At 71.0% G+C, this 57,135-nt stretch carries 49 protein-coding genes and 3 tRNA genes (2 of these 52 only partly in view); 19 read left to right on the top strand and 33 right to left on the bottom strand.

Annotation, left to right across the window (positions count from 1 at the left end; translation table 11 throughout):
* Positions 1–93, top strand: the 3' portion of a protein-coding gene (locus tag Q9S71_RS01420; RefSeq protein ID WP_311860117.1) for an acylphosphatase. 186 nt of this gene lie to the left of the window's left edge; the window shows 93 of its 279 coding nt (coding positions 187–279); its start codon lies beyond the left edge, outside the window; the stop codon is at positions 91–93.
* A 4-nt stretch (positions 94–97) separates the two neighbouring features.
* On the opposite strand, the gene Q9S71_RS01425 is transcribed toward Q9S71_RS01420, so the two are convergent.
* The 9 genes from Q9S71_RS01425 to Q9S71_RS01465 all read right to left on the bottom strand — a co-directional run bounded on the left by Q9S71_RS01425 (position 98) and on the right by Q9S71_RS01465 (position 6,460).
* Positions 98–883, bottom strand: coding sequence for an amino acid ABC transporter ATP-binding protein (locus Q9S71_RS01425; RefSeq protein WP_311860118.1), 786 nt, complete (start codon positions 881–883; stop codon positions 98–100).
* The gene (locus tag Q9S71_RS01430) at positions 870–1,493 is read right to left on the bottom strand and encodes an amino acid ABC transporter permease (RefSeq protein ID WP_422880342.1); all 624 of its coding nucleotides are present in this window, start codon (positions 1,491–1,493) and stop codon (positions 870–872) included. The genes Q9S71_RS01425 and Q9S71_RS01430 overlap by 14 nt, the downstream gene beginning before the upstream one ends.
* Before the next feature lie 121 nt (positions 1,494–1,614).
* Entirely contained in the window at positions 1,615–2,409 is a 795-nt protein-coding gene (locus Q9S71_RS01435) for an amino acid ABC transporter substrate-binding protein (protein WP_064002983.1), read from the bottom strand.
* Between the two features lie 112 nt (positions 2,410–2,521).
* A complete protein-coding gene (locus tag Q9S71_RS01440) occupies positions 2,522–3,562 on the bottom strand; it encodes an NAD(P)H-dependent flavin oxidoreductase (RefSeq protein WP_311860120.1) in 1,041 nt (346 codons plus the stop codon).
* A gap of 73 nt (positions 3,563–3,635) precedes the next feature.
* Entirely contained in the window at positions 3,636–4,325 is a 690-nt protein-coding gene (gene rplA / locus Q9S71_RS01445; RefSeq protein ID WP_311860121.1) for a 50S ribosomal protein L1, read from the bottom strand.
* A 13-nt stretch (positions 4,326–4,338) separates the two neighbouring features.
* On the bottom strand, positions 4,339–4,770 hold the full coding sequence (gene rplK / locus Q9S71_RS01450) for a 50S ribosomal protein L11 (RefSeq protein WP_064002980.1): 432 nt from the start codon (positions 4,768–4,770) through the stop codon (positions 4,339–4,341).
* 188 nt (positions 4,771–4,958) lie between these two features.
* Entirely contained in the window at positions 4,959–5,969 is a 1,011-nt protein-coding gene (gene nusG, locus Q9S71_RS01455) for a transcription termination/antitermination protein NusG (RefSeq protein WP_311860122.1), read from the bottom strand.
* 107 nt (positions 5,970–6,076) lie between these two features.
* Positions 6,077–6,343: a preprotein translocase subunit SecE gene (gene secE / locus Q9S71_RS01460; protein ID WP_311860123.1), complete on the bottom strand. Its 267-nt coding sequence runs from the start codon at positions 6,341–6,343 to the stop codon at positions 6,077–6,079.
* A 44-nt stretch (positions 6,344–6,387) separates the two neighbouring features.
* A tRNA-Trp gene (locus Q9S71_RS01465) sits at positions 6,388–6,460 on the bottom strand.
* Between the two features lie 216 nt (positions 6,461–6,676).
* On the opposite strand from Q9S71_RS01465, the gene Q9S71_RS01470 reads away from it, so the two are divergent.
* Entirely contained in the window at positions 6,677–8,497 is a 1,821-nt protein-coding gene (locus tag Q9S71_RS01470) for an HSP90 family protein (protein ID WP_311860124.1), read from the top strand.
* Complete coding sequence (locus Q9S71_RS01475) at positions 8,494–11,292, top strand: hypothetical protein (RefSeq protein WP_311860125.1); 2,799 nt, start codon at positions 8,494–8,496, stop codon at positions 11,290–11,292. Before Q9S71_RS01470 ends, Q9S71_RS01475 begins: the two co-directional genes overlap by 4 nt.
* Positions 11,293–11,347: 55 nt before the next feature.
* On the opposite strand, the gene Q9S71_RS01480 is transcribed toward Q9S71_RS01475, so the two are convergent.
* The 7 genes from Q9S71_RS01480 to gabT are packed head-to-tail and all read right to left on the bottom strand — an operon-like array spanning position 11,348 to position 20,843.
* A complete protein-coding gene (locus Q9S71_RS01480) occupies positions 11,348–12,712 on the bottom strand; it encodes an NAD-dependent succinate-semialdehyde dehydrogenase (protein ID WP_311860126.1) in 1,365 nt (454 codons plus the stop codon).
* A 20-nt stretch (positions 12,713–12,732) separates the two neighbouring features.
* Complete coding sequence (locus tag Q9S71_RS01485) at positions 12,733–14,193, bottom strand: NAD-dependent succinate-semialdehyde dehydrogenase (RefSeq protein WP_311860127.1); 1,461 nt, start codon at positions 14,191–14,193, stop codon at positions 12,733–12,735.
* On the bottom strand, positions 14,190–15,755 hold the full coding sequence (locus tag Q9S71_RS01490) for an APC family permease (protein WP_311860128.1): 1,566 nt from the start codon (positions 15,753–15,755) through the stop codon (positions 14,190–14,192). The genes Q9S71_RS01485 and Q9S71_RS01490 overlap by 4 nt, the downstream gene beginning before the upstream one ends.
* A gap of 17 nt (positions 15,756–15,772) precedes the next feature.
* Positions 15,773–16,657: a universal stress protein gene (locus tag Q9S71_RS01495; RefSeq protein ID WP_217530784.1), complete on the bottom strand. Its 885-nt coding sequence runs from the start codon at positions 16,655–16,657 to the stop codon at positions 15,773–15,775.
* Positions 16,654–18,012 (bottom strand): flavin monoamine oxidase family protein, encoded by a 1,359-nt coding sequence (locus Q9S71_RS01500; RefSeq protein WP_311860129.1) that lies wholly within the window; start codon positions 18,010–18,012, stop codon positions 16,654–16,656. Before Q9S71_RS01500 ends, Q9S71_RS01495 begins: the two co-directional genes overlap by 4 nt.
* Positions 18,013–19,482, bottom strand: coding sequence for an amino acid permease (locus tag Q9S71_RS01505; protein WP_311860130.1), 1,470 nt, complete (start codon positions 19,480–19,482; stop codon positions 18,013–18,015).
* Positions 19,483–19,484: 2 nt separating this feature from the next.
* Entirely contained in the window at positions 19,485–20,843 is a 1,359-nt protein-coding gene (gene gabT / locus Q9S71_RS01510; protein ID WP_311860131.1) for a 4-aminobutyrate--2-oxoglutarate transaminase, read from the bottom strand.
* A 96-nt stretch (positions 20,844–20,939) separates the two neighbouring features.
* On the opposite strand from gabT, the gene Q9S71_RS01515 reads away from it, so the two are divergent.
* Together Q9S71_RS01515 and Q9S71_RS01520 are read left to right on the top strand one after the other, a co-directional pair.
* Positions 20,940–22,472, top strand: a complete 1,533-nt coding sequence (locus Q9S71_RS01515) for a PucR family transcriptional regulator (RefSeq protein WP_311860132.1) — start codon at positions 20,940–20,942, stop codon at positions 22,470–22,472.
* A gap of 215 nt (positions 22,473–22,687) precedes the next feature.
* Positions 22,688–23,518 carry a type IV toxin-antitoxin system AbiEi family antitoxin domain-containing protein gene (locus Q9S71_RS01520; protein WP_311860133.1) on the top strand — a complete coding sequence of 277 codons (831 nt, stop codon included), beginning with the start codon at positions 22,688–22,690 and terminating at the stop codon, positions 23,516–23,518.
* Between the two features lie 99 nt (positions 23,519–23,617).
* Here the strand turns inward: Q9S71_RS01520 and Q9S71_RS01525 are convergent, their stop codons facing one another.
* On the bottom strand, positions 23,618–25,096 hold the full coding sequence (locus Q9S71_RS01525; protein ID WP_311860134.1) for a helix-turn-helix domain-containing protein: 1,479 nt from the start codon (positions 25,094–25,096) through the stop codon (positions 23,618–23,620).
* 124 nt (positions 25,097–25,220) lie between these two features.
* Between Q9S71_RS01525 and aceA the strand changes: the two genes are divergently transcribed.
* Genes aceA through Q9S71_RS01540 form a run of 3 tightly spaced genes read left to right on the top strand, consistent with a single transcriptional unit; the run spans position 25,221 to position 30,042 of the window.
* A complete protein-coding gene (aceA, locus tag Q9S71_RS01530; protein WP_311860135.1) occupies positions 25,221–26,537 on the top strand; it encodes an isocitrate lyase in 1,317 nt (438 codons plus the stop codon).
* Between the two features lie 42 nt (positions 26,538–26,579).
* On the top strand, positions 26,580–28,223 hold the full coding sequence (aceB, locus tag Q9S71_RS01535) for a malate synthase A (RefSeq protein WP_311860136.1): 1,644 nt from the start codon (positions 26,580–26,582) through the stop codon (positions 28,221–28,223).
* Between the two features lie 25 nt (positions 28,224–28,248).
* Positions 28,249–30,042, top strand: coding sequence for a glycoside hydrolase family 2 protein (locus Q9S71_RS01540; RefSeq protein ID WP_311860137.1), 1,794 nt, complete (start codon positions 28,249–28,251; stop codon positions 30,040–30,042).
* A gap of 157 nt (positions 30,043–30,199) precedes the next feature.
* Here Q9S71_RS01540 and Q9S71_RS01545 read toward each other — a convergent pair whose 3' ends face one another.
* A complete protein-coding gene (locus Q9S71_RS01545; protein WP_311860138.1) occupies positions 30,200–31,990 on the bottom strand; it encodes a DEAD/DEAH box helicase in 1,791 nt (596 codons plus the stop codon).
* An 87-nt stretch (positions 31,991–32,077) separates the two neighbouring features.
* Between Q9S71_RS01545 and map the strand changes: the two genes are divergently transcribed.
* On the top strand, positions 32,078–32,851 hold the full coding sequence (gene map / locus Q9S71_RS01550; RefSeq protein WP_311860139.1) for a type I methionyl aminopeptidase: 774 nt from the start codon (positions 32,078–32,080) through the stop codon (positions 32,849–32,851).
* 3 nt (positions 32,852–32,854) lie between these two features.
* On the opposite strand, the gene Q9S71_RS01555 is transcribed toward map, so the two are convergent.
* Positions 32,855–33,880: a LacI family DNA-binding transcriptional regulator gene (locus Q9S71_RS01555; RefSeq protein ID WP_311860140.1), complete on the bottom strand. Its 1,026-nt coding sequence runs from the start codon at positions 33,878–33,880 to the stop codon at positions 32,855–32,857.
* A 165-nt stretch (positions 33,881–34,045) separates the two neighbouring features.
* On the opposite strand from Q9S71_RS01555, the gene Q9S71_RS01560 reads away from it, so the two are divergent.
* From Q9S71_RS01560 to Q9S71_RS01580, 5 genes are all read left to right on the top strand, one after another.
* A complete protein-coding gene (locus tag Q9S71_RS01560; RefSeq protein WP_311860141.1) occupies positions 34,046–35,347 on the top strand; it encodes an ABC transporter substrate-binding protein in 1,302 nt (433 codons plus the stop codon).
* Positions 35,348–35,408: 61 nt separating this feature from the next.
* The gene (locus tag Q9S71_RS01565) at positions 35,409–36,314 is read left to right on the top strand and encodes a carbohydrate ABC transporter permease (RefSeq protein WP_311860142.1); all 906 of its coding nucleotides are present in this window, start codon (positions 35,409–35,411) and stop codon (positions 36,312–36,314) included.
* A 5-nt stretch (positions 36,315–36,319) separates the two neighbouring features.
* Positions 36,320–37,213 carry a carbohydrate ABC transporter permease gene (locus Q9S71_RS01570; RefSeq protein ID WP_311860143.1) on the top strand — a complete coding sequence of 298 codons (894 nt, stop codon included), beginning with the start codon at positions 36,320–36,322 and terminating at the stop codon, positions 37,211–37,213.
* A gap of 2 nt (positions 37,214–37,215) precedes the next feature.
* On the top strand, positions 37,216–39,129 hold the full coding sequence (locus Q9S71_RS01575; RefSeq protein WP_311860144.1) for a glycoside hydrolase family 127 protein: 1,914 nt from the start codon (positions 37,216–37,218) through the stop codon (positions 39,127–39,129).
* A gap of 41 nt (positions 39,130–39,170) precedes the next feature.
* Complete coding sequence (locus tag Q9S71_RS01580) at positions 39,171–40,388, top strand: pyridoxal phosphate-dependent aminotransferase (RefSeq protein WP_311860145.1); 1,218 nt, start codon at positions 39,171–39,173, stop codon at positions 40,386–40,388.
* A gap of 43 nt (positions 40,389–40,431) precedes the next feature.
* Here the strand turns inward: Q9S71_RS01580 and Q9S71_RS01585 are convergent, their stop codons facing one another.
* From Q9S71_RS01585 to Q9S71_RS01600, 4 genes are read right to left on the bottom strand one after another with little or no spacing between them, the layout of a single operon-like run.
* Positions 40,432–41,568 carry a UDP-N-acetylmuramate dehydrogenase gene (locus tag Q9S71_RS01585; RefSeq protein ID WP_311860146.1) on the bottom strand — a complete coding sequence of 379 codons (1,137 nt, stop codon included), beginning with the start codon at positions 41,566–41,568 and terminating at the stop codon, positions 40,432–40,434.
* Positions 41,568–41,987, bottom strand: coding sequence for a MaoC/PaaZ C-terminal domain-containing protein (locus tag Q9S71_RS01590; RefSeq protein WP_311860147.1), 420 nt, complete (start codon positions 41,985–41,987; stop codon positions 41,568–41,570). The genes Q9S71_RS01585 and Q9S71_RS01590 overlap by 1 nt, the downstream gene beginning before the upstream one ends.
* On the bottom strand, positions 41,984–42,430 hold the full coding sequence (locus Q9S71_RS01595; RefSeq protein WP_064002959.1) for an FAS1-like dehydratase domain-containing protein: 447 nt from the start codon (positions 42,428–42,430) through the stop codon (positions 41,984–41,986). Before Q9S71_RS01595 ends, Q9S71_RS01590 begins: the two co-directional genes overlap by 4 nt.
* Before the next feature lie 38 nt (positions 42,431–42,468).
* Entirely contained in the window at positions 42,469–43,266 is a 798-nt protein-coding gene (locus tag Q9S71_RS01600) for a sulfite exporter TauE/SafE family protein (RefSeq protein ID WP_311860148.1), read from the bottom strand.
* Positions 43,267–43,353: 87 nt separating this feature from the next.
* On the opposite strand from Q9S71_RS01600, the gene Q9S71_RS01605 reads away from it, so the two are divergent.
* A complete protein-coding gene (locus Q9S71_RS01605) occupies positions 43,354–44,388 on the top strand; it encodes a lactonase family protein (protein WP_311860149.1) in 1,035 nt (344 codons plus the stop codon).
* A 6-nt stretch (positions 44,389–44,394) separates the two neighbouring features.
* Here the strand turns inward: Q9S71_RS01605 and Q9S71_RS01610 are convergent, their stop codons facing one another.
* The 3 genes from Q9S71_RS01610 to Q9S71_RS01620 form a co-directional block, all read right to left on the bottom strand.
* Complete coding sequence (locus Q9S71_RS01610; protein WP_311860150.1) at positions 44,395–44,952, bottom strand: NYN domain-containing protein; 558 nt, start codon at positions 44,950–44,952, stop codon at positions 44,395–44,397.
* A gap of 68 nt (positions 44,953–45,020) precedes the next feature.
* On the bottom strand, positions 45,021–46,748 hold the full coding sequence (locus Q9S71_RS01615) for an ABC1 kinase family protein (RefSeq protein ID WP_311860151.1): 1,728 nt from the start codon (positions 46,746–46,748) through the stop codon (positions 45,021–45,023).
* A 5-nt stretch (positions 46,749–46,753) separates the two neighbouring features.
* A complete protein-coding gene (locus Q9S71_RS01620; RefSeq protein WP_311860152.1) occupies positions 46,754–47,365 on the bottom strand; it encodes a PadR family transcriptional regulator in 612 nt (203 codons plus the stop codon).
* A gap of 246 nt (positions 47,366–47,611) precedes the next feature.
* On the opposite strand from Q9S71_RS01620, the gene Q9S71_RS01625 reads away from it, so the two are divergent.
* Positions 47,612–48,634, top strand: a complete 1,023-nt coding sequence (locus Q9S71_RS01625; RefSeq protein ID WP_311860153.1) for an aggregation-promoting factor C-terminal-like domain-containing protein — start codon at positions 47,612–47,614, stop codon at positions 48,632–48,634.
* Positions 48,635–48,701: 67 nt separating this feature from the next.
* Here Q9S71_RS01625 and Q9S71_RS01630 read toward each other — a convergent pair whose 3' ends face one another.
* Entirely contained in the window at positions 48,702–49,997 is a 1,296-nt protein-coding gene (locus tag Q9S71_RS01630; protein WP_311860154.1) for a M18 family aminopeptidase, read from the bottom strand.
* Positions 49,998–50,713: 716 nt separating this feature from the next.
* On the opposite strand from Q9S71_RS01630, the gene Q9S71_RS01635 reads away from it, so the two are divergent.
* Both Q9S71_RS01635 and ligD read left to right on the top strand, forming a co-directional pair.
* Positions 50,714–51,238 carry an endonuclease domain-containing protein gene (locus Q9S71_RS01635; protein ID WP_311860155.1) on the top strand — a complete coding sequence of 175 codons (525 nt, stop codon included), beginning with the start codon at positions 50,714–50,716 and terminating at the stop codon, positions 51,236–51,238.
* Positions 51,239–51,349: 111 nt separating this feature from the next.
* Complete coding sequence (gene ligD / locus Q9S71_RS01640; RefSeq protein ID WP_311860156.1) at positions 51,350–52,582, top strand: non-homologous end-joining DNA ligase; 1,233 nt, start codon at positions 51,350–51,352, stop codon at positions 52,580–52,582.
* Here the strand turns inward: ligD and Q9S71_RS01645 are convergent.
* Positions 52,543–54,156 carry a DHA2 family efflux MFS transporter permease subunit gene (locus Q9S71_RS01645; RefSeq protein WP_311860157.1) on the bottom strand — a complete coding sequence of 538 codons (1,614 nt, stop codon included), beginning with the start codon at positions 54,154–54,156 and terminating at the stop codon, positions 52,543–52,545. The genes ligD and Q9S71_RS01645 overlap by 40 nt on opposite strands.
* Positions 54,157–54,223: 67 nt before the next feature.
* A complete protein-coding gene (locus Q9S71_RS01650) occupies positions 54,224–54,718 on the bottom strand; it encodes a metallophosphoesterase family protein (RefSeq protein ID WP_311861666.1) in 495 nt (164 codons plus the stop codon).
* 115 nt (positions 54,719–54,833) lie between these two features.
* Between Q9S71_RS01650 and Q9S71_RS01655 the strand changes: the two genes are divergently transcribed.
* Complete coding sequence (locus tag Q9S71_RS01655) at positions 54,834–55,091, top strand: hypothetical protein (RefSeq protein WP_311860158.1); 258 nt, start codon at positions 54,834–54,836, stop codon at positions 55,089–55,091.
* Between the two features lie 791 nt (positions 55,092–55,882).
* Here the strand turns inward: Q9S71_RS01655 and Q9S71_RS01660 are convergent.
* From Q9S71_RS01660 to Q9S71_RS01675, 4 genes are all read right to left on the bottom strand, one after another.
* Positions 55,883–56,317 (bottom strand): hypothetical protein, encoded by a 435-nt coding sequence (locus tag Q9S71_RS01660; protein ID WP_311860159.1) that lies wholly within the window; start codon positions 56,315–56,317, stop codon positions 55,883–55,885.
* A 307-nt stretch (positions 56,318–56,624) separates the two neighbouring features.
* Positions 56,625–56,698, bottom strand: a tRNA-Met gene (locus Q9S71_RS01665).
* 23 nt (positions 56,699–56,721) lie between these two features.
* Positions 56,722–56,793: transfer RNA gene (locus Q9S71_RS01670), tRNA-Thr, on the bottom strand.
* 64 nt (positions 56,794–56,857) lie between these two features.
* Positions 56,858–57,135, bottom strand: partial view of a M23 family metallopeptidase gene (locus Q9S71_RS01675; RefSeq protein WP_311860160.1) — the 3' portion only. 1,066 nt of this gene lie beyond the right edge of the window; the window shows 278 of its 1,344 coding nt (coding positions 1,067–1,344); its start codon lies off the right edge, out of view; it ends in the stop codon at positions 56,858–56,860.

Raw genomic sequence — 57,135 nt, forward strand, 5'->3', positions numbered from 1 at the left:
GGACCCCGGGGCGGCGTGGTCGACGACGTCGCGATGACCGAGGTGTCGACGGTGGAAGGCGACGCGGGTTTCGAGATCCGCCGCGACGCCTGACGCCTCACTCCTCGAGCGGTCGCAGGATGCGGTCGAGGAAGCGCCGGGTGCGCTCGTTCGTCGGCGCGGTGAAGAGGTCGCGGGGGTGACCGCGCTCGACGATCACGCCGCCGTCGAAGAAGACCACCTCGTCGGCGACCTGTCGCGCGAAGCCGAGCTCGTGCGTGACGATGACCATCGTCCAGCCCTCGTCGGCGAGCTCCTTCAGGACGAGGAGTACCTCCCCGACCAGCTCGGGGTCGAGCGCGCTCGTCGGCTCGTCGAAGAGGAGCACGTCGGGCGCCAGGGCGAGCGCGCGGACGATGCCGACCCGCTGCTGCTGACCGCCCGAGAGCTCGTGCGGGTAGGCGTCCCGCTTCTCGGCGAGCCCCACGCGGGCCAGCAGCCGCTCCGCGTCGGCGACGGCGGCATCCCGCGCGACTCCTCGTGCGTGGACGGGACCCTCGATCACGTTCTCGAGGACCGTCAGGTGCGGGAACAGGTTGTGGTGCTGGAATACCATGGCCGAGCGGTCGCGGAGAGCGGCGCGCTGCTGCCTCGCCTCCTTGCCCTTCGCGAGGGCGGCGAAGTCCTGCGTCTGGCCGTCGGAGAAGGTCACCACGCCGGCGTCGGGAGCTTCCAGGCCGTTGAGGCACCGGAGCACCGTGGTCTTGCCGGACCCGCTCGGACCGATGAGGCAGACGACCTCGCCGCGACCGACGGCGAAGTCCACGCCGTCGAGGACGAGGTTGTCGCCGAAGGACTTCCGCAGTCCGGTCACGGCCAGCAGGGGGGCGTCAGTGTGCGACACGGCGATCGAGCCTCCGTTCGATGCGGTCCTGACCGAAGGAGAGGACGAGGCAGAAGAGCCAGTAGATGAACGCGGCCTCGATGTAGACGACGAGGAACTCCGAGCTGAACGCGGCGATGCGCTGCGCCGCGAGGAACAGCTCGGCCACCGTGATCTGCGCCACGAGGGACGTGTCCTTCACGAGCGAGATGAACGTGTTCGACAGCGGCGGAACCGAGACGCGCGCCGCCTGCGGCAGGATGATGCGCCGGAGCGCCGTGGCCCGCGGCAGACCGACGGTGAACGCCGCCTCCCACTGCCCCTTGGGGACGGAGAGTATCGCGGCGCGGATGACCTCCGCGGCGTACCCGCCGACGTTGAGCGACAGCGCGATGACGGCGGCCGGCCAGGCGTCGAGGCGCACATCGATCTGCGGCAGCCCGTAGTAGACCACGAAGATCTGGACGAGCAGCGGCGTCCCCCGGATGACGGAGATGTACGCCCGGGCGAGACCCGACAGCAGCCGGTTGCCCGAGATGCGCATCAGCGCCGCCGCGATCGCCAGCACGAGACCGATCACGAACGAGACGAGGGCGAGCGGGATCGTGACCGTCACCCCGGCCAGGAGCATCGGCCAGAACGAGCTCAGGACCAGTTGCCACGTATCGGCGTCCACCGGCATCCTTTCTCAGAACGGGCGACGGGCCCGACGGACGCCTCGCAGCGTCGCGCCGAGCCCGTCGGGGCCGGGATCACTCGGTGACGTCGGCTCCGAAGTAGGTCTCGCTGATCTTCGCGAGGGTTCCATCTTCGCGCAGCTCGTCGAGCGCGTCGTCGATCTTCTCGATCAGCGCCGTCTTGTCCTTCGCGGCGACGACGGCGCTCTGGGCGGGGTCGGTCTCGGCCGCGATCTTCAGGCCCGTGGGTCCGTTGGTCTTCTCGTAGTCGAGGAAGGTGAGCTTGTCGTTGACGGTCGCATCGACGCGGCCCTGACGCAGCAGCTCGACGGCCTGTGCCCAGCCCTCGATCGGGGTGACGTCGGCGCCGGCCTCCTCGGCCAGCTGGAAGAAGTTGCTCGTGAGCGACTGCGCCGTCTTCTTGCCCTTCAGGTCGGCGAAGCTCGAGATCGAGTCGTCGCCCTCCTGGACCACGACGACGCTCGGAGAGACGGTGTACGGCTCGCTGAAGAGGTACTTCTCCTCGCGCTCGGGGTTGATCGAGACCTGGTTGGCGATGACGTCGACGCGGCCCGCATCGAGACCGGCGAAGATGCCGTCCCACTGGGTCTCCTGGAACTCCACCTTCAGGTCGAGCTTCTCGGCGACGGCCTCGATGATCTCGACGTCGTAGCCGACGAGCTTGCCGGTCTCGTCGTGGTACGTGAACGGGCGGTAGGTGCCCTCGGTCGCGACCGTGAGCGTGCCCGCCTTGGCGAGACCGAGGTCCTCGCCGCCGGCACCGGGCTGCCCCGAACTCGTGGAGCAGGCGGTCAGCGCCAGGACGGTGCTGAGGGCGAGGGCTCCGAGGGCAGCGGTACGACGGGACATGGATCTCCTTGGTGAGGGGGTGTCGGGATGCGGTCGCACAGCAGCGGTGGCCGGCGCGACCCTTCAGTACAACACGCAGCGGCCCGAGATCTTCCCCGGGTGACGGACTGTGTCAGCGCGGCAGCCCGCGGACCAGCTCCGCGAACACTGCGGCGGCGTCGTCCGACCGCGACAGGCCGGCCGCCTGACCCGCCCACAGCGACACGAGGTCGCCGTCCTGCGCCGCCGCGGAGCGGAACGCCCCGGTCAGCCAGTTCTGTGCGGGGAACGGCGCGACGGCCCCCGCGCGCTCGATCGTCCGCACCGCTCGATTCGGGATGCCGCGGGCCAGGCGCCCGCTCATCGCCCGGGTCAGCACCGTGTCGGTGTCCGCCGCCGCCGCGAGTGCGGCTCGGTGCGCCTCGGCGGCCGCCGACTGCCGCGTCCGCAGGAACGCGCTCCCCACCTGCACGCCGGCCGCCCCGAGCGCGAACGCCGCCGCGACACCCCGACGATCGGCCACGCCGCCCGCGGCGATCACCGGGACGTCGACGGCGTCGACGACCTGCGGCACGAGGGCGAACGTCCCCACGAGGGACTCCTCGGCCGGTCGCAGGAAGCTCACCCGGTGACCGGCTGCCTCGGCACCGCTCGCGACGACCGCGTCGACGCCGCCCTCCTCCAGCGCGACGGCCTCGGCGACGGTGGTCGCGGTGCCGATGACGCGGATGCCACGACGATGCGCCTCGGCGACGACCTCCGGCGCGGGCACCCCGAACACGACGCTCAGGACGGCGGGCGCGGCATCCCACACCGCATCGAGCTGCTCCGACGGGGGAGGGAGGAACGCGGCGGGCAGCGGCGGGACGGCCGCACCGGCCGCCTCGAACAGCGGCGCGACGGCCGCCTGCGCGGCGGTCAGGTCGACCTCGTCGGGCGCGACCTCGTCCCCCGTCGGCAGCCAGAGGTTCAGGGCGAAGGGGCGTCCGGTCGCGGCGCGCAGCGCCGTCGCGGTGTCACGGATCCGGTCGCCCGAGTAGCCGTACAGTCCGAAGGATCCGAGGCCGCCGCAGTCGCTCACGCTCGCCGTCAGCGCGACCGACGAGAGCCCACCGAACGGGCCGAGGACGATCGGGGTGTCGATACCGAGGAGGGACTGCAGTTCACCGGTCACGCCCCGACGCTATCAAGGGCGGGAACGACGACGGGGCCCCACCCGAAGGTGGAGCCCCGTACGGTCAGTGATCTCAGACGAGAGCGTTGACGTCCAGCGGGATGCCGGGACCGAACGTGGTCGAGATGGCACCCTTCTGGATGTAGCGGCCCTTCGCGCTCGAGGGCTTCAGACGCACGATCTCTTCGAGAGCGGCGGTGAAGTTCTCGTTCAGCTGCTCGGCCGAGAACGACGCCTTGCCGACCACGAAGTGGACGTTGGCGTGCTTGTCGACGCGGAACTCGATCTTTCCGCCCTTGATCTCCTCAACGGCCTTGGCCGGGTTGGGGGTCACGGTGCCGGTCTTGGGGTTCGGCATGAGGCCGCGGGGTCCGAGGACCTTACCGAGGCGACCGACCTGGCCCATGAGCTCGGGGGTGGAGACCGCCGAGTCGAACGCGGTGTAGCCACCGGCGACCTTCTCGATGAGCTCGGCGCCACCGACCTCGTCCGCACCCGCGGCGATGGCCGCTTCGGCGGCGGGACCGGTCGCGAACACGATGACGCGGGCGGTCTTGCCGGTACCGTGGGGCAGGATGACCGTGCCACGGACCATCTGGTCCGCCTTGCGCGGGTCGACGGCGAGCTTCAGCGCGACCTCGACGGTCGAGTCGAACTTCGCGGAGCCGGTCTCCTTCGCGAGGGCGACAGCCTCCTCGGAGGAGTAGAACGTGGAGCGGTCGATCTTCGCCGCTGCTGCTTCGTAAGCCTTGGACTTAGCCATGATGTTCTTCCCCTCAGTCCTCGACCGTGATGCCCATGGAGCGGGCGGTGCCGGCGATGATCAGCGAGGCGGCCTCGATGTCGTTCGCGTTCAGGTCGGGCATCTTCGTCTCGGCGATCTGACGGACCTGGTCCTTCGTGAGCTTCGCGACCTTGACGGTGTGCGGGGTCTTCGAGCCCTTCGCGACGCCGGCGGCCTTCTTGATGAGCTCCGCGGCGGGCGGGGTCTTCAGGACGAAGGTGAAGCTGCGGTCCTCGTAGACGGTGATCTCGACGGGGATGACGTTGCCGCGCTGCGACTCGGTCGCGGCGTTGTACGCCTTGCAGAACTCCATGATGTTGACGCCATGCTGACCGAGCGCGGGGCCGATCGGCGGCGCCGGGTTGGCGGCACCGGCGTTGATCTGAAGCTTGATCAGGCCGGTCACCTTCTTCTTCGGTGCCATTCCTCTTCCTTTCACGAGCGGGACGGATGCCCCGTTCTCCCACGGTCCCGGCGGTTCCGGGTCGTGGTGGTGTCCGTGCGCGCGACGAAGCGACGCACAAACCACATGAGTCTACCGCATCCGGCATCCTCCGGCAGTACGGCGAAGGCCCCGCCGGAGCGGGGCCCTCGCGTCGCGCGGTGCGGCGCTTACTGCTTGGTGACCTGGTCGAAGCTGAGCTCGACCGGCGTCTCGCGCTCGAAGAGCGAGACGAGGACCGTGAGCTTGCCGCTCTCGGGCTTGATCTCGGAGATCGATCCGGGCAGGCCCGCGAACGAACCCTCCTTGATCGTGATCGTCTCGCCGATCTCGAAGTCGACCTCGGTGACGACCGAGCGCGCCTGCGTGGCGGAACCCTTGGCGGCACCGGCCTTGGCGGGGGCGACCTCCTTGGCCTCGACGAGGGGCTTCAGCATGTTGAAGGCCTCTTCGAAGCGCAGCGGCGTGGGGTTGTGGGCGTTGCCGACGAAGCCGGTGACACCGGGCGTGTGACGCACGACCGACCAGGTGTCCTCGTTGAGCTCCATGCGGACCAGCACGTAGCCGGGGATCCGCACGCGGTTGACCATCTTGCGCTGGCCGTTCTTGATCTCGACGACGTCCTCCATGGGGACCTCGACCTGGTAGATGTCGTCCTCGACCTCGAGCGTCGACTTGCGCTGCTCGATGTTCGCCTTCACCTTGCGCTCGAAGCCGGCGTAGGAGTGGATGACGTACCACTTGCCCTCGAGCGAGCGCAGCTCCTGACGGAACGCCTCGTACGGGTCCTCGGGGGTCTCGTCCTCGTCCTCGCCGTCGCCGAGTTCGGGACCGTCGTAGGGGGCGACCTCGTCGGCGGCGGCCGCAGCGCGCTCGGCCTCCTCGTCGGCGAGCGACTCGGTCAGCACCTCGGCGGCGGCCTCGGCCTCGTCGGCCTGGTCGATCTCGAGCGCGTCGTTCACGATGCGGTCGGCCTCGGGGTCTTCGATCACGACGGCGTCCTCTCCCGTGGGCTCGTCATCGGAGGACTCGTCGTCCTCGATGTGCAGGGCGGCGTGCTCGGCGGACTCGGCGGAACGCTCCTGGTCGGCCAGGACGTTGCCCTCCTGGGCCTCGTCGTCCTCGCTGGACTGCTCCGCGGCGGTCGACCAGTCGGCGTCGTCGACATATCTTTCGGTCACGTCATTCACTTCCCTGCAGGTTCGGCTTCGATGTTCAGCGGCGCGTCGGCGGGTGATCCCGTGGTCCGGGATGCCGTCCGTCACCGCGACGGATGGTCGTCCGTTCGTCAGCTCGGCACGTCGAAGACGATGTCCGTGACCCAGGTGAAGAGCAGGTCGAGCCCGTAGACGACCGCCATCACGACGACGACGAATCCGAGGACCACGAGCGTGAACTTGACGAGCTCCTGCCGGGTCGGCGTGACGACCTTGCGGAGTTCGGCGATCACCTGACGGATGAAGAGGGCGATCCGCTGGAAGAAGTTGAGCTTCTTCTCACGGGTGGCGCCGCTGCTGGCAGCGACGACCTCGCCGTTCGGCTCATCCTGGACCATTCAACCCACCTGTTGCTCGGTTCGAGTCAGCTGACGCTGACGCGCAGGGCGGACAGGAATCGAACCTGCAACCTGCGGTTTTGGAGACCGCTGCTCTGCCAATTGAGCTACCGCCCTAAGGTCTTGCGACCCGGGGATCCACATCCTCGCCGACCCCATGGGCACGGCAAAAGAATGCAGACAACTGCGCGCACAAGCATACGGCATGCCTCGCGGGGTGGCGAACGCGCGGCATCCTCCCCCCTCCCGGATGGGCCTCGCTAGGCTTGTCCGGCCGTCCTGTCGCGGCAGTGCCGGAGGGGGTCCGGCGCACGGACGATCACGAGGAGCCCGGTGACCGACAGTTCCGCCGCCCACCAGTTCCAGGTCGACCTCCGGGGTGTCATCGACCTCCTCAGTCGCCACATCTACTCGAGCCCCCGCGTGTTCCTGCGCGAACTCCTCCAGAACGCCGTCGACGCGATCGCCGCTCGACGTGCGCTCGACGGCGGGGGCGGCCGCATCCGGATCACGCCCGTGAGCGCCGCGTCGGACGAGTTCGTCCTGCGCGACGACGGCATCGGGCTCACCGAGGCCGAGGTCGCGGATCTGCTCGCGACGGTGGGACGCAGCTCGAAGCGCGACATCTTCGATCTGCCGCGTGGCGACTTCCTCGGCCAGTTCGGCATCGGGATGCTGTCGTGCTTCATGGTGTGCGACACGATCGTCATCCGTTCGCGCAGCGCCGCGGGGGGCGGCGCCGTGGAGTGGACCGGCCACGCCGACGGCACCTTCACGGTGTCGCCGTACGCGGGCGACCTCCCCGTCGGGACGAGCGTGCACCTGACCCCGCGCGCCGACACGCGGTCGCTGCTCGAGACGAGCACCGTCCTCGACCTCGCCGAGACGTTCGGGTGCTACCTGCCCCACACCGTCGTGGTCGACCTCCCCCGCGGCGGCGAGACGACCGTCACCGAGCCTCCGCCGTTCCTCGGCGACGACCTCGAGCGCCTCCTCGCCTACGGGCGCGAGCTCATCGGTGCGGAGCCGCTCGATGCCATCCCCCTCCATGTGCCGGGCACGCAGACCCGCGGGGTGGCCTTCGTCCTGCCCTTCGCCCCTCCCTCCACCGCACGGCAGAGCACCCGCGTCTACCTGCGGCGGATGCTGCTGACCGAACGCGCCGACGACCTGCTGCCCGCCTGGGCGTTCTTCGCGCGCGCCGTCGTGGACTCGGGGTCGCTGCATCCGACGGCCAGTCGCGAGTCCCTCGTCGACGACGACGCGCTGGAGCAGACGCGGCAGGAGATCGGCGAGGCGATCCGGCGCTGGATCCTCGAGCTCGCGCTGCAGGACCCGGTGCGGCTCTCGCAGTTCGTGTCGATCCACGAGGTCGCCCTCAAATCCCTCGTCCGTCACGATGACGAGCTCGCCCGCTTCATCGTGCGCTGGCTCTCGGTCGAGACGACCGCGGGGCGGCTGCGGATCGAAGAGCTGGCCCGCCGGTTCCCGGTCGTGCGTTACGCCGAGACGGTCGACGAGTTCCGGCAGGTGGCCAGCATGACCGCGTCGGGCGCGGTGCTCGTCAACGGCGGCTACCTCTACGACGCCGACCTCGTCCGCCGCATCCCGGAGCTGTTCCCCGAGGTCGAGGTGGAGCGGGTGGACGTCGTCGGCGAGATCGACCGGCTCGATCTCGCCCCGCTCGACGATCGCGCCGCCGCGACCGGCCTCGAGGACCGCGCCCGCGCGGCGCTGACCGACGTCGACGTGGCCGTCCGGAGCTTCGACCGGCCTGAGCTGCCGGGGCTGTTCGTGGCCGATGCCGAGGTCCTCCGCGCGCTCGACCGCGGACGGGCCCGGAGCGCCGGCGGCGCCCTGTGGGGCGGCGTCCTCGACCGTGCCGCGAGCGTCGTCTCGGGCGGCCGCGGGGCCGACGAGCCCGCGGCGCGGCTCTGCCTCAACTGGACCAACCCGATGATCCGCCGGCTCGCGGCGACCGCACCGGGCCGCGTGTTCGACCTCAGTGTGCAGCTGCTCTACGTGCAGTCGCTGCTCGCCGGGCACCATCCCCTCGGACCCGACGACCGCGCCCTCATGTCGACGGCGCTGTCCGAGCTCGTCGACCGCGCGATCGACACCGACACTCCGCCCGCGACAGAAGGAGCCTCATGACCGGTCACGCCACCCGCATCCGATCCCTCTTCGATGAGATCGACAACACGCCGTGGGGGCCGCAGGAGCAGGCCCTCGTCGCGCAGGCGGTCGCGCTGGCGCAGGAGAGCGGCGACGAGCGGCTCGAGTACGAGGCGCGGCTGCGGCAGACCTCGAGCGCCAACATGAGCGGCGACACCGACCTCATGCTGACCTCCTTCGCGTGGTGCCTCGCCCATCACGACGCCGACCCCGAGGGCTTCCCCGCGACGGTCGAACCCGCCGGCGACCTGCTCTGGCAGTACAAGTGGATGGCGAGCGCGCTCGGCGGGTCGCCGGAGTTCTCGCTCGATCAGATCGCGGCGGTGCTCGACGATATGGAGGCGCACTACGAGCGCGCCGGCATCGGCCCCAGCGGGGTGCTGATGGCCCGTTTCGAGGATGCCTGGGCCGCGGGGCGCCTGGACGAGGCGACCGACCTGCAGCGCCGACTCGAGGCGACGCCGCGCGACGACTACAGCCACTGCGACGCGTGCGTGCGCAGCCAGTTCGCCGGCTTCTTCATCGAGACCGGTCGCGAGGACGACGCCATCCGGCTCGTCGGCGAGATGATCGAGAACGGCTTCTCGTGCGGCGAGGAGCCCGAGCACGCCCTCTCGCGCATCCTCCTCCCCTACCTGCGCGCCGGCATGTTCGACGACGCCCGGACGGCGCACCTGCGCAGCTACCGGCTCGCGAAGGACAACCCCGACAACCTCGCAATCGTCGCGAAGAACGTTGTGTTCTGCGCCGTCACCGGCAACGAGGCCCGCGCCCTCGCCCTCGTCGAACGCCACCTCCCCTGGCTCGTCCACGACGGTCTCAACGCCGACGCGCACGCGACCGCCCTCGGCGCCTTCGCGCTTGCTCTCGACGCCGTCGCGGCCGCGGGGCACCCCGAGCTCACCGTGCGCGGGTCCGACGCCGACGCGCTCGTGCCGGTCTTCGGCGCGCACGACGGCCCGTGGCGCGTCGACGAGCTCGCCGCGACCGCCTGGCGGGCCGCCGGCGACATCGCCGCCGCGTTCGACCGCCGCAACGGCACCGACGCCCACACCCGGAACCTCGAGCGACTGCGCGAGACCGGCGCCGAGCGGTACGACGTCCCGATCCGCACGCACGACTTCTCGGCCGTCGCGACCCCCGCCCCCGCCGTGACCCGCGAGGAGCGGCTCGCGCGGGCCGTCGCGCTCGCGCAGGCCGGATCGTCCGCCGCGATCGCCCCGCTGCGCGAGCTGCTGACGGATGCCGCGCCCGCCGAGCGCGTGACGCTGTCGTCGCACCTGCTGGGCGGCCTCGTCGCGACCGACCGGCTGGACGAGGCGGAGGCGTTCCTGCCCGAGCGGATCGCCGCGCTGCGCGAGGCGGGACACGCGGCGCAGGCCGAGCTCGAGGAGCGCCTGGGGCTGGTCCTGTTCGGCAAGGACCTCGCCGAGGCGGGCGACCTGCTGCGCGCCGAGGTCGCCGCCGCGGCGGACGCGCCCACCGACGTGCGGGCGGACCTGCTGCAGACGCTCGGCGTCGCGCGGCTGTACGAGGGCGGTTTCGCCGAGGCGCGCGAGGACGCCCGCACCGCTGCCCGCCTGTTCGCCGAGGCGGGTGAGGCGGTCCGCGCGCAGGGCGCGCAGGTGCTGGAGGTGGATGCCGCGGCATCCGCTTCGCTCTTCGACGAGGCGCGTGAGGTCGTGGCCGAGCTCCTGGCCGCGCCGCTGAGCGATGGGCGCCGCGCCCGCGTGCTCGCGGCCCGCGCGCGTCTGCAGGGCGGTGCCGGGGAGTTCGAGTCCGGCGCCGCCGACGCCGACGAGACGGTGCGACTTCTGCTGTCGCTCGGCGCCGACGACGTGCGTGTCGGCGAGGCGTTCCTGCTCGCCGGAGCCCTGCACGAGGATGCCGGCTCGGCGTCGCTCGCGGCGGGTCGGTACCGGTCGGCGGCGGAGCGGTTCGAGTCCGCGGGCGCCCCGACCGCCGAGACCCGCTACCGGCTCGGCCGCGCGCTTCTCGCCTCGGAAATGCCGCAGGAGGCCCTCGATGCCCTCCACGAGGCGCTGCAGGAGGAGACCGCCGCCGAGGTCCCCGCGGGGTCCCGGGCGATCACCGTCGCCCTGCTCGCCCGCGCCTACGAGGGGGCACGGGACTACGGCAACGCCGTGGGGGCGTGGGGCTTCGCGGCCGACCTGTACGAGGAGGCCGGCGAGGCCGAGGGCCAGGCGCAGGCGCTCGTGCAGCAGGGCCGGCACCTCGGCAACTTCGGGGAGTTCGACGACGCCGTGCTCGCGTTCGACACCGCGATCGGCCTGATCGGGGACCGCGAGGACCAGGTCGGCGTGCTCGCCGAGGCGCTGCACCTGCTCGCGCAGGCCAAGATGCAGCGCGGCGACGAGGACGCCTTCGACGTGATCGACCAGGCGCTGGCGCTCGGCCGGGCCAACGAGGCGCACTGGTACGTCGCCGACGTGCTCGACACGCGCGCGCGCCTGCTGGCCGGCCGCGAGCGCACGGAGGAGGCCGTGGCGACCGCCCTCCAGGCCGCGGACGGATTCGCCGAGGCCGGCGACCCGGGCTCGGGGGCGGGGTCGGAGCTGCTGGCAGCCCGGCTGCTCGTCGGGGTCGACCGGGCAGCCGACGCGGTCCTGCTCTACCGCTCAGCCGTCGACCACGCGACCGAGGGCGGCAACGACCCGCTCCGCCAGCAGGCGGCGCTCGAGCTCGGCGACGTCTACGAGGGCCTCGGCCGTCACGCCGAGGCGGCGGAGATCCGCGCGACGACCTCGGCCTGAACCGGGAACGGTGAGGGGGCGGCATCCGATCGGATGCCGCCCCCTCACCGTTCGTTCAGCCGATGCGGATGAGCTTCTTGTTGACGAACTCGTCGGCCGCCAGGAGCCCCAGCTCGCGACCGGTGCCGCTGCGCTTGATGCCGCCGAAGGGCAGGCCCGGCTCGTCGGCGAGCACGAGGTTGACGTAGACCATGCCCGCCTCGATCCTGTCGGCGACCCGCTTCGCCTGCTCGGGGTCGGTCGTGTACACGTACGATCCGAGGCCGAACGGGGTGTCGTTGGCGACGCGGACCGCCTCGTCCTCGTCCGCGACGCGGTAGACGACGCCCGCCGGACCGAACAGCTCCTCGCGGTAGACGTCCATCTCGGGGGTGACGCCCGTGAGGACGGTCGGGGTGAAGAAGGCACCGTCGCGGGTGCCGCCGGTGACGATCGTGGCGCCCTGGGCCGCGGCATCCCGGATCTGCTTCTCGAGACGCTCAGCGGCCGCGACCGAGGACAGCGGGCCGAGGACCGTGTCGGAGCTCCACGGGTCGCCGACGCTCGCCGCGGCCATCTTGGCGGTGAATGCCTCGAGGAACGCGTCGTAGAGTCCGTCGACGACGATGAACCGCTTCGCGCCGTTGCAGGACTGCCCGGTGTTGTCGAGGCGCGCGTCGACCGCCGCCTGCGCGACCGCGTCGATGTCGTCGGCCGACAGCACGATGAACGGGTCGGACCCGCCGAGCTCGAGGGCGACCTTCTTGAGGTTGCGCCCGGCGACCTCGGCGACCGCCGCGCCGGCACGCTCGGAACCCGTCACCGAGGCGCCCTGCACCCGCGGGTCGGCGATGACGTCGGCGGCCTGCCCGTTCGTCAGGTAGACGTTCGTGTACGCGCCCTCGGGGAAGCCCGCGTCGCGGTAGATCGCCTCGATCGCCGCTGCGGACTCGGGGCACTGCGGCGCGTGCTTGAGGAGGATCGTGTTTCCGACCGCCAGGTTCGGGGCCGCGAAACGGGCCACCTGGTAGTAGGGGAAGTTCCACGGCATGACCCCCAGCAGCACGCCCAGGGGCGCCTTGCGGATGACGGCGGTGCCGTCGCCGTCGATCGGGACGGGCGCGTCCGCGGTGATCTCCTCGATGTGGTCGGCGTAGTACTCGGTGATGTCGGCGGCGAAGTCGACCTCGCCGAGCGCCCCGTCGATCTGCTTGCCCATCTCGCGGACGATGATCTTCGCGAGCTCGTCCCGGCGCTCGCGGTGCAGCTGCGCGGCGCGGCGCAGCAGATCGGCCCGCTCGGCGGGCGCGGAGGTGCGCCCCCACCCGCGGGCGGCCTCGTCGGCGGTGGCCAGGGCGCGCTCCACCTCGTCGGCGGTGGCGGTCGGATACGTGGCGTGGGTCTCCCCCGTAGCGGGGTCGATGACGGCGTAGTCGCTCATGATGCTCCTCTTCGTCCCGCTCAGGCGGGGATCAGGGTGTACTTCACGTTCAGGTATTCGTGGATGCCTTCCAGGCCGCCTTCGCGCCCCATGCCCGACTGCTTGACCCCGCCGAACGGGGCGGCGGCGTTGGACACGACGCCGACGTTCAGGCCCATCATGCCCGTCTCGAGACGGTCGATCATGCGGTGGCCGCGGGCGAGGTCCTGCGTGAAGACGTAGGACACCAGCCCGTACTCGGTGTCGTTGGCCAGGCGCACGGCCTCGTCCTCGTCGGAGAAGGTGGAGATCGCCAGCACCGGCCCGAAGATCTCCTCGCGGAGGATCGCGCTGCCGGGGACGACACCCTCGACGACCGTCGGCTCGTAGAAGGTTCCGGGACCTTCGAGGGCGTTGCCGCCGGCCAGGATGCGGGCGCCCCGTTCGACGGCGTCGCCGACGAGCTCCTGCGCCTTCGCGACCGCGCGGTCGTCGATGAGCGGACCGATCTGCACGCCGTCCTCGGTGCCGCGGCCCACGTTCATGGCGCGCACGCGGTCGGCGACGCGCTGCGAGAACTCGGCCGCGACCGACTCGTGCACGATGAAGCGGTTGGCCGCCGTGCAGGCCTGTCCGATGTTGCGGAACTTGGCGAGCATCGCGCCGTCGACGGCCTTGTCGAGGTCGGCGTCCTCGAAGACGACGAACGGCGCGTTGCCGCCGAGCTCCATCGAGACGCGCAGGACGCCCTCGGCCGCCTGGGCGATGAGCTTCTGACCGACGGGCGTGGACCCCGTGAAGGAGAGCTTCCGCAGCCGCGGGTCCGAGATGATCGGACCCGACACCGCGCTCGAGGACGAGGTCGTGATGACGTTGACGACGCCCTCGGGGACGCCGGCCTCGGCGAGCAGCTGCGCGAAGAACAGGGTTGTCAGCGGCGTCAGCTCAGCGGGCTTCACCACTACCGTGCAGCCCGCGGCGAGCGCGGGGGCGATCTTGCGGGTCGCCATCGCGAGCGGGAAGTTCCACGGGGTGATGAAGAAGGACGGACCGACGGGGCGTTGCGAGACGACCATGCGCCCCGTGCCCTCGGGGTTCATGCCGTAGCGGCCCGAGATGCGCACCGCCTCCTCGCTGAACCAGCGCAGGAACTCGCCGCCGTAGGCCACCTCTCCTCGGGACTCGGCGAGGGGCTTGCCCATTTCGAGCGTCATGAGGAGGGCGAGGTCCTCCTTACGGGCCTGCACGAGGTCGAACGCACGGCGGAGGATGTCGCTCCGCTCCCTGGGCGCGGTCGCCGCCCACGCCTCCTGCGCTGCGACGGCCGCGTCGAGGGCCCGGATGCCGTCGGCCGGCGAGGCGTCGGCGATCCGCCGGATCACCTCCCCCGTCGACGGGTCGAACACGTCGAGGGTCGTGCCCCCCTCGGCATCCACCCACCGGCCTCCGATGAAGAGCTGGTTCGGGATCTGGGCGAGGAGGTCGGACTCGCGGGAGGTCATCGGTTGTTCTCGCTTTCTGCGCGCAGCTTCCGCGCACTGGGGGGTGCGTCCATCGCGAGCGTCTGCCCGCGGAAGAACGCCGGACGGCGGACGGACTGGCAGATCATGGTGACGATCCCGACGACGATGATCAGCATCCCGAGGATGAACACGAGGCCGACGCCGAACACCTCGGAGCCGGACCCGTAGGCCGGGTCCATCGAGTCGACGAGGGTCGTGACGAAGATGACGGCGAGGATCACCCCGCCGACGAGCGGCGAGAGGAACGTGAACAGGAACGACCGGACGGAATCGAACCACTGCTTGCGGAAGTACCAGACGCACGCGAAGGCGGTGAGCCCGTAGTAGAAGCAGATCATCATCCCGAGCGACAGGATCGTGTCGGTGAGGACGTTCTCGCTGAGCAGCCGCATGACCGCGTAGAACACCGCGGCGACGACGGAGGACACGATCGTCGCGAAGCCGGGCGTGAAGAACCGCGGGCTGACGGCGGCGAACCGACGCGGCAACGCGCCGTAGTGCCCCATCGCCAGCAGCGTCCGGGCCGGTCCCACCGCGGTGGACTGGAGGGATGCCGCCGAGCTCGAGAGCACGGCCAGCGAGACGAGGAAGGCCAACGGTCCGAGCACGGGGCCCGAGAGCGCGAAGAAGACGTTCGCCGAGATGTCCTCGTTGCCGAGGCCGAGTTCCCCGGTCCCGACGCCGGCGAACATCATCAGACTGACGGACAGGGCGAGGTAGAGCGCCATCACGACCACGACGGTCACCATCGCGGCGCGTCCGGGCGTGCGGTCGGGGTCCTTCGTCTCCTCGTTCATCGTCAGGACGACGTCCCAGCCCCAGAAGATGAAGATCGACAGCGAGATGCCCGCGGCGAAGGCGCTGAAGCTCGACACCTCGAACGGGTTGACCCACGACCAGTCGAAGGCGAGGTGGTCGATGCCGTCCCCGCTGAAGCTCTTCACGAAGGCCGCGACGGCAAAGAGGACCAGCACGATGACCTGGAAACCGACGAGCACGTACTGGAACTTCTGCGTGGTCTGCATGTCGCGGTAGGACACGAGCGTCGCGCCCAGGAGGAACAGCAGACACACCCCGACATTGATGAACGGGTTGAAGGCGAGCTCGGCGATGCCCTCGTTGCCGCTGATCTGCGCGATCAGCAGGAAGAGGAACTCGACGGCGATGCCGGCGAGGTTCGACAGCACGATGACGGTCGCCGCGATCAGGCCCCAGCCCGTCATCCATCCGATCCACGGGCCGAAGGCGCGGACACCCCACGTGAAGCTCGTTCCGGAGTCGGGCATGACCCGGTTCAGCTCGCGGTAGCCCAGGGCGACGAGCAGCATCGGGATGAACCCGACGAGGATCACGGCGGGCACCTGCACGCCCACCGCCGAGACCGTGGGTCCCAGGGAGGCGGTGAGCGTATAGGCGGGGGCGATCGTCGAGACACCGATCACGACGGCGCCGACCAGGCCCACCGTTCCGGCGCTGAGGCCCTTGGCGGAGATCGCGGCGTCTTTCGCGCCGGGGATCTTCTCTGCGGCGTGCTGGCTCATCGTCGAGCTCCTTCGGATCAGCGGGACTGTTCGGGGGTGCGGGTGCGGGGCACGACGACCATCGGCACCGGGATCTCGCTCAGCAGCTTCGCCGCGACCGATCCCAGGAAGAGGCGCCGCGGCTGCGCGAGGCGGCTCGAGCCGACGAGGATCATCTCGCCCGGCAGCCAGTCGAGGTGGGCCACGGCATCCTCGATGCTGTCGCCCTTCGCGGTCACGATGTCGGCGCGGACACCCTCGGGGATGGCCGTCAGGACGTCGTCGAGGACCTTCTCGGCATGGGCGGCTCCGGCGAGGCGGATGACCCCCGTGTCGACCGAGGCGGGCAGGTCGACCGTCACGAGCGAGACGAGGCGCAGCGACGCCCCCGTCGCCGACGCGAGCGCGACGGCCTCCTCGAGGAGGACGTCGGCACCGGCACGCGTGCCGACCGCGACGGTCAGGCGCGGAACACCGGCATCCGTCACCCGCTTGCGCGCACCGCGCGGCACGAGCACAACCGGAACGTCGGAGGAGTGGAGCAGCTGGCTCGTCGTGGAGCCCAGCCGGTGACGGCCCCGCGAGCCGCCGTCGGCGGCGCCCACCACGAGGTGCGAGGCGCCGAACTCGTCGGCGGCCTCGACGAGACCCTCGGCGAACGACTCGGCGTAGCGGGCGTGCTCGCGGTGGACCACGCCGTTCGGCACATCCGCGGCCGCCTCGGCGAGCCAGGACTCGGCCTGGCCGAGCAGGTAGCGGTCGTACGACGCGTCGGGAGGGGTGATGACGCTGCGCCCCTCCCCCGGCAGGACCAGGACGATGTCGAGCTCGGCACCGGATGCCGCGGCGAGTCCGCCCGCGACGGCCACCGCGTCGCGGCCTGCCTTCGTCGCGGTGTACCCGACGACGATCCGGCCGCTCATGCCCGGCCGTCCGCGAGGATGTTCCGGGCGGCCAGACGACCCATGCGGATCGCGCCGTCGACGTGCTGGTAGCCGGCGCCCGCGATGTCGCTGCAGGCGAAGTGGATGGGCCCGACGGGCGTGCGCACATCCGCGCCGTAGCGGTGCAGGCCGCCCATGTCGAAGCTCGCCGCGTAGGCGCCGCGGGTCCACTCCTCGGTGCCCCAGTCGCTCTCGTAGTAGACGACCGGGTCCTTCGCCTCGGGGCCGTAGTAGTGCGACAGCGACTCGAGGATGCGTTCCTTGCGCTCCTCGGCGGACAGGCGGAACATGTCGTCGGCGTTGCGGTCCGACACGAAGCCGACGAGCGTACCGCGCGGGTCCTCGTGGTTCGTGTTGTCGTAGGCCTCGTGGCAGATCTCGTAGGGGCTGAAGGCGGTGCCCGACAGGCCCTTCTCGCGCCAGAACGGCGTCTCGTAGACGGCGTGCACCTTGATGACGAACCCCATCGACAGGTGCTGGTGCATCTGGTGCTGCAGACGCGGCATCGGCGGCTCGAACGAGATCCGGTGGTACAGCACCGGCGCGAGGGCGAGGATCGCGCTGCGCGCCCGGACGGTGAGGCCCTCGGCGTGCGCCGTGACCCCGGCATCCGACCATTCGAGCGTGCGCACCGGACGGTTCAGGAAGACGTCGTCGCCGAGGCGCTCCGCCAGGAGCACCGGCACCTGCTGCAGGCCGCCCACGACGCGCTTGTCGAGGATGAAGTCCGCGTCGACGAGGTGCGAGTAGCTGCCGGCGCTCGCGGCCATGAGCAGGGACTGCAGCAGCGAGAAGGCGTGCGTCGGCTTCGTGAGCATCGCCGACCCGGTCGCGAAGGCGAGGTTGCGGACCGCCTCGTCGTCGTCGGTCTGCTGGCGGAGCCACGCGTCCCACGTGATCGTGTCCCACTCGGCGGCCTTCGGGTGCGCGTAGGGACGGTCGGGGTCGATCTCGGCGACCATCGCGTCGAGCCGGCGGGTGATCTCGTCGATCGTCCGCTCGGTCTCGGGGCTCACGGGGAACATCTCGCCCGTGAAACGCGACACGGTGCCGTCGGGCCCGACGTAGACGCTGTCGCCATCGCGGTAGCGGCTGAAGGTCTCGAGACCCAGTTCGGCGACCGTCTCGATGAGGGCGTCCTGGTCGGGCGAGACCCACTGGCCGCCGAGCTCGAGCATCGCGCCGTCGACGACGTCGGTCCACAAGCGACCGCCGACGCGCTCGCGCGCCTCGAGGACGGCGACCGACAGACCGGCCTTGCGCAGCTCGTTCGCGGCGGTGAGGCCGGCGGCACCGGCTCCCACGATCACGACGTCACGGGTGATCTCGGTCATTCACGACTCCTTCGTCAGAGAGCTGGTCGTCGGCGCGTGGTCGGGCCGGCGATGGAGGTTGCGCCGCACGAGCGGCCAGAACACGAGCAGCACGGCGGTCGCGATGAGGCTCGTCCACACCTGCGCACGCCCGGACTCCGACGTCAACATGATGGCCACGACGGCGGCGATGGCCGCGATGAGGAGGATGTTGAGCCACGGGTGCAGCCACACCTTGAGCTTCAGCTTCGCGACCTCGTCGGGCGTCATCTTCTGGCGCAGCCGCATCTGCGTGAGCGCGATGAAGACGTAGACGAAGAGGGCGACGAGGCCCGCCGAGTTCATGATGAAGTCGAAGATGCCCGAGCTGGGGGCGAGGAAGTTCACGAGCGTCGCGATGAGCCCGCCGATCGTCGAGGCGAGCAGGGCGAACACCGGCACCCCGGTGCGGGAGCGGCGGGCGACGACCTTCGGGGCGAACCCCTTGTCGGCGAGCGCGGCGAACATGCGCGAGGCCGAGTACAGCCCGGAGTTCAGCACCGAGATGACGGCCGTGAAGATGACGAGCTGCATGATCACGTCGGCGAACGGGATGCCGAAGCGCGACAGCGCGATCGTGAAGGGCGCGTTGGCGACATCGGTCGGCACGGGCAGTTCGTCCCAGGGGACGACGGTGACGATGACGAGGACCGACCCCACGAAGAACAGCAGGATGCGCCAGATGATCGTGCTCGTCGCCTGCCGGATGCCCTTGGCCGGGTCGACCGATTCGGCCGAGGCCATGACGGCGATCTCGGTGCCGAAGTACGAGAAGATCACGAGCGCGACGCCGGTGAAGGCGACGCCGATGCCGTTGGGGGCGAACCCGCCGTGCTCCCAGAGGTTCGGCACGGCGAACGTCGCATCCGGCCAGAGCCCGAGGGCGAAGAGGATGCCGGCGCCCAGGAAGACGACGATCGCGAGCACCTTGATGCTGGCGAGCCAGAACTCCACCTCGCCGAAGGTCCGCACCGAGATGACGTTCGTGCCCACGAAGATCGCGATGAGGATCAGCGACCACGCCCACGACGGCAGCGCGGGGAGCCAGGTGTGCAAGGTCTCGCCGCCGAGCACGGCCTCATAGGCGAGCACGCCGACCCAGAAGTACCAGTACAGCCAGCCGACGAGATAGGCAGCCCAGTCACCGAGCCCGACGCGCGCGTACTCCATGAAAGACCCGATGGCGGGGCGCGACGCCGCCATCTCGCCGAGCATCCGCATCGCGAAGAAGACGAGCAGACCGCCGATGAGGTACGACACGATCGCGGCCGGTCCGACCTCGCGGATCACGTTTCCGGACCCGACGAACAGGCTCGCCCCGATGATCCCGCCGAGGGTGATCATCGTCACGTGACGCGAGCGCAGCTTGTTGGAGCGCGCCTGCGTCACCGCGCCGAGCCCCGCCGACGTCTCGGGAGAGACCGGCTGCGACCAGTTGTCGGACCCCGCCATACTCAGACCGTCTTCAGCGCCTGCGCGAGGACGTCGAGGCCCTCGGTCAGCAGGTCGTCGCTGATCGACAGCGGGGGCAGGAAGCGGATCACGTTGCCGTAGGTGCCGCACGTGAGCACGATGACCCCTTCGGCGATACAGGCCTTCGCGACCGCGGACGTGAGCGCACCGTCCGGCCCTCCGGTCGTCGGGTCGACGAACTCGATCGCGATCATGGCGCCGAGCCCACGCACCTCGGCGATGCGGGGGTCGGATGCCGCCATCGCGCCGAGCCGAGCCGTCAGCAGCGCCTCGATCCGCTGCGCGCGCTCGATGAGACCGTCGTTCTCGAATGCGTCCATCGCGGCGAGCGCGGCCGCGCATGCGACGGGGTTTCCGCCGTACGTGCCGCCGAGGCCGCCGGTGTGCGTCGCGTCCATGATGTCGGCGCGTCCCGTGACCGCGGCCAAGGGCATTCCCCCAGCGATGCCCTTGGCCGTGGTGATCAGGTCCGGAACGATGCCGAAGTGCTCGCTCGCGAACATCGCGCCGGTGCGGGCGAAGCCCGACTGCACCTCATCGGCGATGAAGACGACGCCGTTCTCGCGGCACCAGTCGACGACAGCCGGCAGGAACCCGTCGGCGGGGACGACGAAGCCGCCCTCACCCTGGATGGGCTCGATGATGATGGCGGCCAGGTTGTCGGCACCGACCTGCTTCTCGATCATCGAGATCGCGCGGGCCGCGGCATCCGCCCCCGACAGTCCGTCGCGGAGCGGGTACGAACCGGGCACGCGGTAGATCTCGGAGGCGAACGGGCCGAAGCCGCTCTTGTAGGGCATCGACTTGGCGGTCAGGGCCATCGTGAGGTTGGTGCGACCGTGGTAGGCGTGGTCGAAGGCGACGACGGCCTGCTTGCCGGTGAACTTGCGGGCGATCTTGACGGCGTTCTCGACCGCCTCGGCGCCGGAATTGAACAGGGCGCTCTTCTTCGCGTGGTCGCCGGGGGTGAGCCGGTTGAGGTTCTCCGCCACCTCCACGTACGACTCGTACGGCGAGATCATGAAGCAGGTGTGCGTCAGCTGCGCGGCCTGGGCCGCGATCGCCTCGACGACCTTCGGGTGCGCGACACCCACCGTCGTGACGGCGATACCCGAACCGAGGTCGATGAGCGAGTTGCCGTCGGCGTCGACCACGACGCCACCGCCGGCGGCGACGGCCGCGATAGGGACGGTGTGCCCGACGCCCGCGGCGACGGCCTCGGCCTTGCGCGAAAGGAGCTCCTGCGAGCGGGGCCCGGGGATCGCGGTCTCGAGGCGGCGCTCCTGCGGGAGGGACGGCCCGCCGAGGGGCGTGGTGACGGCTGCGGTCGAGGTGCTCATGCGGCGAGCGTAGAGGGGCGCGGGCGAGCGGTCACTCGCCGTTGCGTCTATCCTCAGCGCAGAGGTGTACATCGTGTACACACCGGAGGAGGCGAGATGGTCACGCGCGAGGCCGAGCCGACCCTGCGGGCGCTGCTCGCGCGCCGCGAGCTGACGCTGCGCCTCGCTGACGACGAGTCCGCCCTCCGGCCGGGGGCGCTCGATCGACCGACCCGGTGGGTGCACAGCTCCGATCTCGACGATCCGACCCCGTTCCTCGCCGATGACCTCGTCCTCCTGACGACGGGCACCCAGTTCCCGGCCGACGGCGACTACCCCTTCGACGCGTACGTCCGGCGGCTCGTGGACCGCGGTGTGGCGGCGCTCGGGTTCGGCACCGAGGTGGTGCGCGACGGCATCCCGCCCGACCTCGCGGCGGCGTGCCGGGCGGCGGGGCTCCCCCTGTTCGAGGTGCCGTACAGCACACCCTTCATCGCCGTCGCCCGCGCCAACGCCGAAGCCGTCGCCGCGCAGGCCTACGCGCGGCGCACGTGGGCGCTGTCGGCGCAGCGCGCCCTCGCCCTCGCCGCGCTCCGCCCCGACGGGCTCGACGCGACGATCGCCGAGCTCGCCAAGCAGCTCGACACGTGGGTCGGGATGTACGACGCCGCCGGCGAGCTCGTCCGAGAGCACCCCGCCGGCGCGCTCTCGCTCACGGCGGCGGACACCCTGCGCGCCGAGGTCGGCGCGGTGCTGCGGCGCGGTGCGCGCGCCGGCTCGTCGCTGCACTCGGACGCCGCCGCCTTCACGCTGCAGACCCTCGGGCGCGGCGGCGAGCTGCGCGGCGTCCTCGCGATCGCCGCCGGCGAGCTCGACCGCGCCGGGCGCGACGTCGTCACCGCGGTGATCGCGATGGCGGGGCTCGCCCTCGAGCAGCACCAGCGCCTGTCGCGGGCGCGCAAGGCGCTGCGCTCGGGGATGGTGCGCTCGCTCCTCACCGGGGATCCGGCCCTCGCCCGGCAGATCTCAAGGGACGTCTGGGGCCCCCTGCCGCCCGCGCCGGTCGTCGTGGCGGTGACGGATGCCGCCGGTCGCCGCGCGGACGCACTGCTCGACCTGCTGGAGCTGCGCGCCGAGGAGCGCCACGGCGGGCTGTTCTTCGGGAGCGTCGACGACGACGTCGTGATCGTGGTCCCGGCATCCGCGTCACCGGTCCTCGACGAGTTCGCCGAACGCTTCGACGCGCGGCTGGGGGTGTCGGATCCGACGCCCTACGCCGGCTTCGCGAAGGCGCTGGACCAAGCCCGCGCGGCGCGCGGACGGACCGGGGGCGCGGGCGTGGTGGGATTCGCGGAGGTGCAGGCCGGCGGCATCCTGTCGGCGCTGTCGGCGGGGACCGCGCCGACGGTGGCCGCCGCCTTCCTCGACCCGCTGCGCCGGCACGACCGCGAGCAGGGCGGCCGGCTCGAACAGACCCTGCGCGCGTGGGTGGCCGCCGACGGGTCGAACGACGGCGCCGCATCCGCGCTCGGCGTGCACCGCCACACCGTGCGCACGCGCCTCGCCGCCGCGGAACGCGTACTCGGCGTCGACCTCTCGTCGTTCGCCGCGCGCGCCGAGCTGTGGGCGGCGCTGCAGCTCGAGGGGTGACGCCGGCGTGCGGCGGGCGCGGCGGGCGCGGCGGGCCGAACGGCGGAGATCTCCGCGACACGCCGAGCGGAGGGACGTGCCAGACGGAGTGTCGTTCCGGATCTCCGCCGGACGGCCCAGCTGAGGAGTCCTCCACCGCCCCCGCCGCGGCCGCGTGATCCACGGGTCTCAGCGGGACCGGGCGTGAGCGGCGCAGTGTTCGAGAGGGTGCCGTCGTGTGCGACGACGGTGCGGGGCTGGTGACCACGGCGGAACTCCGACGCTCCGGCCTGACGCGTTCCGAGATCAGCATGGCGGCGCGGGTCGGCACGATCGTCCGGATGCGCCGCGGCACGTATGCCGTCCGCGGAACGTGCGAGCCCATGCGGGAGGCCGCCCGGCACGGCGGTGTCCTCGGCTGCGTCAGCGCGGCGCGCCACCTGGGCTTGTGGACCCTCGCCCCCACGACGGAAACGCATGTCTGGCTGCGCGCCGACGGCCACCGACTTCCCCATGACGGATGCCGGTGCGTCGACCACTGGGATGCGGCGCCGTCGCGCGGGAGGCTCGCCGCGGCATCCGTTCCCCGCATCCTCCGGCAGATCTGGCTCTGCAGCGGTGTCGAGGAGTTCTTCGTGGCGGTCGAGTCGGCGCTGCATCTCGGGATGCTGACGCCCGAGGGCCGCGCGTGGCTGCGGCGCACCTGCGGGGACGATGCCCGCGCGGCGCTGGATGTGGCCGGCGAGGACTCGGAGAGCGGTCTCGAGTCGCTTCTGCGCTGGCGACTGCGGGACGGCGGGGTCTCCCTGCGCGCCCAGGTCGACGTCACGGGGGTCGGCCGGGTGGATTTCCTGCTCGGCGATCGCCTGATCCTCGAGGCCGACGGGGCGGAGCACCACGCCTCGGGGAGCGCTCGGCACCGCGATCTGCTGCGCGACGCGAACGCCGCCGCCTGGGGCTACGTCACGCTGCGGTTCGACTATGCGATGATCGTGCACGACTGGCCCACGGTGCGCGCCGCCGTCGACGGGCTGGTGACCGCCGGCATCCACTTCGATCACGGCTGACCCGAGCCGTACGGCGGAGATCCGGTCGGACACGCCGCGGAACGGATGCCGCACCACGGCGCGTCGCGAGGATCTCCGCCGTTCGGCCCGGCGGCGGCCTCACTCCGGCGCGTGCGCCTCGAGGAACTCGTACAGGTCGGTCGTGTCGACGCCCGGGAAGGCGCCGGTGGGGAGGGTCGCGAGCAGCGTGCGGGGCGTCCGGACGTTCGGCCAGGCCTGGTCGCGCCACGTGCGTTCGAGTTCGGCGGGCGGACGTCGACAGCAGACCTCCACGCCGTGGCGCGAGACCCCGCGGTTCGGGGTCTCGCGGCCGATGAACCACTTCGTGTCGTCGAAGCGCACCCCGACGCTCACCGAGTGGGCGCCGTCGCTCGAGGGTTCCACCCTCGCGGTGCACCAGTAGGTGCCGTTCCCGGTGTCGGTGTACTGGTAGTACGGGTTGAATTTGTCGGGGATGTCGAAGACCACCCGGCTCGTCCACCGCCGGCAGCACAGCTGCCCCTCGATCGACCCGAACCGGTCGGCGGGGAAGTTCACGTCGTCGTTCTCGTACGCCTTCGTGATCGTCCCTGACTCATGCACCTTCAGGAAGTGCACCGGGATGCCGAGGTGCCGCGTCGCGAGGTTGGTGAAGCGGTGCGCGGCGGTCTCGTACGAGACGGAGTACGCGTCGCGGAGGTCCTCGATCGAGATCGCGCGGCGCGATTTGGCGTCCTGCAGGAACGCCGCGGCGTGCGACTCGGGCACCATGAGTGCGCCGACGAGGTAGTTCGTCTCGACCCGCTGCCGCAGGAACTCGGCGTACGACCGCGGCTCGGCGTGCCCGAGGATCCGACCGGCGAGCGCCTGCAGCACGGGCGTGCGCGAATCCCCGCGCCCCGGGATGCTGCTCGAGAGGTAGAGCCGGCCGGTGCGGTTGTCGGCGACTGATCGGGTGGATGCCGGCAGGTCCGACACGTAGTGCAGCGAGTAGCCGAGGTGCGCGGCGATCTCGGACGCAGTGCGCTGGGTGAGCGGCCCGCCGGGGTGGTCGACGGCGGCGAGGATGCGCTCGGCCTGCGCTTCGAGCTCGCCGAAGTAGTTGTCCTGCCGGCGCATGAGGTGCCGCAGTTCGACGTTCGCGCGCCGCGCCTCTTCGGGGGTCGCCGAGCGCTCGTCATTCAGTCGCTCGATCTCGCCGTGCAGGGCGAGCAGCGTCTCGAGCACGCCGTCGGGCACCGATTTGCCGATGCGGAACGGCGGGATGCCGAGGGCCTGGAACGTCGGCCCCTTCATAACGCGCTCGAGGGAGATCTCGAGGATCGCGCGTTCGTCGAGCGGTTCGGCGGCGAGGAGCGCGTCGATCGTCGTGCCGAGCGCGCGGGCGATCGTCTGCAGCAGCGAGAGTTTCGGCTCGCGCTTGCCCGTCTCGATCATCGAGAGCTGGCTCGGTGCCCGCGAGACGGCGGCGGCGAGCTCGTCGAGGGTCATGCCGCGAGCGGTGCGCACCTGGCGGATCCGGCGGCCGATGCTGAGCGCGTCGGGCGCCGTCGAGAGAGGGCCGGATGCCGCATCCGCCCGATCTTCATCGATCGTCATGTCCGGGAGTGTGTCACGAGAGCAGAAGAACGCGCAATCTTCACCTTGGAAACCTCGACCGGGGGCCCGCTTCTTCTCGCACAGTGGTGTCCACGACCCGCTCCCGACCCTTCAGGAGGACGCCATGACCTTCCCCACCACCCCCTCGGCCCGGCCGATGCGCGCCGGCGACCAGACCCAGACCGCGGCCGAACTGCAGGCCGAGTGGGATGCCGACCCGCGCTGGGACGGCATCGAACGCACGTATTCCGCTGAGGACGTCGTCCGCCTGCGCGGCTCGGTCCGAGAAGAGGCGACCCTCGCCCGGCGCGGCGCCGAGAACCTCTGGAACCTGCTGCACACCGAGGACTACGTGAACGCCCTCGGCGCCTACACCGGTGGCCAGGCCGTGCAGCAGGTGCGTGCCGGGCTCAAGGCGATCTACCTTTCGGGCTGGCAGGTCGCCGCCGACGGCAACCTGGCCGGCCAGACCTACCCCGACCAGAGCCTCTACCCGGCCAACTCGGTGCCGTCGGTGGTGCGCCGCATCAACAACGCGCTCGCGCGCCAGGACCAGATCGAGCACGCCGAGGGCGGCGCGACGCGCGACTGGCTCGCTCCGATCGTCGCCGACGCCGAAGCCGGTTTCGGCGGACCCCTCAACGCCTACGAGCTGGCGCTGTCGATGATCCAGGCGGGGGCCGCCGGCATCCACTGGGAGGACCAACTGGCGAGTGAGAAGAAGTGCGGCCACCTCGGCGGCAAGGTGCTCGTGCCGACGCAGCAGCACATCCGCACGCTCAATGCCGCACGCCTCGCCGCCGACGTCGCGGGCGTGCCGACCGTCATCATCGCCCGCACCGACGCCCTCGCCGCCGACCTGCTCACGAGCGACGTCGACCCGCGCGACCAGGAGTTCACGACCGGCGAGCGCACGAGCGAGGGGTTCTACCGGGTGCGGCCGGGGCTCGAGGCCGTCATCAGCCGCGGCCTCGCCTTCGCGCCGTACGCGGACCTGCTGTGGGTCGAGACCGGCGAGCCCGACATCGAGCTGGCCCGCGCCTTCGCCGAGGCGATCCACGCGCGCTTCCCGGGCAAGCTGCTCGCCTACAACTGCTCGCCGAGCTTCAACTGGAAGCGCCACCTCGACGACGCGCAGATCGCGACCTTCCAGCGCGACCTCGGCGAGCTGGGCTACGCGTTCCAGTTCATCACCCTCGCGGGCTTCCATGCCCTCAACCACTCGATGTTCGACCTCGCGAAGGGCTACGCCGAGAGCGGCATGACCGCCTACGTGGCCCTGCAGGAGGCGGAGTTCGCCGCCGAGAAGGACGGCTACACCGCCACCAAGCACCAGCGGGAAGCCGGAACCGGCTACTTCGACCTCGTGTCCACGGCGCTCAACCCCGACAGCGCCACCCTCGCCCTGGTCGGATCGACCGAGACGGCGCAGTTCCACTGACATGACCGGATGCCCCGGCATCCCCTTCCTCAGGAGTACGACATGACCCTCATCGACACCCCTCCCCCGACGACCACGACCACGACCACGACCACGACGCTCACGATCCGCGGACCGCTCCGCGAGCGCTACGACGAGATCCTCACCCCCGCAGCCCTCGACTTCGTCGCGCAGCTGCACGAGCGCTTCGGCGGGCGACGTCACGACCGCCTCGCCGACCGGATGCGGCGGCGCTTCGAGATCGGCAACGGTCAGGACCCCACGTTCCGCTCCGACACGGCGCACATCCGCGAGGACCCGGACTGGCGGGTGGCTGGCGCCGGCCCCGGCCTCGAGGACCGCCGCGTCGAGATCACCGGCCCCACCGACCCCAAGATGACGATCAACGCGCTGAACTCCGGTGCGCGCGTCTGGCTCGCCGACCAGGAGGACGCCACGAGCCCGACCTGGCGCAACGTCATCGAGGGGCAGCTGTCGCTGCGCGACGCGATCCGCGGCGAGCTGCGGTACACGAGCCCCGAGGGCAAGGTCTACGAGGTCACCGCCGAGCGGACGCCGACGATCGTCATGCGCCCGCGCGGCTGGCATCTGATGGAGAAGCACCTCGACGTCACCGACCGGCACGGACGGACCCTCGCGGCATCCGGTTCGCTCGTCGACTTCGGTCTCTACTTCTTCCACAACGCCGAGCGCCTGATCGCCGACGGTCGCGGCCCCTACTTCTACCTGCCGAAGATCGAGTCGGCCGAAGAGGCGAAGCTGTGGGACGACGTCTTCACCTTCAGCGAGCGGTTCCTCGGAATCCCGCACGGGACGATCAGGGCGACGGTGCTGATCGAGACGCTCCCGGCGGCGTTCGAGATGGAGGAGATCCTGTTTGAACTGCGCGACCACGCCGCGGGCCTGAACGCCGGGCGGTGGGACTACATCTTCTCGATGATCAAGAACTACCGGGGGCGCGGCGCGCGCTTCGTCCTGCCCGACCGCAGCCAGGTGACGATGACGGTCCCCTTCATGCGCGCCTACACCGAGCTGCTCGTGCAGACCTGCCACAAGCGGGGCGCGTTCGCGATCGGCGGCATGAGCGCCTTCATCCCGAACCGCCGCGACGAGGGCGCGACGCGCACCGCGTTCGAGAAAGTCGCCGCCGACAAGCGGCGCGAGGCGGGCGACGGGTTCGACGGCACGTGGGTCGCGCACCCCGACCTGATCGCGGTGGCCCAGGCCGAGTTCGACGCCGTGCTCGGCGAGCGGCCGAACCAGGTCGACCGGCTCCGCGAGGACGTCGCCGTGACCCCCGCGCAGCTCATCGACTGCCACATCGGGCTGCCGATCACGGCGGCGGGCGTCCACGGCAACGTGTCGGTCGGCATCCGCTACATCGAGGCGTGGTTGCGGGGCCTCGGCGCCGTCGCGATCGACGGACTGATGGAGGATGCCGCGACCGCCGAGATCAGCCGGTCGCAGATCTGGCAGTGGATCCACCAGGACCGCACGACCGAGGACGGCACCCGCATCACCCGCGAGTACGTCGAGGGCCTCATCGCGCAGGTGCTGGACGAGGTCCCCCGCCACGACCGGGACCGGTTCGACGACGCGGCGGAGGTGTTCCGCGAGGTCGCCCTCGGCGCCGATTTCCCGACGTTCCTCACGCTCGGCGCGTACGCGCGCTTCCTCGTGGAGTGACCCGTCGTCGGGCATGCTGGAGCGCATGACCGACGATGACGTCGCCTTCCGCGCGAGCACGCAGGACGGCTCCTACCCCCGACCGCAGCTCGTCCGCCCGCAGTGGGCCGACCTGACGGGGACGTGGGGGTTCGCGTTCGACGACGAGGATGCCGGTGCCCACCTCGGCTGGGAGGGCACCGGCATCCGTTCGGGTCGCATCGTCGTCCCGTTCCCGCCCGAGTCGGCCGCCTCGGGTGTCGGCGACACGGGTCCGCACCGCGTGATGTGGTATTCGCGGGAGATCACGGACGCCGACCTGGATGCCGCGGGCCACGCGGACGGCCGGCGGCTGATCCTGCACTTCGGCGCCGTCGACTACCGGTGCGAGGTCTGGGTGGGCGGCCGGTCGGTGGGCCGGCACGAGGGCGGCCACACCCCGTTCGCGTTCGACGTCACGGATGCCGTGGCCGCCGGTCGCACGATCGTGGTGCGGGTCGAGGACGACCCGACCGACATCGCACAGCCCCGCGGCAAGCAGGACTGGCTCGACCACCCGCACGTCATCTGGTACCACCGGACCTCGGGCATCTGGCAGCCGGTGTGGCTCGAGAGCGTGCCCGAGGTGCACGTGGGGGCACTCCGCTGGTGGACGGACCCGCGCGCCGGCACGGTCACCCTCGACGTCGCACTGTCGGGCCCCGCCGCCGAGACCGAGGTCTCAGTGGAGCTCTCGTTCGAGGGGCGGCGGCTCGGAGTGGCGAGCGCGATGGCGACGGCGCGCGAGACGACGATCGTCGTCCCCGTCGCGGCCCTCACGAACGGTCAGGCGTACGAAGACCTGTTGTGGTCGCCCGAGAACCCGCGCCTCGTGGACGCGACCATCCGGGTCGGTGACGATGTCGTGGCCTCGTACCTCGGCATCCGCACCGCCCATGTCGCCCGCGGACGCTTCTGGCTCAACGATCGCCCGTACTACGTGCGGTCGGTGCTCGAGCAGGGATACTGGCCCGACACCCACCTCGCGGCGCCGTCGGCGCGGGCCCTGCGCGAGGAGGTCGAGCTCATCCGCTCGCTCGGGTTCACCGCGGCGCGCGTGCACCAGAAGTTCGAGGATCCGCGTTTCTTGCTCGCCGCCGATCAGCTCGGCCTGCTCGTGTGGGGCGAGGCTCCCGGCACCTACACCTTCACGCCGACGGCGATCGAACGCACGACCCGCGAGTGGCTCGAGGTGGTCCGGCGCGACGTGTCGCACCCGTCGATCGTGACGTGGGTGCCGCTCAACGAGAGCTGGGGCGTGCAGCACATCGCCACCGATCCGCGGATGCAGCACTTCGCGCGGGCCCTCGTCTCGCTGACCAAGGCGCTCGACCCGACACGGCCCGTCGTCTCGAACGACGGGTGGGAGCAGGTCGACACCGACATCGTCGCGATCCACGACTACGAGTGGCGACCCGAGGTCATGCGGCAGCGGTACGGGACGGATGCCGACATCCGCCGCCTCTTCGACACCGTCGGCCCCGCGGGCCGCGCGCTCATCCTCAGCGGCGACGTGTCGGACGCCCCGATCATGCTCACCGAGTTCGGGGGCGTCTCGTTCGACACCGAGGCGGCGGAGGATGCCTGGGGCTACTCGACGGCGACCTCACCCGACGACTTCGCCGAGCGCCTGTCGGGCCTCCTGGCAGCAGTGCACGCGAGCGAGGCCCTCGCGGGCTTCTGCTACACGCAGCTGACCGACACCCTGCAGGAGACGAACGGGCTCGTCACCGCCGACCGCACCCCGAAAATCCCGATCGACCGGATCCGCGCGGCGATCACGGGCGAGCCGGCCGAGTAGCGGCATCCGCTCGGCCCGGCGGTGGCGCTGGGCGCGTCAACCGATGCAATGGATCCGAGCCGACACGCCGCGTGCGCGTCCCGACGGGCGGCGTGTCGCACCGGATCCATTGCATCCGTGAACGCCGCCCCGGACGGGCAAACGAGAGCGGATGCCGTCAGTCGCGGCCGTGACGCGGCTTGCGCTCGGGCCGGTCGCCGTACGAGCGCTTCGGCCGGTCGTCGAAGGACCGGTGGGGGCGCTCGCCGCCGGGGCGGCCGCGGTCGGGACGGATCTCGATGAGCTGCCCGGAGATCCGGGTGCCCTTGAGGCGTTCGAGCACGGAGGCATCCATCGACGTCGGCAGTTCGACGAGCGAGAAGTCGGGGCGGATGGTGATGGCCCCGAAGTCGTCGCGGCCCAGGCCGCCCTCGTTGGCGAGGGCGCCGACGATCTGACGCGGCTCGACGCGCTGCCGGCGCCCGACCGCGATGCGGTACGTCGTGAAGTCGCCCTTGCCGCGACGCTCCCGGGGGCCGTCGGCACGCGCCGGACGGTCCTTGCGGGTGCCGCGCTCGGCGTCCGCGGCGACGGCCTTCGCGAGCTCGTCGCGCTCGGGGTCGAGCAGCAGGGGGGTCTCACCCTGCGCCACGACGGCGAGCGCTGCGGCGACATCCTGTTCGGGCACGTCGTGGTTGCGGACGTAGTGCGCGATGACGTCGCGGAACCCGTTGATGCGGTCGGTCTCGGCGAGCGCCGCCGTGATGGCGTCGTCGAAGCGCGCGAGACGGGTCGAGTTGATGTCCTCGGTCGTCGGCAGCTGCATCTGCGTGGGCGCCTGACGCGTCGCGCGCTCGATGTGGGCGAGCAGGTAACGCTCGCGCGGCGTGACGAAGCTGATCGCGTCTCCGGTGCGGCCGGCGCGACCGGTGCGGCCGATGCGGTGCACGTACGACTCGGTGTCGGTCGGGATGTCGAAGTTCACGACGTGGCTGATGCGCTCCACGTCGAGGCCCCGCGCGGCGACGTCGGTCGCGACGAGGATGTCGAGCTTGCCGTCCTTCAGCTGCTGGATGCTGCGCTCGCGCTGCGGCTGCGGGATGTCGCCGTTGATCGGCGCCGCGCTGAACCCGCGGGCGCGGAGCTTCTCGGCGAGGGTCTCGGTCTCGTTCTTCGTGCGGACGAAGATGATCATCCCGTCGAAGTCCTCGACCTCGAGGATGCGGGTGAGTGCGTCGACCTTCTGCTGGTACGACACGATCAGGTACCGCTGCGTGATGTTCGTGTTGGTGGAGGTCTTGGTCTTGACCGTGATCTCCTCCGGGTCGCGCAGGTACTGCTGCGCGAGTCGACGGATGGATGCCGGCATCGTCGCCGAGAACAGGGCGACCTGCTTCTCGGCGGGGGTCTGCGCGAGGATCTGCTCGACGTCCTCGGCGAAGCCCATCTTCAGCATCTCGTCGGCCTCGTCGAGCACGAGGTTCTTCAGCTGCGAGAGGTCGAGGGTGCCCTTCTCGAGGTGGTCCATGATGCGACCGGGCGTGCCGACGACGATGTGCACGCCGCGGCGGAGAGCCGACAGCTGCACGCCGTAGCCCTGACCGCCGTAGACGGGGAGGACGTGGACGCCCTTCATGCGCGCGGCGTAGGACTCGAACGCTTCGCACACCTGGAGCGCGAGCTCACGGGTCGGGGCCAGGACGAGGGCCTGCGGCGTCTTCTGCGTCAGGTCGAGGTTCTCCATGATCGGCAGTGCGAACGCGGCGGTCTTGCCGGTGCCGGTCTGGGCCATACCGACGACGTCGCGGCCACCGAGGAGGACGGGGATGGTCGCGGCCTGGATCGCGGAGGGCGTCTCGTAGCCGAGGTCTTTGATGGCGGCGAGGACGGGACCGGTGAGGCCCAGCTCGTCGAAGCCGGGGAGGGCGGGGGTGTCTGCGGACTCGGTCGGGGTCTGGGGGTCACTCACCTATCCACCGTAGTGGAGCCGGGCTGGGAACCATCCGGGCGGGCGTAGGATGGGAGGTCGCGCCTGACGACCGGAACGGACTGCCTCGTGATCGAGATCCTCACCCCCGACCAGATCGACCGCGCCCGCACGACGGGCGCCCTCGTCGGCGACATCCTGCACGGCATCAAGGAGCGCGTGAAGCCGGGCACGAACCTGCTCGAGATCGACGTGTGGGCGAAGGACATGATCCTCGGCGCCGGCGCCGAGTCCTGCTACGTCGACTACGCCCCGTCTTTCGGTCGCGGTCCGTTCGGCCACTACATCTGCACCGCCGTGAACGACGCCGTGCTGCACGGTCGCCCGCGCGACCAGCGCGTCGCCGCCGGCGACCTGCTCACCCTCGACCTCGCGATCAAGACGAGCGGGGTCGCGGCCGATGCCGCGATCAGCTTCACCGTGGGCGGCGCGCCGCACGCCGAGAACGACGCCCTCATCCGTGCGACCGAGGAGGCCCTCGCCGCCGGCATCGAAGCCGCCCAGCCGGGCGCGCGCATCGGTGACATCTCCGCCGCGATCGGCGACGTGCTGACCGGGGCCGGCTATCCCGTGAACACCGAGTTCGGCGGGCACGGCATCGGCACAACGATGCACCAGGACCCGCACGTCTCGAACATCGGCCGCGCCGGCCGCGGGTACCGCCTGCGCCCCGGACTCATGCTCGCGATCGAGCCGTGGGTCATGGTTGACACCGACGAACTGAAGGTCGACGAGGACGGCTGGACGCTGCGCAGCGCGACCGGATGCCGCACCGCCCACACCGAGCACACGGTCGCGATCCTCGAATCCGGCAACGAGATCCTGACGCGCCCGACGCGCTGACGCTCAGCGACGGGTCACGGTCGACCCGCGGATGACGAGGCGGACCGGGAGGTGCCGCACGCCCTCCCCCATCTCCGATCCGTCGATAGCTTCGAACACCCGCTGCGCGGCGCGACGGCCGAGCTGCTGGAGGTTCGCGTCGATGCTCGTCAGTTCGGGACGGGAGTTCGTCGCAAGCAACTCCCAGTTGTCGTAGCCGATGACGGCGAGATCCCCCGGCACCGAGCGCCCGAGATCGCGTGCGGTGTCCAGCACCCCGCGCGCGATCTGATCGGAAGCCGCGAAGACAGCGTCGATCTCGGGATGGCGACCGAGGAGGGTGGCTGCCGCGTCGCGTCCCCAGTGTTCGGACCAGTCGCCCGACAGCGGCTCGCCGACGAACTCGAGGCCGGCGTCGGCGAGCGCCGCGCGAGCACCTTCGAGTCGCTCGCGCGCGGCGGCGTAGGTCGGATCGCCGGAGATGTGGGCGATGCGCGTGCGGCCGCAGGCGAGCAGGTGCTCGACGGCGAGACGGCCGCCGGCACGGTTGTCCGGGGTGAGCGAGAAGTCGCGCTCGTCGTCGGAGGGCGCATAGGCGTACACGACGGGGACGGGGATGTCCTGCCCGAGCGAGGGACGGGGATCGGTCTGCCGCCCCACGACAATGATGCCGTCGACCCGCCGGCTCAGCAGGGCACGGAGGTGATGCTGCTCTCGGATCGCGTCACCGCGTGCGTCGCACAGGAAGACGTTCACCTGCCCTGCCCCGAACGCGTCCTCGGCTCCCATCAGGATCGGGAGCATGAAGCGACCGTCGAGGTCGCTCGTGAGGAGGCCGACGGTGCCGGTCCGGCCCGCGAGCAACCCCCGCGCCATCGCGTTGGGCGTGAACGACAGATCCTCGGCGGCTTCGAGCACGCGACGCCGGGTGGCCGGGGCGACGTCGGTGCGACCGTTCATCGCCTTCGAGGCGGTTGCGAGGGACACCCCGGCGAGACGGGCGACGTCGCTGAGCGTCGTCGTCCGGACTCCGGTGTCGCTACCGGCCATACGATCCCATTTCGAAATCTTTTCGATTCACGTTCTTGACCCTACTCCCATCCGAGGGATATCGTCCCGAAATGGGTTTCGATATTTTCGAACTCAAGAAGCACCACCCGGTGCTGTCGGCGCCTGCCGTGGCACTCACTCGACGGAGAGTAAGAGGACATCCTGATGAACACCTACCCCCGCCGCTCCCGACGGCGGACACTCACAGCACTGCTCACGGCCGGCGCACTGGTCGGCGCGCTCGCCGCGTGCGCCGGCGGCGGGACGTCGGGGACGACGACGCCGCAGGACATCCCCGCCGAGGGCGTCGACGACGGCACGACCCTCACCCTGTGGACCCGCGCCCCGCTCGAGAAGCAGGCGAAGCTCCTCGTCGAGGCGTACAACGACTCCCACGAGAACGAGGTCGAACTGACCGTCGTCCCGAACGACGACTACGTCGCGAAGGTCGGGGCTGCTGCCGGTTCGAACGGGCTCCCGGATCTTTTCGCCGCCGACATCGTCTACGTCCCGAACTGGGTCGAGCAGGGACTCTTCCAGGACATCAGCGCGCAGATCGACGGGCTCGACTTCAAGGATCAGATTAATCAGGGCCACCTCAGCGCCGGCACCGCCGACGGCAAGGAGCACGTCCTCCCGTTCGTGCTCGATCTGTCGATGCTCTTCTGGAACAAAGAGCTCTTCACCGAAGCCGGACTGGACCCCGAGAAGGCACCCGCGAACCTCGAGGAGTTCGCGGCCGCGGCCAAGGCGATCCAGGCCCTCGACAAGCCCGACGTCTACGGGACCGCCACGGGTCTGAACTGCGGCGGATGCCTCGTGTTCACCTGGTTCCCGGCGATCTGGGCGGGCGGCGACGAGGTGCTGAGCGACGACGGCACCGAGTCGCTCCTCGCCGGCGACAGCGCTAAGGAGGTCTACGCGATGTGGAAGGACCTGTGGGACTCGGGCGCAGTGCTGCCGAGCTCGCAGGACGAGGCCGGGCCCACCTGGACGGCCGGGTTCACCGAGGGCAAGGTCGGCCTCATGTACTACCCCGCCACGCTCCTCTCGTCGACGCCGTTCGACGCCGGCGTCGCCGGCATCGCGGGGCCCGACGGCGGAGCCTCCACCTTCGTCGGGGGTGACGGCATCGGCATCTCCAAGGACTCCCAGAAGTCGCCGCAGGCGTGGAACTTCCTCAACTGGCTGATGTCCGAAGACGCTCAGGTCGGCGTCCTCGCCAAGAACAAGGACGTCGTCTCCCGCGCCGACTTCTCCTCCAACGAGTTCTCCGACGCCGACCCGCGACTGGTGACCATCAACGAAGTCGCCGGCAAGGGCGACACCCCCGTCGCGCTGAACTTCCAGCAGGCATTCAACGCACCCGGCAGCCCGTGGCTGAGCCTCGTCCGCAACGCGGTCCTCGGTGACGGCAGCTCGGTCGACGCCGACAACGACGAGATCACCGCCGTCCTCCAGCAGTGATCCGCGCGGGGGGTGCGTCGGCAGGCGCACCCCCCGCATCCCTCCCGCACGAAAGGTCGACATGGTCGTCACCGCACCCCCCGCCCGGCGCCGCCGGCGCTCCCGCCCGCTGGGCGGCCCCGCTCAGGGCTGGGGCTTCGCCGCCCCGACGGCGCTATTCGTCGTCTTCCTGTTTGTGATCCCCCTGCTCCTTGTCCTGCAGATGTCGGCATCGGACTGGCCGCTGCTCGGCGGCAATCGAGGGCTCAACCTCCCGGAGAACTACATCGACGCCGTCGACCACCGGTTGTTCTGGGACTCGATCCGCTTCACGCTCGTCTACACGGCCGTCACGACGGTCCTCCTCATCGGGCTCGGACTGGGCCTCGCCCTCCTGGTCCAGGAGAGCACGCGGTGGAAGGGCTTCCTCCGCACCGCGTTCCTCGTCCCGAGCGCGCTCGGCCTCGCCTCGGCATCCCTTCTCTTCTACGTGCTGTACTCGCCGATCGCCGGCCCCTTCGCGGACCTGATGGATGCCTGGGGCATCACCTTCCTCGGCACCCCCGAGGGCGCCCTGTGGTCCACGGTCTTCCTCATCGTCTGGCGCTACGCCGGGTTCTACATGCTGCTCATGCTGGTGGGCCTGCAAGGAATCCCCGACGAGGTCTACGAAGCCGCCCGCATCGACGGCGCCTCCCGGTGGCAGACGTTCCGGGACGTCACGGTCCCGCTCCTGCGACCCACCTTCGCGCTCACGATCGTGATGTGCGTGACCGGTTCGCTGCTCGCGTTCGAGCAGTTCTACATCCTCACCAAGGGCGGGCCCGACAACAGCACCGTCACGATCGTGCAGCTGATCTACAGCGTCGCGTTCCAGGGCCAGAACAGCCTCGGCATCGCCGGCGCACTGTCGGTCATCGTGCTGCTCGCCCTGATCGTCATCAACATCCTCCAGCTGCGAGCGTTCCGCCGCCCCGACGAAAGCTGACCGCGATGGCCATGACCGCCACCCGCACCCTGATCGCCCCGGGCTCCACCCCGACGCCGCCCCGACACCGTCGCTCCCGAGCACGGCGCGCGGTCCTCGGCATCCCCTCGGCCGTCTTCACGACGGCGTTGGCGATCATCTTCCTCTACCCGCTGATCTGGACGGCTGTCTCGTCGGTCGGGCCCCGCGCCGGCACGAGCCAGACCGACGGCTGGGGCTTCGGCAACTACCTCGCCCTGGCCGACTATCAGGCCGGCGTCTGGGTCTACCTCGGGAACTCGCTGTTCGTCTCGCTGTTGACCGTCGCCCTGACGCTGCTTCTCTCGCTGACCGGCGGCTACGCTTTCGCACGCTTCGACTTCCCCGGTAAGAACGTGCTCTTCCTCGTCGTGCTGGCGATCCTGATGGTGCCGTACGCGACGCTGCTCATCCCGCTCTACGTCCTGCTCAATGCGGTGGGGCTGCAGAACTCGCTCGTCGGCGTCGCGCTCGTGATCACGATGTTCCAGCTCCCGTTCTCGATGTTCATGATGCGGGTGTCGTTCGAGTCGATCCCCCGGGAGTTCGACGAGGCCGCCATGGTCGACGGGTGCTCACCGTTCAGCGCGCTCTGGCGGATCCTCATCCCGGCCGTCAAGCCCGGCCTCATCACGGTCGGCCTGTTCGCCTTCCTCACGGCGTGGAATGACTTTTTCGCGCCGCTGATCCTGATCAACGACTCCGCGCGGATGACGCTGCCCCTCGCGGTCGCCAATCTGCGCGGCCAGGTCCAGGGCGTGGTCGACTACGGCGCCACCGAGGCGGGGGTCGTCGTCCTCGCCCTGCCGTGCATCCTCCTCTTCCTGATCCTTCAACGTCACTACGTCCGTGGCTTCATGTCCGGCGCATTCAAGGGATGACCATGACCACGCCCCCACCGCACACCGCCACCACGCCGCCCGTCGCGCCCGCCGCGCCGCGCCGCGGCCGACTCCACCCCCTCGGCCTCACGGAGGTCACGCTCACGGGCGGGTTCTGGGCCGAGCGGCAGACCCGCAACGCCGCCGCGACGATCCCCCACATCCGCGCCCGGCTCGAATCCGAGGGGTGGCTCGGCAACTTCGACCTCGCCGCACGCGGGACCCTTCCCGAAGGCCGGCGAGGACGGGAGTTCTCGGATTCCGAGGTGTTCAAGTACCTCGAGGCGTGCGCCTGGGAGCTCGGCCGACGACCGGACGACGACATGGAGGAGTCCTTCCGCGATGTCGTCCGACGGGTCGCGGCGGCGCAGGAGCCGGACGGATACCTCAACACGATGTTCGGCCGCGATGGGCAGGCGCCCCGGTGGTCGGACCTCGAATGGGGTCATGAGCTGTACTGCCTCGGACACCTGTTCCAGGCGGCGGTCGCCCGCCATCGCACTCATCGGACGGCCGACGACGGGCTCGTGGACGTTGCCCGCCGCGCCGCGGATCTCGTCTGCCGCACCTTCGGAGAGGGCGGGATCGAACGGGTCTGCGGCCATGCCGAGGTCGAGACCGGACTGGCCGAGCTCGGCCGGGCACTGGAGGAGCCCCGCTACATCCGACAGGCGGCGCTCTTCGTCGAACGGCGCGGCCACGGCACGCTGGCCGAGATCGAGTGGGGCCGCGCGTACTTCCAGGACGACGTCCCGATCCGCGAGGCCGCGTCCCTGCGCGGTCACGCGGTCCGTGCGAACTACCTCGCCGCGGGAGCCGTCGACGTCGCCGTCGAGCAGGGGGACGACGCCCTGCTCGACGCCGTCCGCCGTCAGACGGCTCACGCCGTGGCTCGCCGGACCTACCTGACCGGCGGACAGGGCTCCCATCACCAGGACGAGGCCTTCGGCGAGGACTGGGAGCTCCCGGCGGACCGCGCCTACTCGGAGACCTGCGCAGGAGTGTCCTCGGTGATGCTGTCGTGGCGGTTGCTGCTCGTCGACGGGGACCCGAGGCACGCCGATCTCATCGAGCGCACCCTCTTCAACGTCGTCGCCACCGCGGTGGGGGCGGACGGGCGCTCGTTCTTCTACGCCAACACGCTGCACCAGCGTGTTCCCGGGGAGGTCGGGGACCCCGATGCCACCTCGCCCCGGGCCTCGTCGTCGGTGAGGGCGCCGTGGTTCGACGTGTCGTGCTGCCCTCCGAACGTCGCCCGCACGATCGCCTCCCTCGGCGCATACGTCGCGACGACGGACGAGGGCGGTGTTCAAATCCACCAGTACGCACCGTCCGAGATCCGGACGACGACGACGTCCGGCGACGCCATCGCGCTCCGGATCGAGACGACCTACCCCGACGACGGTCTCATCCGTGTGCTCGTTGTCGAGTCCCCCGCGAGCCCGTGGACGCTGAGCCTGCGCGTGCCGTCGTGGGCATCGTCCGCCGACCTCGTCGAACCGGACGGGCGCCGTCCGGTCGAGCCCGGGACGGCGACCGTGACGCGAGCGTTCCAGCCGGGGGACGTGGTGGAGCTGCACCTGCCCATCGCAGCTCGGGTGACGCATCCGCATCCGCTCATCGACTCGGTCCGCGGCAGCATCGCCGTCGAGCGGGGCCCGGTCGTGTACGCGCTCGAGTCCACGGACCTGGGCGCGCACGTCGACCTCGCCGTGGCGGCGGGTACGCCTACCGTCGAGCGCGACGGCGACGTCCTACTCGCTCTCGCCGTCCGGGACACGGGCGACGCCCCGTGGCCGTATGGCACGCCGGCGGCTCCCGCTCCCCCGGCGACGCATGTGCGTCTCGTCCCCTACCGGGACTGGGGCAATCGGGGACCCTCGACGATGCGGGTCTGGATCCCGACCGGGACGTGACGCGCCCTGTGCGCGACGCCACCCGACGGTACGCTCGGAGGGTGACCGAACACGCTGCCGTCCCCCGCATCCCCGCCGTCTCCACGAAGCTCAGCGCGATCGCCGAGTCCGCGACCCTGAAGGTCGACGCGAAGGCCAAGGCGCTGCAGGCCGCGGGGCGACCGGTGGTCTCGTACGCGGCCGGCGAGCCCGACTTCGCGACCCCGCAGTTCGTGGTGGATGCCGCGGCCGAGGCGCTGCGCGACCCCGCCAACTTCCGGTACACCCCCGCGGCCGGCCTGCCCGTGCTGCGTGAGGCGATCGCCGCGAAGACGCTGCGCGACTCGGGGCTGGAGGTCGCCCCCTCGCAGGTGATCGTCACCAACGGCGGCAAGCAGGCCGTCTACCAGGCCTTCCAGGCGGTCGTGAACCCGGGCGACGAGGTCCTGCTGCCCGCGCCGTACTGGACCACCTACCCCGAGGCGATCGCCCTGGCCGACGGTGTTCCCGTCGAGGTGTTCGCCGGCGCCGACCAGGAGTACAAGGTCACCGTCGACCAGCTCGAGGCCGCCCGCACCGACAAGACGACCGCGCTCGTGTTCGTGTCGCCGTCGAACCCGACGGGCGCCGTCTACACCGCCGACGAGACGAAGGCGATCGGCGAGTGGGCCCTCGCCCACGGCATCTGGGTCATCAGCGACGAGATCTACCAGAACCTCGTCTACGAGGGCGCTCGCGCGATGTCGATCGTCGAGGCCGTGCCCGAGCTCGCCGGCCAGACGATCCTCGTCAACGGCGTCGCGAAGACGTACGCCATGACCGGCTGGCGTGTGGGCTGGATGGTGGGCCCCGCCGCCGCGATCAAGGTGGCCGGCAACCTGCAGTCGCACCTCAGCTCGAACGTCAACAACATCGCGCAGCGCGCGGCCCTCGCCGCCCTCACCGGCCCGCAGGACGAGGCCGAGAGGATGCGCCAGGCCTTCGACCGCCGTCGCGGACTGATCGTCTCGGAGCTCGCGAAGATCCCCGGCGTCACGGTCCCGAACCCGCTCGGCGCGTTCTACGTCTACCCGGACGTCACGGGACTGCTGGGGCGCGAGTGGGACGGTGTGCGCATCGACACGTCGCTCGAGCTGGCGGACTACATCCTCGAGCGCGCCGAGGTCGCCGTCGTCCCGGGCGAGGCCTTCGGCCCGTCCGGCTACCTGCGCCTGTCGTACGCGCTCGGCGAGGAGCAGCTGCTCGAGGGCGTCCAGCGCCTGCAGCGCCTCTTCGGCTGACGCGCACCCGCCGGCCGACGACCACCGAGGTCGACGGCTCGGGTCAGAGCTCGACGTCGAAGAGCACCGGCTCGGGCTGCAGCAGCACCCCGAACTCGGACTGCACGCGCTGCTGGATGAGTCGCGCCAGCGCGGCGACCTCCTCTGCGGTCGCGCGTCCGCGGTTCGTGAGGGCGAGCGCGTGCTTCGTCGACAGCGACGCGCGCGAGCCCGGCAGGCGGAAGCCCTTGCGCATCCCCGCCTGCTCGATGAGCCACGCGGCGCTGATCTTCACCGGCGCGGGTCCGTCCGCCCGCGGCGGGATGAACCCGTCGAACCGGTCGAGCGGGATCACCCGGTCGGCCTCGGGCTCGGGCGCCATCGACCAGCGCGGCGCCTCCGGCGGCAGCGTCGCGGCGAACTGCGCCGAGACGATCGGGTTCTGGAAGAACGACCCCGCACTCCACGTGTCGTGGTCGTCCTCGTCGAGCACCATGCCCTTGCGGGAGCGGATGTCGAGCACCGTCTCGCGGATCCACGCGAGCGAGACCGCGGCATCCGGTTCGAGGCCCAGCGCCGACCGCAGCTGCGCACCCCGCACGGGGACCTCGCCGTGACCGACCTGCGTGAGCTCCAGCGTGACCGAGAGGATGACGGCGGAGCGCTCGGGGACCGACCCGTAGTGCTTCTTCAGCACCGAGGTGCGGAGCCCGAGTCCCAGATCGGATGCCGGGACCACCGACACCTCGCCGGTCGCCTCGTCGATGAGCTCGACCTCGACGAGCGTCTCGACGATCTCCTGACCGTAGGCGCCGACGTTCTGGATGGGGGCGGCGCCGGTGGTGCCGGGGATCCCCGACATGGCTTCGATGCCGCTGAGTCCTGCGGCCACGGTCTGCGCGACGAGGTCGTCCCAGTTGTGACCGGCCTGCACCTTCAGCCGCACGCGGCCGGGGTGCGGCGACGGCAGGCGCTCGATGCCGCTCGTCCGCACGAGGACGGCGGTGCCGTCGAACTCGTCGTCGCCGAACAGCAGGTTCGACCCGCCGCCGACGACGAGCCAGCGGTCGCCGTCGTCCCACACGTCACGGAGGGCGGCAACGAGCTCGTCGGTCGTCGCGGCCTCGATCATGCGGCGCGGCATCCCTCCGACGCGGAGCGTCGTGAGCTGCGACAGCGGGACGGGCGCGATCTCGGGCATCAGGATGCCGCGCGCACGCGCACCTGCGCCTTGCCGAGGACGGTCGTGCCGTCGTGCGAGACGGTCAGGTCGATGCGCACGGCGTCGTCCTCGATCGCGCCGACCTTGGCGACGACGGAGACGTCGGCCCCCGCATCGGTGTCGACGACGACGGGGCGCGTGAAGCGGACGCCGTAGTCGAGGATGCGGCCGGAGTCCCCCAGCCACGACACGATCGTCTCGACGGCGAGGCCCATCGTGAGCATGCCGTGGGCGAGGACGCCCGGCAGCCCCACGCGCTCGGCGACGGCGTCGTTGTAGTGGATCGGGTTGAAGTCCCCCGACGCGCCCGCGTAGCGCACGAGCGCGGCGCGGGTCAGGTGCACGGTGCGCTCGGCGACGACCGCGCCGACCTCGAAGTCCGGGCCCACGGCGGTCATTCGTCGCCTCCCACCAGCAGGACGGAGGTCGCGGTGACGACGTGGTCACCGGCGGCATCCGTGATCTCGGCCTCACTCGTCACCATCGCACCCTTCCCGAAGGCGCGGATGCCGGTGACCGTCAGGCGTCCCGTCAGCTCGTCGCCGGCGACGATGGGTCGCGTGTAGCGGAAGCGCTGCTCGGCGTGCACGACGCGTTCGAGCACGATGCCGGAGTCCGGCTCGCTCAGCAGCTGCTGCAGCGTGGCGTCCTGGATCACCATCGCGAAGGTCGGCGGCGCGACGACGTCGGCGTAGCCGAGGGAACGCGCGACCTCGGGGTCGTCGTGCTGCGGGTCGGTCGCGAACACCGCGCGGGCGAACTCGCGCACCTTCTCGCGGCCGACGAGGTACGGGGCGGTCGGCGGGAAGGCACGACCTTGCAACTCGGGATTCACGGGCACCGGTCGATCCTACCGTCCGGCTCCGGCGCCGGCCCGGTTCAGCGGGCGCGGTGGGCCCGCACGGCCTTGATCGACAGCTGCGCGGCGATGAAGGTCAGGTAGACCGCGAAGAGGACGTTCGCCGTGAACGGGTCGACGAGGGTCGCAAGCCACGCGCCGAGGGCGGTGGTCGTGCACGCGGCGACGCCGATCACGCCGGCGGCGACGAGGTCGACGTTGTGGCGGCGGAGGTTGCCGATCGTGCCCGAGATCGCGGTCGGGATCATCATGAGCAGCGAGGTGCCCTTGGCCACCAGGTCGCTCGTGCCGAAGAGGAACATGAGCGCGGGCACGACGATGACGCCTCCGCCCACCCCGAGGAGCCCCGCCATGACGCCAGTGAAGACACCGAGGACGGCCAGGCCCGTTCCCGTGAGCCACGTCAGCGGCAACTCGGCCTCGCGGGACGGCACGACGATGAAGAGCATCACGATGACGACGACGAGGAAGGCGATGAAGCCCCAGCGGATCGCGTTCTGCGGCAGCCGGGCCAGGAGCCACGTACCGATCTGCGCGCCGACGACCGCGGCGCCGGCGAGGATCAGCGCAGGCACCCAGGCGACAGCCCCGACGGCCGCATACGACACGACGCCGACCGCGGCGGTGGGCACGATGGCGGCGAGCGACGTCCCTGCGGCGCGCTTCTGATCGAAGACCAGCAGCGTCAGCAGAAGGGGCACGATGACCGTTCCGCCGCCCACGCCGAACATGCCCGACATGAGCCCGGCGAGCAGGCCGATGCCCAGTGCGCCCAGGTAGTAGCGGGGGGTGCGGGCGACGGGGGGTGTCGTGGTCACGAGGCGGGGTCCGACACGAAACGCATGCCTCGACCCTACTCCCGGCCCGGCGGACGCCCGCGCGGAGCCTCGGCCTACGATCGAAGCATGTCCCCTTCGCTCGTCCTCGTGGCCAATGCCGGTGAATCCTCGATCAGCACGTTCCGCGTGACGGATGCGGGGCTCGAGCGCCTGTCGGTCGCGACCGGCACCACCGGATGCTCGAACTTCGCCGTCGACCCGGAGCGCGGCCTCGTCTACGCGTCGGTCAAGGCCGACGACGAGAACGCGGATGCCGGCATCCTCACCCTTTCCCTCGACCGCGAGACGGGCGACCTCACCCCGCTGACCCGCGTGCCGCTGCCCGGTGGCGCGATGAACTACCTCTCGCTCACGCGGGACGGCGCGGTGCTGCTGGGCGCGGCGTACTCCGGCGGGTACGGGATCGTCTGCGCCGTCGACGCGTACGGCGTCGTCAGCCCGCCCGCCGCCGAGGTCCGCTTCCCGCGACTGCACTCGGTGATCGCGAGCAGCGACGGCCGCCACGCCTACTTCGTCTCGCTCGAGAGCGACCTCATCGCGCAGTTCTCGCTCGGCGACGACCTCGCGCTGACCCCGCTCGACCCGCCGGTGGCCGCAGCTCCGACCGGCAGCGGCCCGCGTCACCTCGCGTTCGGCGACGACGAGCAGACCCTCTACGTCCTGACGGAGTTCACCGGCGAGGTCCTGCGTTACCGGCGCGATCCTGCGGCGGGGACGCTCGAGCTGCTGTCGGCGACGCCCGCGCACGACCCGTCCGAGAAGCTCCGTCACAGCGTCATCGACGAGGACCCCCGCGAGAACCACTACGTCTGGGGTGCCGACATCCACCTCACCGACGGCGTCGTGTGGGCCTCGGAGCGGACCGCGAGCACGCTGGCGGCCCTGCGCATCGCGGCGGACGGCTCCCTCTCCGAACCGACCGGCTTCGTCGTGACCGAGGAGCAGCCGCGCGGGTTCGCCGTCAGCGACGACCGCACGCTGCTCGTCGCGGCGGGCGAGCGCTCGACGACCGTCTCGCTCTACCGCGTCGACGGCGCGGACCTGCACCTGCAGGGCCGGTACGAGACCGGCCGCGGCGCGAACTGGGTCCGCTTCGCCTGAGCGCGCTCAGCGCAGGAACTGCTCCGGGTCGAACTCGGCGATCGGGATGATGCGCACGCGCGGCAGCTGGGCGTCGAAGGCTCCGGCGTCGTACTCGAGGTCGAAGAAGCGGATGCCGGGGATCTGGGCGAAGCCGGCGTTGCGGAACTCCTCGAAGGCGAGCACGCCGACACGGCGCGAGCCGTCGGCGAGGACGCCGAGGTCGTCGACGAAGTCGCCGTCGTGACTGACGAGGACGACGTCGTCGCCGTGGTCCTGCAGGGCGCGGAGGGTGCGCTGGATGGCGAGGTCGACGACCTTCTCGTCGGGGTCTCCCGACAGCGGCACGGGCTGGTAGCCGAGGGCGAGGAGCGCCTGCACGAACGACATCGGCAGGTTGACGGACGCGTTCAGGAAGAAGAGCCCGCGGGCGTCCTGATTCCAGCTGTCCGCGACGAACGAGAGGATGCGGTCCCACCGCGGTCGCTCATCGGGCTGCGGACGCCGGCCGAGGATCGATCCGCCCAGGGTGGCGTCGATGTTCTCCCCGTCGACGAGCACCCAGGTCCTGCGATTGCCGGCCATGCCGCCTCCTCCGCGCACCGCCACCAGCGGACCGGTGCGCCCGACTCATCCTAGGCGTCGGCGCCCGCTCACCAGCGGCGGCCGAAGACCCCCGCGAGCACGGCGTGCGCGAGCGGCAGAAGCGACCCCGTCATGAGGACACCGCCGAGCACCGCATCATCGGGGCGGATCACCGCGCCCCCGACGAGGAGGCCGGCGAACAGCAGGCCCGACAGGGTGCGACGGCCGAGCTGCTCGAGCCGCGCGACGCGACGCTCCAGCGCCGGGTCGGGCAGGGTGATGCGATGGTCCTCGACACGGGTGATCAGGTCGTCGACGCGGCCCGGCAGGCGCGAAGCGGTCGTCAGCGAGGTCAGCGCGCGCCGGAGCACGTCGGTCACGGCGTTGCGCCCCTCCTCCCGGACGAGACGCGAGGCATAGGGCTCGACGGCATCCCACAGGTTGAACGCGGGGTCGAGGGCGCTGCAGACACCCGAGGTCAGCGACATGGCGCGCACGATGAGCAGGAAGTTCTCCGGCAACTGGAACGGCAGCGTCCGCACGACGTCCTGAAACTCGATCGCGAACGCGCGGAACTCCCGCGGGTCGACCTCGCGCAGCTCGGCGAAACCCATCCCGCCGAAGCGCGCGAACAGCTGGGTCATGGCGCGCTCGAGCTCGCTCGTGTCGGCGCTCGGCAGCAGGACGCCGACATCGCGGATGCTCTGCACGAGGGCCACGCCGTCGCGCGCGGCGACGGCGATCATGAGGCGGCGGAGACCGGCGCGCAGGCTCGGCGGGACCTCGCCCATCATCCCGAAATCGATGAACGTGAGCCGCCACGGCGGGGTCGCGGGACCCGCGGCATCCGTCGTCGGCATCGGGGTGACGAAGATGTTGCCCGGGTGCGGGTCGGCGTGGAAGAACCCGTGCGTGAACACCTGGTCGAACATGACGGAGGCGAACACCTGCGCCACCTCCGCGGGATCGATGCCGGCGGCCCGGAGCGACTCGTGGTCGGTGATCTTGATGGCCGTGACGTCCTCGAGGGTCAGGGTGCGCCGCGAGGTGCGCTCCCAGACGACGGCGGGGACGCCGACGCGCGGGTCGCCGGCGAAGTCCGCGGCGAACCGCTCGCCGTTGGCGGCCTCGTGCAGGTAGTCGATCTCCTCGAGACTCGTCTCGGCGAACTCCTCGACGAGCTGCGGCGCGTCGACGCGGTCCGACACGATCCGCACGTGGCTCAGCCACCTGCCCACGCGGCGGAGTGCCGCGAGGTCGGTGTCGACGATGTCCTGGATGCCCGGGCGCTGCACCTTCACGACGACGGCGTCCAGCCCGGTCAGGGCTGCGTCCTCCGGCGACAGGCGTGCGCGGTGAGCCTGGCCGAGGGATGCCGCGGCCACCGGCACGGTCTCCATGGCGGCGAAGGCGCGGTCGAGGGTGACCCCGAGCTCGCCTTCGGCCTCGGCACGGATGAGCGGGAACGGGACGGCGGGGACCTCGTCCTGCAGACCTTCGAGCTCCTTGGTGATCTCGGGCGGCAGCACGTCGAGGCGCGAGGACATGAACTGCCCGACCTTGATCATGAGACCGCCGAGGTCGATCGCGAGCGCGTGGAAGCGTCGGGCGATCCGCTGCATGCGCGCCGAACGGCCGCGCACGCCGATCCAGCCGAGACCGATCCGGGGAAGGAACAGCTCGAACCACCACGTGACCACGAGGGCCCTCGCGGCGAAACGAAGGATGCGGCGGTAGCGCGCCCGTGCGTCGCGGTCGTCGGGAAGGTCATCGCCTTCCCGGCGCCGTGCTGCCACGCGGGTCAGCCCTGCGCGAGCAGGGCGTAGAGCCGGCGGCGGGCCTCGTCGAGGATCTCGACGGCGTGTGCCACCTGCTCGGGAGAGCCGGAGCGCGCCACCTGCGCGGCGGCCTGGGCGAGCTCGACACCCGCCTTGGGCAGCGCGGTCGCGCGGTGCGGGTGCTCCTTCTGCGGCGCGGCGGTCTCCCACGGGGCCGATCCCACGGCCTCCTCGGCGACCATCCGGCCGGCGTCCGTCAGCGAGTACGTCTTGCGACCGTTCGCCTCCTCGGCGACGATCAGGCCCTCGTCGGCGAGGAGCTGAAGGGTGGGGTAGACCGAGCCGGCGCTCGGCTTCCACGAGCCGCCGCTGCGCGAGTCGATCTCCTGGATGATCTGGTACCCGTGCATCGGCTTCTCGGCGAGGAGGGCGAGCACGGCGGTGCGGACGTCGCCGCGGCTCATCCGGGGGGATGCGGGACGCTGGTCGAACTGGGTGCGGAACTGTTCGAACGCCTCCATGAGATTCGCGCCGAGGCCGCTGAGGTCGAAGCCCTGGGACCCCGATCCGAAGCCGCGACCGCCGCCGCCGAAGCCGCCCGAACCGAAGCCCTGCGAGCCGAATGAGCTGTTCATGATGTCTCCTTCAGATGGTGACCGATACCCAACGATATATCGCTGACGACAGCCGAGGGGCGGCGTCAGCAACTTCCCAGGGTTTGTGATCAGGCCTTTTTCGGACACCGTCGATGACGCGACTGTCCAGGTAACGTTCGGGTAACGCCCAGGAACGTGGGACAGAGTGGGCGACTCGTGCCCGCCCGAACGGACACGCGCGCTCCATCGGAGCGTGTTCTCGCTACACGGAACCTTTCTTTCTGCATGCCTACAGACACGCCATCCACCCCCACCCGCCGATCCATCCGCACGACCCGCACCGACGCACGCCGACTCCGGCGCCGTCCGGTCCTCGTCCTCACGACGTTGACCACCGCGTTCGCCATCGCCGCGAGCGCCACCGCCATGGCCCCCGCTCCGGCCACGGCACGTGCCGAATCGACCCCGGCGATCGCGCTGGCCTCGTTCACGAAGGCACTGCCCGACTCGATCACCGCCGGCGTCGCCACCTCGGTCCCCGCCTCGAAGATCCAGTCCACGCTCGACCGCGCCGACGACGCGGTCGCAGCCTCGAAGAAGGTCACCGCGGACATCGCGACCTCGAAGCTGGACGTCGGTACGGACGACACCACGGTCGAGACCGATGACCTAGCTCAGGCCGTCTCGGACCTCGAGAACGTCTCCGCCCTCCCGCTGCTGCTCGACACGCGCGACGCCACCGCCGCCGTCGAAGAGGCGGTCGCCGAGGTGAACGAGCAGACGGGCGCGCTCCAGGGCCGCCTGGACGCCGCCATCCAGAAGGAGAAGGAGCGTCTGGCCGAGGAGAAGCGCAAGGCCGAGGCTGCGGCGAAGGCCGCCGCCGAGAAGAAGGCCGCCGAAGAAGCTGCCGCGGCCGAGGCATCCCGGTCCAGCTCCTCCGGCTCGTCGTCGTCGGGCTCGTCGAGCTCCGCCGGCACGACCAAGCGCGCCGCCTCGGGCACGTCCGCCGGCGCCGCGCAGGCGACCGCGCGCAGCATGCTCGGAAACTACGGCTGGGGCGACGACCAGTTCTCGTGCCTCGTCTCCCTCTGGAACAAGGAGTCGAGCTGGAACTACCAGGCCTACAACTCCTCGAGCGGCGCCTACGGCATCCCGCAGGCCCTGCCCGGCAGCAAGATGGGCAGCGCCGGCTCCGACTGGAAGACGAACCCGGCGACGCAGATCGCCTGGGGCCTCGGCTACATCGACGGCCGCTACGGCAGCCCCTGCGGCGCATGGGGCCACTCCCAGTCCAACGGCTGGTACTGACCCCCGCACGCCCCCGGATGCCGCGGGTCCCCGACACCACGTCGGCGGGCCCGCGGCATCCGCCGTTTCAGGAGGTGAAGACCGCCTCGGCGACACGGGCGAGGTCGTACAGGTCGGTGACGCCCGCGAGCTCGCGGGCCGAGTGCATCGACAGGATCGGGATGCCGACGTCGACCGTCGCGATGCCCAGTCGCGTCGCCGTGATCGGACCGATGGTCGAGCCGCACGGCACCGCGTTGTTCGACACGAACTCCTGCGAGCCGACACCGGCGGTCTCGCACCAGCCGTGCCACGCGGCGGCCCCGGCGCCGTCGGTCGCGTAGCGCTGGTTCGCGTTGATCTTGAGGATCGGGCCGGAGCCCAGCCGCGGCTGGACGACGGGGTCGTGCTTCTCGGCGTAGTTGGGGTGCACCGCGTGACCGACATCGCTCGAGACGCACCACGACGACGCGAGGGCGCGCAGCTGCTGCTCGCGGTCGGCGCCGAGGCTCAGCTGGATCCGCTCCAGCACGTCGGCCAGGAAGGGCCCCGCGGCACCCGAGCGGGTGGCGGAGCCGACCTCCTCGTGGTCGAAGACGGCGAGCATCGCGATGCGCTCCCCGTCGAATCCGTTCGCCGCGCGCGCGAGCGCGACGACACCGGCGTGCACCGACGCGAGGTCGTCGAGCCGCCCCGAGGCGAAGAACGCATCGTCCTTGCCGAAGACCGCGCCGCGTGCGGCATCCGCCGTGACCACGTCGTATCCGCGGATGCGGGTCGCGTCGACGCCGGCCTGCGCTGCGAGCTCGCCGAGCAGATCCGCCGAGTCGGCGTCGCCCAGACCCCAGACCGGCTGGGTCTGCCGCTGCCGGTCGAGGGCGAGCCCGTCGTTGACCTCGCGGTCGAGGTGGATCGCGAGCTGCGGCAGGCGCAGGAGGGGTCCGGTCGCGGCGAGGACGCTCGTGCCGTCGTCGAGCACGAGGCGACCCGCGAGGCGCAGTTCACGGTCGAGCCACGAGTTCAGCAGCGGCCCGCCGTAGACCTCGACGCCGGCCTGCAGCCATCCGTGCGACCCGGTGGTGGGGCGCGGCTTGAGCTTCAGGGCGGGTGAGTCGCTGTGGGCCCCGAAGACGTGGACGCCGGTCGCGGCATCCGCTCTCTCCGGGACGATCCAGGCGAGCACCGCACCGTCGCGGACCACGAGGAACCGGCCACCGGGCTGCGCCGGCCAGGCCTCGCGCTCGTCGAGCTCGCGGAAGCCGACCTCGCGCAGTCGACGGGCGACCTCGGCTGCGGCGTGGTAGCTCGACGGCGAGGCGGCGACGAAGTCGGCCAGGTCGGCGGCGTGGTCGAGTGCGACCGTGCCGGACACGGGCGTGGACATGGGACCTCCAGGAGGGATGCCGGACGGGACCTCTCGATCGTAGACACCCCGCTCCGGCTTCCCCTGCTCCGGCTTCCCCTGTCACAACACGCCGTCGGGCTCCGCGCTTCGCGACAGGGGAACGGCGAGCGATCCGCCACCCCCGCGCTCCCCTGTCACAACTCGCCGCCGCCCGCTGCACTTCGTGACAGGCGAGGAGTCCTCCACAGTGCAGACCCGGTGCCCCCTTGCTCCCCTGAGGCACCGTGACTCCGCTCGGCCGTCGCCCCGTGCGCCACGCTCGACAGGTGCACAGCCTTCCTCCGTCGCTCGGTGAGCGGTTCTCGGTAACGGCAGCTCGTCAAGCCGGCGTCTCGACGAGCCGATTGCGCCGGAGAGACCTCGCGCGGCCCTTCCACGGCGTTCGGGAACGACGACACGGAGGGCACGCCGACCCCGGGCTGGACCGGCTCGGGATGCCGCGAGGCGCCGCCGAGGCTGCGCACCTCCTCCGCGCGCGGCAGTATGCCGAGAGGATGGCTCCGCACGAGGGGTTCAGTCACCTCACCGCGGCCGCCATCTGGGACATCCCCCTGCCGCCCGGGGTACTCCGGGACGCACCGGTACACGTGTGCGTCGAGGGGCCGAGGCGACTGCCGCGCTGCGCGGGCGTGCGAGGCCATGAGCTCGTCGCGGGCCGCGCGCGGTTCGTGGTCGATCCCCTGACAGGGCTCCGCGTGACCGACCCTGCGACGACGTGGGCGACACTCGGCGCGATGCTCCGGTCGGAGCGCGACCTCGTGGCCGCGGGTGACGCCGTCGTGCGGACATGGCGCGTGCCGCGACCCCTCGCGACTCTCGACGACCTCGCGATCACGATCGAACGCGGTCGACGCGTCGGCATCCGCTCACTCCGCGCGGCCCTGCCGCGCCTCCGGACCCGGGCGGCATCGCGACCCGAGAGCCATCTGCGGCTCGCCCTGCTGGACGCGGGGCTGCCGGAACCTCTCCTCAACCACCCCGTCGTCGTCGATGACCGTGTCGTGGCAACGCCGGATCTGGTGTACTCCGAAGCCCGCGTCGCCATCGAGTACGAGGGCGAGCATCACCTTCTCGACGCCGAGCAGTGGGCGTACGACATCGAGCGCTACGACGCGCTGCGCGCCGCCGGGTGGACCGTCGTGCGGGTCACGAAGCGCGACGTCTTCGGGCGGCACACCTCGGCGCCGGCGAAGGTCGCGGCAACACTGGCCGCGCGCTGACTTCCCCTGTCACGAACAGCACCCACCCACGGCGTGTTGCGACGGGGGAACGCCGCCTGCCCGCGCCGCAACCCCGTGGCGGGGCCGGCGCGGGCGGGGTAGACCGGGCGCATGGCGAAGAAGGACGACGCGGTCACGCTCGAGGTCGACGGGCACGAGGTGCGGCTCTCGAGCCCCGACAAGGTGGTGTTCCCCGAGCCGGGCATCACCAAGCGCGACCTCGCCGACTACTACCTCGCCGTCGCCGACGGCGCGCTCCGGGGCGTGGCCGACCGCCCGATGGTGCTGAAGCGCTTCGTGAAGGGCATCGGCCAGGAGGCGTTCTTCCAGAAGCGCGTGCCCGAGAACCGGCCGGACTTCGTGTCGTCCGCGACGCTCCGCTACGCCTCGGGGACGAGCGCCGAAGAGGCGGTGATCCGGGATGCCGCGGGCCTGGTCTGGGCGGTGGGGCTCGGATGCCTCGACCTCAACCCTCATCCGGTCCGCGCCGACGACCTCGACCACCCGGACGAGCTCCGCATCGACCTCGACCCGATGCCCGGCGTGGACTGGACGCAGATCGTCGACGTCGCCTTCGTCGCGCGCGACGTGCTCGCCGACGTCGGGCTCGTGGGCTGGCCGAAGACGTCGGGATCGCGCGGCATCCACATCCTGGTCCGCACCGACCGGGCCCACGACTATCCGCAGGTGCGACTGGCCGCGCAGGCGTTCGCGCGCGAGGTCGAGAACCGGGCGCCGGGGCTCGCGACGGCGCACTGGTGGAAGGAGGAGCGCGGCGAGAGCGTGTTCGTCGACTTCAACCAGAACGCGAAGGACCGCACGGTCGCCTCGGCCTACTCGGTGCGCCCGCTCCCCGATGCCCGCGTGTCGATGCCGGTCGACTGGGACGACCTGCGCGAGGTCCGCCCCGAGGCGTTCACGGTGCGCACGGTTCCCGCCCTGTTCGCCGAGCGCGGCGACGCGCACGCGGGCATCGACGACGCACCCGGTTCGCTCGACCGGTTGATCGACCTCGCCGAGCGCCTGGGGCCTGCGGAGAAGGCGCCCCGGGGCGGCGACGGTACCGGGCGCCGGCAGTCGACGATGCCCCTCATCGAGATCTCGCGAGCCGCGACGAAGGACGAGGCCCTCGAAGGTCTCGAGCGGTGGAAGGCGCGGCATCCCGACGTCACCCGCCGCCTCTCCCCCGCCGACGTGCTCGTCGACGGCATGCGCGGGTCGAGCTCGCTCTGGTACCGCGTCCGCGTCAACCTGCAGCACGTCCCCGACCCCGAGCGGCCCCGGCAGGAGCCGCTCGAGGTCGACTACGACCCCTGGACGCGCTCCGCCGGCCGCGACTCCTGAGACTCCTCGCGCCGGCGCCCCGACCCCAGGGCGAACGTCGCGCCGAGGCCGATCACCAAGAAGCCCGCGGCGGTCAGCGCCGAAGCGCGGGTGCCGTCCGAGAACGCGGTGCGCGCGGCATCCGCGATCTGCGCCTGCGACGGGTCCGCCTCGAACCCGGCGATCGCGGCACCAGCCGAGTCGACGACGGCCGAGACGACGGTGTCGGCCTGCGCGGCGGGCACGCCGGCGTCGTCGAGGGATGCCGCGAGCACACCTCCGGTCGTCGTGAACAGCACGGTCCCGAGGATCGCAACGCCCAGCGCCGAGCCGACCTGGCGCGCGGTGGACTGCATGCCCGACCCCTGGCCCGACTTCTCGACCGGGACATCCTGCAGGATGACGCCGGTGAGCTGCGCGGTCGCGAGTCCGACGCCGAACCCGTACACGGCGAGCGCCGGAATGAGCCAGCCCCAGGCGGCATCCGGTCCGATGATGAACCCGGCCCACGCGATGCCGACGATCTCGGCCAGGATGCCGACACGTACCACGACGACCGCCGGGACCTTGCCGCTGAACGCGCCCGCGGCGCCGCTCGCGACGAACGAGCCGCCCGCCAGGGCGAGCAGCAGGAAGCCCACCTGCAGGGCGTCGAAGCCGAGGACAAACTGCAGCCACAGCGGCAGGGCGAGGATGAGTCCGAACTCGCCGAGCGAGACGACGAGGGCGGCGATGTTGCCGTTCCGGAACGACGAGATGCTCAGCAGCGAGAAGTCGATGAGCGGGTCCTGTCCGCGGCGGGCACGGCGCAGGCCCCACCAGACGAAGAGCACGAGCGCGACGAGGGTGATCGCGACGGCGAACGGGATCGGCGAGATCGTCAACGGCCACTCCCATCCGCCGATCGTCAGGCCGTCCTCGGCCGTCCACCACCCGAACGTGCGCCCCTCGATGAGACCGAAGACGAGCGAGCCGAAGAGGATGACGGACAGGAGCGCCCCGACGCCGTCGATGGACCGCTTGCGGGCCTCGCGGGATTCCGCGACGGTCAGCAGGACGCCGATCACGATGATGATCCCGAGCGGCACGTTGATGCCGAACGCCCACCGCCACGAGAACGCCGTCGTCAGCCATCCGCCGAGCAGCGGCCCGACGGCGGCCATCCCGCCGATCGTGGAGCCCCAGACAGCGAAGGCGATGCCGCGCTCGCGGCCGCGGAATGTCGAGTTGATGAGCGACAGGGTCGTCGGCAGGATCATGGCGCCGCCGACCCCCTGCACGAAGCGGGCGAGGATCAGCAGCTCACCCGTCGGCGCGAAGCTCGCGAGCACCGACGACGCGGCGAAGATCGCGACGCCGAGCAGCATGATCCGCCGTCGCCCGAACCGGTCCCCGAAGGCGCCGAACAGCAGCAGCAGCGAGGCGAAGACGAGGGTGTACACCTCCTGCACCCACTGCACCTCGGTCGAGCTGATCTTCAGCTCTTCGACGATCGAGGGCACCGCGACGTTCACGATCGTCGAGTCGACGATGATGAGCGAGACCGCGACGCTGATGAAGACGAGACCGAACCACCGCCGGGAGTCCTTCGCCATGAGATTTACCTCGCTTTTCTAGCAATCCGACAGCGATAGTACTCCTCCGGCGGCAGGGGGCACCTCGTCAGATGCTGTGGAGTCGGGCAGAGCGGATGCCGCCGTCCGCGAGCTCCAGCGTCATCAACGTGTGGTGGGGCTGCCGACGGCGATCCGTCGGCGAACCCGGGTTGAGCAGCCGCATCCCGCGCCGCGTCGTCGTGTCCCACGGGATGTGGCTATGGCCGAAGACCAGGAGGTCGGCATCCGGGTAGGCGACGTCCATCCGTTCCTCGCGACGCTGCTTCTGCCCCGTCTCGTGCACGACCGCGATCCGCACGCCCTCGACCTCGCGGCGCGCGACCTCCGGCAGAACGGCGCGCAGGTCCTCGCCGTCGTTGTTGCCGTAGACCCCGAGGACGTCGCCGTGCTGCCGCAGGTCGTCGAGGACGGATGCCGCGACCCAGTCCCCGGCATGGACGATGAGATCTGCGGCATCCGCTTCTCGCAGTACCGCGTCGGGCAGGCGTCGCGAGCGGCCGGGGATGTGCGTGTCGGAGATCAGGAGCAGCCGGGTGGTCATCGCGGCAGGGTAGCCGAGGCGCCCGGTGGGCGACAGCCCCTGCGGACCGATGGCGAGGAAGCGCAAAGTGGAGGCCCCGGTGCGACCGCCCGGGCACGCGAGGAAGGACCGCGACATGAGCACACCCGAGACCGGCGACAACGACGGCATCCGCCTCGACCCGGCCGATGCGCCGCTCGGCGACACGACCGTCGGCGACACCGCTGCGGCGGACGCGGAGTTCGAGGGGCGCCCCCTGGACGACGCCCCGGCGGAGGATCCCGAAGAGACGTATGCCGCGAGCGACATCCAGCCCGAATCGCAGGGCGAGGACCCCGTGGTCGTCGAGCTGGGCGAGGAGGGCGACGGCGACCTGTCGCCCGTAGACCTCTGAACCGTTCACGAATGCAAGGGATCCGGCCCGACACGCCGACGCCCGCTCCGGCGGTGCGGCGTGTCGGGCCGGATCTGTTGCATCTGCGTACGCGAGGCCGCGGTCAGGACTCGCGAGGACGCCGACGCCGGTCGCGGGGCTGTCGACGAAGATGCGGGTGCTCCAGACGAGCAGCACGCCCGTCACCGCGATGTAGACCGCGCCGAAGATCCCGCTCGCGAGGGCCGCGGCCGCGAACGATGACGGGGCGAGAGCGAAGACGGCGGTGGCGACGGATGCCGCGGCCACGAGCGCGCGCCACGCCGCGACGATGCCGATCCGGCCGATGACGCCGCCCGCGCGCGCCGACGAGCCCGCAGGCGCCGAGGACGATCCAGACGATCGCCGCCGACCCCGCGCTCTGACGGCCCACGTCGCGGAGCAGGTCCTGCCCTAACGTCCAGACGGGTCCCGTCCCCGATCCCGACACTGCGGCGGCCAGTGCGAGCGACGTCGCGCCGGCGACGAGCCTCGGACCCCGCCGCTGAGTGCGCGGCCGGGTGGCGCGCTCGGACGGCGCGACCACCGCCGCACACACCGCGGCGGCGGCGCACATTCCGGCGAACACCGCCCTCGCGAGACGCCACTGCTCGTCCGCGAACAGCGCGACCGGTCCCGACACGAGCACGCCGAGCCCGGCGCCCGCGTTGATGAAGGTCTGCACGCGGTCCCGAAGGCCGTGTTCCCGCCCGAGCTGGTGGTGCGGGCGTCCACCGCGGGCTGACCCCGGACACGACACCCCAAGTCTCTGCTCAGCTGGTGTCGGCGAGCTCGTCCACGAGCCGGTCCATCTCGTCGCCGCATGCCTGTTCCTCATCGGGTGGGCACATGACGATGCCTGCCCGCAACGTGTCCCGGTATGTCGTGTCCCCGATCCGGTAGGTGACCTCGACACCTCGCCGGACGGACATCCTCGTGAGGTCGCCGCGATACCCGATCAGGATTTGATAATGCCCCGACCCCGCGGGGATGCGTGCCCCCGCCGCCTCGAACGTGTCGCCATCGAGTCCCTCGACCGGCGGATAGGCGTCGAACGATTGCCAGATGCCGTTCTCGCCCAAAGGACCGGAGAGCAGCGTGCCGATCACAGTGATCTCGTCGGAGTCACCGATCGAGCGGACCGACTCGATGACGACGTCGGAATCCGCGGGTGCGGCGAAGGTGTCGAAGCCGTCGGTGAACTCCATGGGCTGCCCCTTGGCCACATACACATAGGCGTGCGCGCCGTCCGGGACGTCCTCGAACAGAGAACCCGTGGGCGGGGAGCCGGTGCTGCATGCGGAGAGAACCGTGACCGTGAGGACTGTGGCCGCAACGGACGCCGACGATCGCCGGCGAACTATGTCGTCACCTCGCGCGTTCGATCACCCGCGCCGTGGCCGGGAAACCCCGGTGCTCGTGGAGCGCGCCCTTGCAGCATGCGGCGAGCATACCGGCCCGCGCACCCGGCACACGAGAACAACAAAACCCCCGGGTGGAGCCGGGGGTTTTGCGTAGCGGGAGCGGGGCTTGAACCCGCGACCTCACGATTATGAGTCGTGCGCTCTCACCAACTGAGCTACCCCGCCACGAGCATCCGAGAGATGCTGCGAGCCCCGAGTCAGGATTGAACTGACGACCCCTTCCTTACCATGGAAGTGCTCTGCCACTGAGCTATCGGGGCGTGCTGCCCGCACGCGGGCAACTAGAAGAGGATACCAGAGTCGCGGCATCCCCGATGTCACGGGTCAGCCCTTCGTGTGCTCCTTCAGCCACGGCACGGGGTCGATCCGGGTGGTGCCGCCGAGCAGCACCTCGAGGTGCAGGTGGGCACCCGTCGACTTTCCCGTGCTCCCCACCCGCCCGATGACATCTCCCGCGTCGACCGTCTCGCCGGGCGAAACCCGCAGCGATCCGTACTGCATGTGGCCGTACCGGGTCGAGACGAGCTTGCCGTCGATGATGTGGTCGATGACGACGGTCACGCCGTAGTCGCCGCCGGCCTCGGTCGCGATGCGGACGGTGC

The sequence above is a fragment of the Microbacterium gawkjiense genome, assembly GCF_031932225.1.
GTDB lineage: Bacteria > Actinomycetota > Actinomycetes > Actinomycetales > Microbacteriaceae > Microbacterium > Microbacterium gawkjiense.

What these genes read in the sequence shown, in the direction of transcription:
- Q9S71_RS01430 (WP_422880342.1), bottom strand. Translation starts at nt 1,493, where the DNA reads ATGCTCCTGGCCGGGGTGACGGTCACGATCCCGCTCGCCCTCGTCTCG.
- Q9S71_RS01435 (WP_064002983.1), bottom strand. Translation starts at nt 2,409, where the DNA reads ATGTCCCGTCGTACCGCTGCCCTCGGAGCCCTCGCCCTCAGCACCGTC.
- rplA (WP_311860121.1), bottom strand. Translation starts at nt 4,325, where the DNA reads ATGGCTAAGTCCAAGGCTTACGAAGCAGCAGCGGCGAAGATCGACCGC.
- rplK (WP_064002980.1), bottom strand. Translation starts at nt 4,770, where the DNA reads ATGGCACCGAAGAAGAAGGTGACCGGCCTGATCAAGCTTCAGATCAAC.
- secE (WP_311860123.1), bottom strand. Translation starts at nt 6,343, where the DNA reads ATGGTCCAGGATGAGCCGAACGGCGAGGTCGTCGCTGCCAGCAGCGGC.
- Q9S71_RS01475 (WP_311860125.1), top strand. Translation starts at nt 8,494, where the DNA reads ATGACCGGTCACGCCACCCGCATCCGATCCCTCTTCGATGAGATCGAC.
- Q9S71_RS01480 (WP_311860126.1), bottom strand. Translation starts at nt 12,712, where the DNA reads ATGAGCGACTACGCCGTCATCGACCCCGCTACGGGGGAGACCCACGCC.
- Q9S71_RS01485 (WP_311860127.1), bottom strand. Translation starts at nt 14,193, where the DNA reads ATGACCTCCCGCGAGTCCGACCTCCTCGCCCAGATCCCGAACCAGCTC.
- Q9S71_RS01490 (WP_311860128.1), bottom strand. Translation starts at nt 15,755, where the DNA reads ATGAGCCAGCACGCCGCAGAGAAGATCCCCGGCGCGAAAGACGCCGCG.
- Q9S71_RS01495 (WP_217530784.1), bottom strand. Translation starts at nt 16,657, where the DNA reads ATGAGCGGCCGGATCGTCGTCGGGTACACCGCGACGAAGGCAGGCCGC.
- Q9S71_RS01500 (WP_311860129.1), bottom strand. Translation starts at nt 18,012, where the DNA reads ATGACCGAGATCACCCGTGACGTCGTGATCGTGGGAGCCGGTGCCGCC.
- Q9S71_RS01505 (WP_311860130.1), bottom strand. Translation starts at nt 19,482, where the DNA reads ATGGCGGGGTCCGACAACTGGTCGCAGCCGGTCTCTCCCGAGACGTCG.
- gabT (WP_311860131.1), bottom strand. Translation starts at nt 20,843, where the DNA reads ATGAGCACCTCGACCGCAGCCGTCACCACGCCCCTCGGCGGGCCGTCC.
- Q9S71_RS01515 (WP_311860132.1), top strand. Translation starts at nt 20,940, where the DNA reads ATGGTCACGCGCGAGGCCGAGCCGACCCTGCGGGCGCTGCTCGCGCGC.
- Q9S71_RS01525 (WP_311860134.1), bottom strand. Translation starts at nt 25,096, where the DNA reads ATGACGATCGATGAAGATCGGGCGGATGCGGCATCCGGCCCTCTCTCG.
- aceA (WP_311860135.1), top strand. Translation starts at nt 25,221, where the DNA reads ATGACCTTCCCCACCACCCCCTCGGCCCGGCCGATGCGCGCCGGCGAC.
- aceB (WP_311860136.1), top strand. Translation starts at nt 26,580, where the DNA reads ATGACCCTCATCGACACCCCTCCCCCGACGACCACGACCACGACCACG.
- Q9S71_RS01540 (WP_311860137.1), top strand. Translation starts at nt 28,249, where the DNA reads ATGACCGACGATGACGTCGCCTTCCGCGCGAGCACGCAGGACGGCTCC.
- Q9S71_RS01555 (WP_311860140.1), bottom strand. Translation starts at nt 33,880, where the DNA reads ATGGCCGGTAGCGACACCGGAGTCCGGACGACGACGCTCAGCGACGTC.
- Q9S71_RS01560 (WP_311860141.1), top strand. Translation starts at nt 34,046, where the DNA reads ATGAACACCTACCCCCGCCGCTCCCGACGGCGGACACTCACAGCACTG.
- Q9S71_RS01565 (WP_311860142.1), top strand. Translation starts at nt 35,409, where the DNA reads ATGGTCGTCACCGCACCCCCCGCCCGGCGCCGCCGGCGCTCCCGCCCG.
- Q9S71_RS01570 (WP_311860143.1), top strand. Translation starts at nt 36,320, where the DNA reads ATGGCCATGACCGCCACCCGCACCCTGATCGCCCCGGGCTCCACCCCG.
- Q9S71_RS01575 (WP_311860144.1), top strand. Translation starts at nt 37,216, where the DNA reads ATGACCACGCCCCCACCGCACACCGCCACCACGCCGCCCGTCGCGCCC.
- Q9S71_RS01585 (WP_311860146.1), bottom strand. Translation starts at nt 41,568, where the DNA reads ATGCCCGAGATCGCGCCCGTCCCGCTGTCGCAGCTCACGACGCTCCGC.
- Q9S71_RS01590 (WP_311860147.1), bottom strand. Translation starts at nt 41,987, where the DNA reads ATGACCGCCGTGGGCCCGGACTTCGAGGTCGGCGCGGTCGTCGCCGAG.
- Q9S71_RS01605 (WP_311860149.1), top strand. Translation starts at nt 43,354, where the DNA reads ATGTCCCCTTCGCTCGTCCTCGTGGCCAATGCCGGTGAATCCTCGATC.
- Q9S71_RS01610 (WP_311860150.1), bottom strand. Translation starts at nt 44,952, where the DNA reads ATGGCCGGCAATCGCAGGACCTGGGTGCTCGTCGACGGGGAGAACATC.
- Q9S71_RS01620 (WP_311860152.1), bottom strand. Translation starts at nt 47,365, where the DNA reads ATGAACAGCTCATTCGGCTCGCAGGGCTTCGGTTCGGGCGGCTTCGGC.
- Q9S71_RS01625 (WP_311860153.1), top strand. Translation starts at nt 47,612, where the DNA reads ATGCCTACAGACACGCCATCCACCCCCACCCGCCGATCCATCCGCACG.
- Q9S71_RS01630 (WP_311860154.1), bottom strand. Translation starts at nt 49,997, where the DNA reads ATGTCCACGCCCGTGTCCGGCACGGTCGCACTCGACCACGCCGCCGAC.
- ligD (WP_311860156.1), top strand. Translation starts at nt 51,350, where the DNA reads ATGGCGAAGAAGGACGACGCGGTCACGCTCGAGGTCGACGGGCACGAG.
- Q9S71_RS01645 (WP_311860157.1), bottom strand. Translation starts at nt 54,156, where the DNA reads ATGGCGAAGGACTCCCGGCGGTGGTTCGGTCTCGTCTTCATCAGCGTC.
- Q9S71_RS01650 (WP_311861666.1), bottom strand. Translation starts at nt 54,718, where the DNA reads ATGACCACCCGGCTGCTCCTGATCTCCGACACGCACATCCCCGGCCGC.
- Q9S71_RS01655 (WP_311860158.1), top strand. Translation starts at nt 54,834, where the DNA reads ATGAGCACACCCGAGACCGGCGACAACGACGGCATCCGCCTCGACCCG.
- Q9S71_RS01660 (WP_311860159.1), bottom strand. Translation starts at nt 56,317, where the DNA reads ATGGAGTTCACCGACGGCTTCGACACCTTCGCCGCACCCGCGGATTCC.